The sequence below is a fragment of the Streptomyces sp. NPDC091682 genome, assembly GCF_044756625.1.
Classification (GTDB): Bacteria; Actinomycetota; Actinomycetes; order Streptomycetales; family Streptomycetaceae; genus Streptomyces.
Window position 1 is genome coordinate 340,856 of record NZ_JBIVTH010000009.1, and the last position, 40,862, is coordinate 381,717.

A 40,862-nucleotide genomic window follows, 5' to 3' on the forward strand; every position below is an offset into this window, starting at 1 on the left:
GGCGAGGGTGGCGCCGTCCAGCCGGAAGACGAGGTCCGGGCGGGCCCCCGCCTCCGGGACGAAGACCTCGACCTCGTCGGGCAGCCGGTAGCCCTTGGCCCGAAGCCAGCCGAGCAGGTCGCCGCCGGCGACCAGTGCCCCCAGATCGGCCTCCAGCGGCGTCGGCGTCGGCGCCGTGGACGGCTGCGCGTCGCGTGAGACGTCGGCCACCGGCGCGAGCCTGCGGAATTGCTCGCTGCGCGACTCGCCCCGGTCCTCCCGCTCGGTGTGGGCACTGGCCAGCCGCATGAGCAGCGGTTTGGCGCTGTGCCGGCTCAGCCGACGGTGGTGGGTCTGGTTCGCGTAGCTGAGCAGACAGACGTAGCAGCCGCGGGCGCACTGCTCGTCGGTCGAATGCCCGTCTTCGTCCTCGGCCTCGTCCTTGCCGGTCACCGGGTCGAAGTGGCAGATCTCCAGGGCGGTCCGGGCCGCCCTCGCGAGGGCGCCCTTGTCGTGCTGGATGCGCCGCAGCACACCGGCGCCGCCCTCGGTCGCCTCCATGAAGAGGATGCGCCGCCGCGGACCGTCGTCCGGAGGCAGCAGCTCGGCGGTGAGCTCGGAGTCCTCCAGCTCGAACGCCGCCTCGATGCCCCGTTCCAACGCGTACATGACCGACAGGGCCACCGGCTCGGGCTGCGGCTCGTCGAGGGTGACCACGAGGATGTTGCGACGGTCCTCCACGTAGGGCAGGACACGCCGCTTGCGGCGCTTCTCGTTCCCGTCCTCGTCGACCACCGGCATACCGGTCCCCTCGATGGCGTCCGCGGCGGCCCGGTCGTTGAGCCAGCGGCCGTCGCCCAGATCGAGCCAGTAGCCGTCCGGCTCGCCTTCCTTGTCGCGGACCCGGCCGAGATTGGTGATGCGGACGGTCGCCGAATCGCCGTAGTCCAGGTCGAGGACGGGTGCTCCTTCCACGTCGGTGACATGTGAGGTGAGACGTCCCTTGCGGGCGCCGTGCTCCTGGAAGGCGTACGAGGTCTCCAGCCGGAAACCGGCCCGGCGGCGCTCCTCCTCGTCCGAGGAGATCCGCTCGCGCGGCGTGGTGTACACGGTGTGCAGGTGCAGCAGTCCGGTCCGCTTGCTCCTCAGCGGCTCGGCGCACATGTCGCAGACGTCGGCGCCGACCTTGACCGCGTAGTGGTAGCCGCAGCCGTCGCAGCGTCGCGCCTCCGCCGTCGCCAGATCGCCCGAGGCGTCCGGCGGCAACTGAACGCGGGTGACCTGGTAGCGGGCACCCTCGTGGTAGATGAGCGCCCCGGGGCCGAACTCGCGGATCGCGAGGAAACGGGGACGCTGCAGATAGTCGCCGTCGGCGTTGCGGCGGTTGCCGGAGCGCGGAATGTACGCGGCCAGCGGCAGCCGCGGGAAGCTGTAGCCGGGCAGGAACCCCTCGGACGCCAGGTACCGGTACGGGTTGAAGTCGCTCATCACCGACTTGTTGTCGGACGAGCGGTTCAGCAGCAGGTTCGTCTGCGTCTCGGCCTCGCGGCGGCGGGTACGCGCCCGGCTCTGCTCGCCCTGCGACAGGGTGTGGTCGACGACGCGCCTGTTCTGCTCGTACTGGTCGATGACAGCCGCCCGGAACAGCTCGCGCCAGCGGTTGAAGGCTTCGTCGAACCGCTGCGGGGCGCGCTCGATCCGGTCCTCGATCCACTCGTCGTACCACCACGTGGTGGCGGCGAGATCATTGATCAGCGGGTTGAGGACGGTACGGGCTGCTGTTGCGGCGCGGCGGCGAGCCCCCTCGTCCAGCGACAGGTCGCAGATTCCGTCGACGAGCGGCAGCGCCATCTGCGGATCGGGCCGGTCGCCGGCATCGGGGTCATAGGCGACATCGACGACGTCCGGGATCGCGGTCCCCAGCTTCATGCCGGTCTCGGCCAGCCAGATGCCCTGCAGATGGGAGCGGACCAGGTCCTCATTGGCCAGCTCGAGACGCGGCGGCGTCACCTGCCCGGCCACCATCTTCTCGGAACGGCGGAAGTAGTACTGGTCGTGGCTGTTGCCGGTGGCGCAGTACGTGGCCACCAGCGCGGGCTGACCGGAACGGCCCGCCCGGCCCGAACGCTGCGCGTAATTCGCGGGCGTGGGCGGTACGTTGCGCATCAGGACGGCGTTGAGCGAGGAGATGTCCACGCCCAGCTCCATCGTTGGCGAGCAGTACAGCAGCGGGAGCTCGGCGCTGCGGAACTGCCGCTCGCGCTCCAGCCGGTCCTCCGGTGTGACCTGCGCGGTGTGCTCCCGGGCGAACAGCCCTGCCAGCTCGGCCGCCGCCGTCTGGTAGAGGTCGCGGAAGAAGGGGTTGACGCGGGGTCCCTCGCCCTGGCTGTAGGTACGGGCCAGCGGGTCGACCGCGCCGCGCTCGCCGTTCCCCGCACGCCAGACGAGGGCCGCGGCCGACACCCGGTATCCGGTCCGCTTCTGTGCGGCCGCGCGGCGGAATGCCGGTCCGGAGCGCTCGGGCGTCGCGTCCACCTCACGGACCAGTTCCGCCGCGAGCAGCACCTTCAACAGGTCCTCGATGATGCCCTGGACGTCCTCGGGAGGGAGTTCGCGCAGCTCGGGCATGTTCCGGCGGAGGTACTTGCCGAACTTGCCCCGGGCGGAGAGGAAGAGAGCGGTGCGCTCCATGCCCGGGCGCGAACCGTACGGGTAGGCGGTGCCGACCGCGGGCCGGTCGCCCTCGCTGAGCACCCACGGACCGGTCAGGCGCTCCTCGCTCGCCCGTTGCAGGGCGTCGAAGTCGTCGCGGAAGTACTGGACGTCGATGGCGAGAGCCCGGCGCATGTGGTCGAGCAGCGTCCGGGCGACCTCCTCCCGCAGGGCGGGGTCGGCGTTGCGGAGTTCCGCGTGCGCGGACTCCCAGCGGTCCGGCTGCGCGGCGATCCAGGCCAGGTCCTCGTAGTCGATCCTCAGCAGCCCGGTCTGTTCGAGGTTCGGCATCGTGATGCGCCAGCCGCGCTCCAGGTCCCGGTAGAGCCGGTACCCGACGACGTCCCGGAAGGCCTTCGCCGCCCGGCGCTCCATCGACGGGGCCAGGGACGCCCCTCCGGTGTACTCGCGCGTCGACAACCCCATCACGGCGGTTACCGCCTCGGCGAGGTCGTCGTGGTGCAGCCCTTCCTCACCTGCCCGCAGGGCGGCCTCGTAGAGGGCTCCGCGCAACTGGGTCACCTGCGCGAAGTCGTTGAAGTGTCCGGCCTGGAGCGAGGCGTCCTGGCGGTTGTCGACGAAGGTGAGGAGCTTGCGCGCCTCCTTGCCCAGACTGTCCTCGGGTACGGCCCGAAGGGACTTGACGATCGACGCCGAGATCAGGGAGGTGGCCGAGGAGCGGCCCTCCTGGTCCAGCGTGGCCAGCTTGGCGAAATCCCGGCCGCGCGTCTGCTCGTAGGAAACCTGGCAGTGCACGCAGAACAGGAACGGCGCCGGGACGAACGCGGCCGTCAGACCATCTCCCGACTCGTTCCCGAAAGGATCCACGATGACGCGCTTGGGAACCCGAGGGCGGTACGACTTCTTGACGACGGTCGCACCCTGCGCGTCGGGCTCCAGCCACGACTCCGGCAACCGCCGGTCGTCCACGGCCGTCTGAGGATCCGCCGGCCATTCGTAGTCCTCGCCGGGGATGCCGAGGTACAGATATCCCTCGCCGTCACGGCCGCCCGAGGCGGACGTGTCCCGGCGCGGCTCGTACCGGAACGAACCCTGGTCCTCGGTGCGCCAGACGGTCAGGTACTCCTGGCCGCACTCCCGGCAGAACGCCAGCGGGAAGAGCGGCATGCCGCCGCTGTTCGGTTGCTCCAGCTGGTACGTACGGGTGAGCGGCCTGCTGAGCGGATCCTGCAGCGTCGTGTAGACGGTGTCGCCCTTGGAGAGGAACTGGTGCAACCGGAAGGCAAACAGGGGGCGTTCCGTCACCGGGTGCTTCGCCCGCGAGCCTGCCTCCAGCGTGGTGCGGATCGCCTCGCAGACCTTCTCCTCGGATACCCCGGACTCGTCGGCCAGATCGACGGCCGCGGCCTCGACGGTCCCGGGGGCACAACGGCGCAGCCGCCCGGTTTCCTTCTCGCGCTCCAGACCGAACCGCGACTCCAGCCAGCGGGCCAGCGAGTCCTTCGTCAGAGCCTCGTACGAGAGAGGGGCTGCCGGTACCCGCAGGCGTTCGGCGGGCACGATCGCCGGAGCTTCCTCGGTCGCCCGGACGAGGGTCTCTCCGATGACGCGCTTCGGCAGCAGGGTCGTCCCGAACAGCCGTCCGGCGACCTTGGCCACCTCGCGCTGCTGGTCCTCCCAGGAGCCCTCGGTGGACATTGTCGCGGAGGTGCCGATGCACTGCAGGGTGGCGGAGGCACGGCATGCCTCGCGGACCCTGCGGATCAGGAACGCCACGTCGGCGCCCTGCCGTCCCCGGTAGGTGTGGAGCTCGTCGAAGACGAGGAACTGCAGCCCGTCCGCCATGCGGATGAGACTCGACCGGTCGTCCGGCCGGGTCAGCATCAGCTCCAGCATCACGTAGTTCGTCAGCAGGATGTCCGGAGGGTTCTTGCGCAGCTCCCGGCGCTGTTCGTCGGACTCCTGCCCGGTGTAGCGGGCGAAGGTGACCGGCTCGTGGCCCGCGCCGAAGCCGTGGCGCAGGTACTTCTCTAGCTCCATGAGCTGCGAGTTGGCCAGGGCGTTCATCGGGTACACGACGATCGCGCGGACCCGGTTCCCCGCTTGGGGGCCCGCCGTCTCGCGCTCCTTGAGGACGCGGTCCACGATCGGGACGATGTACGACAGGGACTTGCCGGAACCGGTACCCGTGGTCAGCACGTAGGAGTCGCCGGCCTGGGCGGCCTCGATCGCCTGCCGCTGGTGCAGGTGGAAGGTGAGCGGCCGGCCGTCCGGACGCCGCGCGCCCTCCTTCTTTCCCGCCTGGAAGATCTCGACGCACCGGGGGTGCAGCACGCCGTCCCGGACGAGATCCGTGACCTGCCCGCCGTCCGCGAAGAACGGATTCAAGGACAACCACGGGTCCGGCCACTGGGACTTCTTTGCCAGGTCGTCCTTGACGAAGCCCTCGATACGGGGGTCCCGGATCACCGTCGCGCTCTTGGTGAAGCTTTCGTACTCGTTGATCAGCTCCGAGTGGATGCCGAAGACGTCCATCGTCTCGGGCAGCCGCGGCTGCCTGCGCGGTACGGGCACGGGCGCTGCCGGGGCACGTTCGGGAAGCAGGGAGCGCAGCCGCTTCACCGGATCCATCACCTGCCAGTGCGGAGCCAGCAGGGCGGCCGTGTCGTCCGGCGCGAACGCCAGCGGGACCAGCACGTCACGGAGCAGGGCGGCGTTCTCGGGCCGCAGCTCGGAGTCCTTCTCCAGCAGCCGGTCCACCAGGCGGACCAGCTCTGCGGGGAGGTCCGGACGTACCAGGGTCAGGATCGGCGGTCGGTCGTGCTGGTGCTGCTCGGAGAGTTCGTACGGGGTTCGCGCCGAGAAGGGCGGCTGCCCGATGAGGAGTTCGTACAGGATGCAGCCGAGCGCGTAGAGGTCGGCGAGGCCGGAGACGCGTTCGGCCCGGAACTGCTCCGGCGCCATGTAGCGGGCCGTGCCCACGCTGACGCCCGTACTCGTCAGCCGCGTCTGGTCGGGGTCGTCGACGATCGAGCCCATGCCGAAGTCGAGGATCTTGACGGTGCCGTCGCCGGTCAGCATCACATTGGCCGGCTTCAGATCGCGGTGGACGACTCCGGCGGTGTGAGCGGCGGTGAGACCGGCGGCGATCTGCGCCCCGATGGCGCAGACCCAGGAGACCGGGAGCTGGGGTTCCTCGTCGATGAGATCGGCGAGCGGGTGACCGTCCAGCAGTTCCATGGCCAGGTAGGGCAGACCACTGCCGCCCGGCGTCTCGTCGACGCCACCGTCGATGAGACGGGTGAGGTTCGGGTGGCCGTGGGAGAGCATGCGCATGATCCGCACTTCGCGGCGGAAGCGGTCGATCTCCGTGTTGGACCCCGAGGTGTCGACTGCGATCCCGGTCCGCCCACGCAGCACTGTCTTGATCGCGACCTCCCTGTGCGGGGAGTCGGGGGCAGCATGAAGATCTTCGGCTCGGTGTACCTCGCCCATGTTCCCGCGCCCGACGAATTCCGTGATCCGGAACCGCGTGTCCACCGTCTCCAGGGTCACTGCCCCTCCCCGTGTTTCACCCGTCACGCGCCAGATGGATACATTCCGGATGGAGCGTATACCAATGACTATCGCTGAGGGTTACACAGATCCGTTGACATGGTCAACAGGTGTGGCGCGCGCGTAGGGCGGCTCAGGTGGGCAAGATGGTCGCGGTTCTGTGCGCGAGTGGGTGTGCACGGTCAGACGACGACTGGGTGCGCGGCCGGCCAAGGGTATCGACGACGTCCGACGTGCGGCCCGGTCGGGGGCCGGGAGGTCACCGACTGCATCGCGAATCAGCCAAGTGCTTTCGTCCCTGTCGTCCGCTCCGTCCGCTGCGGGACAATGGCCGCGATGAGCGTCACGACCACCGGCCCCGAACCTCGCCCCGACGGCTACAGCCCCTTTGCCCACCTCACCGTGCAGAACACGAGCCTCTACCGGCAGGTGATGCGGGCGTTCGTCGTCGCCAAGGAGCGGTTCGCCGTCCATCTGCGTCCGGAGGACGTGCACGCCGCCCTGCCGGCCGAGGCGCGGCATGGCGAGCTCGACGCCGTGGTGAAGGCGCTGGACAGCCTAGTCGGTTGGGGGAATCTGCGCGCCGATCCCGATACCGCGCGGGTCACCGCCGTCGAGGATTTCTACCGCAAGCGGTTCATCTATCAGCTCACCCGGGCCGGGGAAGCGGCCGAAGAGGCGCTGGGCGTCTACGACGAGGCGCTCGGGCGGCGCGGGGCGCTGCAGGCCGTCGCCCTGCACGACATCGTGACCCAGTTGCGGGCCCTGCTCGTGCTGGCGGCCGAGGAGCGGCCGGATCAGGCCAAAACGCATCTGGCGCTTGACGCGCTGGCCAGCCGGTTTGCCGCGCTCGCCGACAACGCCCGCGCCTTCATGGGGTCCTTGCAGCGGACCATCGACCTCCACGATGTGGAAGAGGAGGTCTTCCTTGCCTACAAGGACCGGCTCATCCAGTACCTGGAGCGGTTCATCCAGGACCTGATCACCCTCGGTGGGCGCATCGCCCGCCTGATCCTGGAGTTGGAGGAAGGGGGGAGTATCGGGCCGCTGCTGCGGGCCGCCGCGGCCCGTGAGGCGGCCGATGCCTCGCCGGAGGAGGTCGAGCACGCGGAGAAGGAGGCGTACGAACGGTGGGCTGGGCGCTGGGCCGGCCTCGCGGCCTGGTTCATCAGCCGGGACGGGCGTGAGTCGCAGGCCCGGCTGCTGCGTGGCCGGGCGCTCGGGGCGATTCCGCAGTTGCTGGCCGTCGTACGGGCGCTGAACGAGCGCAGGGCCGGGCGCTCCGACCGGTCCGCCGACTTCCGTACCCTCGCCCGCTGGTTCGCCGAGGCCCCCGACGACGACGCCCGCCATCAGCTGTGGCGCACCGCCTTCGGGCTGTACCCCGCCCGCCACCTCACCGTCGACGCCGAGACGCTGGCCACCCGTGCGGCGCGGCCCGTGCCCGCATCCACGCCGTGGGCCGAAGCCGAGCCGCTGCGGATCAGCCCCCAGCTGCGCCGCACCGGCAGCTACGAGCGCCGCGGCAAACCCCGCAAGGTCGAGGACCGGGAGGAGCGGCGCCGCGGACTCGCCGAGGTGGCCGCCAAGCAGGCCGCCGAAACCGCGGCGGCGCGCGCCCGGCTCGTCACCGACGGAATCACCCGGCTCTCCGGAATCGGTGAACTCGATCCCGCCTCCTTCGGGCTGTTCCTCCAACTGCTCGGCGACGCGCTGGCCACCTGGAGGCCCGGTATGCGCCACACCGTTGCCACCAGCAACGACGGCTCCATGGAGATCCGGCTCACCGCGCTGGCCGACGGCGGCACGGCGGAGATCCGAACGCCGGGCGGCGTCTTCAGCGGTCCCGACCACCTCATCGAGATCATCGACCTGACGGACGGAGCCGGCGACCGATGACGAGTACTCCGCTCGCCGAGGTGCTCGACGGCCAACACGCAGCCGACTTCCGCAAGGCTGCTCGTGCCCTGCTCAAGCAGCCTCTCTTGCTGGCTCATGGCCGGTACGCCGACGAGTTCCGTCTCGTCCGGCGACACGCCTCCGAACTGCGTGAGTGGTTCGACCGCAATACCGGATGGTCGCTCCAGACGGATGCCGAGGCCGCCCGCCTGCGGAAGATACCGGGAGTCCTCAGCGACCCGACGCACCCCGCGCGCGAGGCGACCCGCGCGGCCTCCCCGTTCACGCGGCGGCGCTACGTCCTTCTCTGTCTCGCCCTCGCCGCCCTCGAACGCGGCGAGGCCCAGATCGCGCTCGGCCGCCTCGCCGACCAGGTCGTGCTCGACGCCGCGGACCCCCACCTCGTTCGAGTGGGCATCCAGTTCACCCTGGACCGCCGGGACGAGCGCCTCGACCTCGCCGCCGTCGTACGGCTCCTGCTCGGACTCGGCGTGCTGCGGCGCGTGGCCGGCGACGAGGACGCGTACGTCAGCGGAGCGGGCGACGTCCTGTACGACGTGGAACGGCGCGTGCTGGCCGGGCTGCTCGCCGCGCGCCGCGGGCCCTCCACCGTGCACGCGCAGGCTCTCGGGGACCGGTTGGCCGAACTCGTGGCCGAGACCGCGCTGGACAGCGACGAACTGCGCTTCCGCGCGATGCGACGGTCACTGACCCGCAGGCTGCTGGACGACCCCGTGCTCTATTACGACGAGCTGACCGACGCCGAGCTCGGCTACCTCACCCGCCAGCGAGGCTTCCTCACCGCCCGCATCACCGAGCTGACCGGACTGGTCCCCGAGGTGCGCGCCGAGGGCATCGCGATGGTCGACCCCGACGACGACCTCACCGACGTCCGCATGCCCGAACAGGGCACCCACGGTCACGTCACCCTGCTGCTCGCCGAGCACCTGGCCGCGGCGGGCGGTCCCGTCGCCACCGAACAGCTGGCGGTCAGAGTCCGGGAACTCGCCGCCGAACACGGCGGATTCTGGGCCAAGTCCGCACGGGAGCCCGGCATGGAGGCCGACCTCGTGGAACAGGCCGTCGCCCGGCTCGCTGCCCTCGGGCTGGTCTCCCGTACGGCTCACGGTGTGGCCCCACGGCCGGCCCTCGCCCGGTACGCGGTCGGCGAGACCGTCGTACTCGAACCAGGTACCGCACGTATGCCCGCGCAGCGAAAGGCCCGCAAGCCGTGACCCGCCTCCCCACCCCCCTGCGCTCCCGTTGGCAACCGATGCGCATCGGCCTCGTCGACCTCTTCCACTACGACGTCGAGGAGTTCCACTTCAAGGACGGTCGCCTGCTCCTGCGGGGTAACAACGGCACCGGCAAGTCCAAGGTGCTCGCCCTGACCCTGCCCTTCCTGCTCGACGGAGACCTCAGCTCACGCCGCGTCGAACCCGACGGCGACCCGGGCAAACGGATGGAGTGGAATCTCCTTCTCGGCGGTGAGCATCCGCACTCCGAGCGGCTCGGCTACACCTGGATCGAGTTCGGCCGCCTGGACGAGGCGAGCGGCGAGCAGCATTTCCGTACGCTGCTCTGCGGACTCAAGGCGGTCAGCGGGCGGGGCATCGCACGCCATTGGTACGCGCTCACCACCCAGCGGGTCGACCACGGCCGGGACGCCGCTGTCGCAGCCGAGACGTCACTCAGCCTGCTCGACGCCACTGGCACAGCGCTGTCCCGGGACCGGCTCGCCGAGGCCATCGCCGGTTACGGCCTGGTCTACGATCAGGCGAAGACCTACCGCAGGGCTATTGACGAGGCACTCTTCGGACTCGGCGAGCAGCGGTACGGCGCACTGGTGGACCTGCTCATCCAGCTGCGCCAGCCGCAGCTGTCCAAGCGCCCCAACGAGGCAGCTCTGTCCCGGGCCCTCACGGAGGCGCTGCCACCCATGGACCAGGCAGTCATCGCCGACGTGGCCGAGGCATTCCGGTCCCTGGACGAGGAGAAGGAGGAACTGGCCGCGGCCTCCGCCGCCGAGCGGGCCGCCACCGCCTTCCTGGACCACTACCGGCGCTACGCACGCATTGCCACCCGGCGGCGCGCGCGTCTCCCGCGCGTCGAGCACTCCCGCTACGAGCACCTGCAGCGCGACCTCGCCGAGGCGCAGGCCCAACAGACACGTGCCCAGGAGGACAGGGCGGCTGCCGAGGAACGGATCTCGGTCCTGGAGGAGGCCGAGGCCCGCCTGCGAGCCCAGGACGCGGCCTTGCGCGAGGGCCCCGAGATGCGCAGCGCCCGGGAGCTGGAGCAAGCGGCCAAGGCGGTGGAACGCGCGGAGCGGGCCCTGGGCCGTGCCCGGGACGACCGGGACCAGGCAGCGGCGCTGCACACCCGGGCCCTCGGGCGGCTCGGGGCCGCCGAGAACCGGCTGCGGGCCGCCGGCGGGCTGGCCGCGAGCACACTCGCTCAAGCACGGGAGGCGGCCGCTGCCGCACGGATCGACCTGCCCGGGGACGACGGGCCGGCGGAGTCCGAACTGCGACGGATGACCGAGGAGGCGACGGACCGGGCCAAGCGCGCGCTCGCCCACGCGGAGGACCTCGCGGAGAAGGCCGAGCGCGCCGCCGAGGGCCGGCGCCGGGCATCCGTCCGCCTCGACGAGGCGAATGCCGATCTCGACCAGACCACCGCGGCGCACGGCCTGGCGGAGGAAAACGCCGTACGGGCCGGGCAGGCCCTGCTGGACGACGTACGGGAACACGCCCGCGCCTGCACCGAGCTGGCCTACCCCGACCTGACCGGGCTGCTCGACGAACTCCAGGAGTGGACGGGGCACCTCGACGGGCCCTACCCGGCCCGCACACGGGCGGTACGGGCCCACGGCGAGACCTCGGCACTGCTGGCCGATCAGGCAGCCGAAGCGGCGCGCCGGGCGGCGGAGCTGGCAGCGCGCACGGCCCGGGTCCGGGAGGAGCTGACCGCTCTGGAGGCGGGCGGCCGACGCGGGCCCCAGCCCCCGCACACCCGCACCCCGGGCCTGCGTGACCAACTGCCCGGCGCACCGCTGTGGCGGCTGGTGGACTTCCGGGAGGAGCTCACGGACCAGGAGCGCGCCGGACTGGAGGCCGCGCTGGAAGCCTCCGGGCTGCTGGACGCGTGGGTGCTTCCCGACGGCTCGACCCTCACCTCAGAGGGGCACGACGTACTCCTCTCGCCGAACACCGCGCCGGTGACCGGAACCTCGCTCGGCGCACTGCTGCGTCCGGCGGTGGACGCGGGCGACGCCCGTGCGGCAACGGTGGGCGAGGCCACGGTGGCACGGCTGCTCGGCACCATCGGTGCGGGAGGAGAGGGCGGAGCCGGCACCTGGACGGGGTCGGACGGGTCCTTCCGTGTCGGCACGCTCACGGGCCGCTGGGCCAAACCCGCTGCCGAGTACGTCGGTGAGGGAGCGCGCGAGGCTGCGCGGAGGGCTCGTATCGCCGTCCTGCGGGGCGAACTCGGACTGCTCCAGCAGAAGTCCGATGAAGTCGGGGCGCAGGCCGATGACGTGGCCGCGCGGCGCCGCACCATCGACGCCGAGCTGTCCCGGGTTCCCGACGAGACCCCCCTCGCCCGGGCGCACGCCCAAGTGGCCGCTGCCGTCGATTCGGTGCGTCGGACCCGCCTACGTGGTGAGGAGCGGGCCGCAGACCTCCTGGAGGCGGCCAAGCGGGCCGAGGCAGCAGCCACCGAACTCACCGGGACCGCCGCTGAACTCGGGCTGCCCGACGACCGGGTCGGACTAGCCGAAGTACGCAGAGCACATGACTCCCTCGCCGTGGCCTTGGCCGCCCTGTGGCCGACCCTGCGCGAACGTGGAGAGGCGGCCCGCCAGGCCGAGGAGGAACGGGTAGAGGCCGGGCAGGCACAAGAGCGGACCACCGAACTCATGCTGCGCGCCGAGGAGGCCGGGCGGGAGGCGGCCTCGGCGGACGAGCGCCACACCACGCTGCGCTCCACCGTCGGCTCCGCCGTCGCCGAACTCGAACGGCGACTCACCGAGACGGCCGAGGCTCTGCGCGTCTGTGACGCGGATCAGCGGCTCAGCCGAAAGCAACACGCCGAGGCGGACCGGGACGCGAGTAGGGCGGAAGGCCGCATCGAGCAGTTGGAAAAGGGCCTCGCGGGCGCGTCCGAGGCGCGCGCGGAGGCGATCGCGGGGCTCCAGCGCTTCACTGCCACCGGCCTGATCGCCGTTGCCGTACCAGAGTTCCCCGTGCCGGCCGCCGACGACGGCCCCTGGGCGGCCACCCCGGCGATCGTGTTCGCCCGCGCGATCGAGTCGGGCCTGTCCGCGGTCGACGACTCGGACGCTGCCTGGGAACGTGTACAGCGCCGACTGAGCGAGGAACTCAAGACCCTGCAGGACACCCTGTCCCGGCACGGACATACCGCCTCCGCCCGGATGGTCGAGGACGGCATGGTCGTCGACATCGTCTTCCAGGGAAGGGAACGCGCCGTACCGGAACTGGCCGAGGCGCTTGGCACCGAGGTCGGCGAACTCACCCGCATCCTTTCGTCCCACGAACGGGAGATCCTCGAAACCCACCTGATCACCGAGGTGGCGGGCACCCTCCAGGAACTCATCGGGGCCGCCGAACGGCAGGTGCGCGACATGAACGCCGAACTGGAGCACCGGCCCACCTCCACCGGCATGAAGCTGCGGCTCGTCTGGCGGGCCTCTCGCAGGGCCCCGTCCGGGCTTCTTCCGGCCCGCGAGCGGTTGCGGCAGTCCGCCGATGCCTGGACTTCGGAGGACCGGACGGCCGTGGGCGAGTTCCTGCAGACTCAGATCGCCAGGCAGCAGACGGACGACACCTCCGGCAGCTGGCTCGAACACCTCACCGTCGCACTCGACTACCGCACCTGGCACGAATTCGGGGTCGAGCGGCACCAGCACGGTCGGTGGGTCCCGGCCACCGGCCCGGCATCGGGCGGTGAGCGGGTCCTTGCGGTGTCCGTGCCGCTGTTCGCCGCGGCCTCCTCGCACTACGCCAGCGCGGCCAGTCCGTACGCGCCGCGCCTGGTCACCCTCGACGAGGCGTTCGCAGGGGTGGACGACGACTCGCGCGCCAAGTGCCTCGGACTGCTCCACGCGTTCGATCTGGACGTGGTGATGACCAGCGAACGCGAGTGGGCCTGCTACCCGCAGGTGCCCGGTGTCGCCATCGCCCAGCTGTCGCGGATCGACGAGGTGGCGGCGGTACTCGTCACCCGCTGGGAATGGGACGGCACGAGGCGGCGGCGCGGCGAGGACCCGGTGCGGCCTCCGGATGCGCCTGTAGGAACGCGGGTGGAGGCGGTCGGATCGGAGCCGTTGTGGACCTGAGGTCCGACGGCGTGCCCGTCGACAGTGTCCGCCTGCGTCGCCTTTTGGGCGACCCAGGCCTGAGCTGGCTGGTCGACCGGGTACGCCGGCGCCTGGAGCGCGAGCAGTCACTCACGGGACCGATTTCCCTCAGTGTCCCGACCCAGGCGCAGCGGGCAGCGGCCGAACGGCTGCTCGGCCGCTCTCCGGGCAGCGGCCGATCCCTGACCGTCCGGCTCGACGACGTGGACGCCGTGCTGCGCCGTTCCGGCGTGAGCCCGGCTGGACTTGCTGCTGCTGTCACGGCCCTCACCGGGCCGGTCGTTGCGCTCGACAGCGCGAAGGTAGCCGATGCCCGGGCCTGGCACGAGGCGTACGCCCCTCTGGACGCCATGGCGGACGAGATCCCGGCCCTCGCCCCGTGGACCGTTCGTATGCGCGGTGACGGTCTGTTGCGACGTCTCGTGGGCACACCTGCCGCCGCGCACAGCCTCCTCGGCGAGGTCGTCACCGTCCTGCGTGCCCTCCCCGCCGACCCGCCCGTCTCGCTCCCCGCCTTCGCGGCCCGGGTCCTGGGCGCTGCCCACGCTCTTGACGACGACACCCCCCGGGCAACCGTCACCCTGGCCGGAATACGAGCGCTGACCGGCTTCCCCGATGGCGCGGGCGCCGAATGGCGCCGGGAGGCCTGGGCATCCGCCGGGCTGCTGCGAGACGAGCTGTCCTCGACCGTCCTCACCCTGAACCTGCGCGGCACTCCCGCCCTGGACTGGGCGGCTGACGCGGGCGAGCCATCTATCCTGACCCTGCGGCAGCTCATCCGCAACCCTCTTGCCAGCTCAACCCCGTCGGTCCGGATCTGCGAGAACCCGACCGTGCTCGCGGCGGCGGCCGACGTCCACGGTGCCGACTCCGCCCCGTTGGTCTGCCTCCAGGGACAGCCTTCGGTAGCGGCCGTCACCCTCTTGCGGCACCTGCACCAAGGCGGAACCGCGCTGCACTATCACGGAGACTTCGACTGGGGAGGCTTGCGCATCGCATCCGGACTGCTGCGCCGAGTCCCGTGGCTGCCCTGGCGCTATACGACGGCCGACTACCGGGCCGCGGCACTCACCCACCCGGGCGGATCGCCCCTCACCGGGCGACCGGCCGAAGCTCCCTGGGCACCGGGGTTGTCCGGTGCGCTCGAGGAACTGGGCGTCCGCATCGAGGAGGAGACCGTACTCGACGTACTGCTGTCCGACCTGGCTCGATGACGGATGGGCAGACGGCGCTCGGCCGCCCGGGGCGTGGCGCCCGTCTGACGCTCGACGCACCCCACCGGAGCCGCGTGCGCGGCTATCCGTGAGCGGGTGGGGCAGCGAGGTGTCTCCGTTTACCTCGACCGGGCCGGCCGGGCTACGCCGCGGCGGGCTTGCGCAGTGAGCCGGGGGTTCTGAGTCGTTCGGCGCGGGTGGGGGCCGGTCGGGGCGCGGCCTCGGCCGCCTCGTTCGCGCGGATCGTCGCGCTCAGGGCCCGTACCGCATCGGGGTCCGAGTGGCCGCTCTCCAGCATTTCGAGCACGACGCACTCCAGGAGCAGGACGGAGGCCGCCGTGCGGTACTGCGGCAGCGGGTCCCCGGCCTGTTCGGGGCCGGGGAGTTCGGCGGGGATGGTGAGCGCCGTCGCGAGGAGGGCGCGGGCCCGGCGCAGGACGTTGCGGAGCATCGCGCTCTCCCGGCGCAGCACCTGGCCGACCGCGTCCGGCAGGGCCGCCTCGAAGCGGCGCAGCACCGCGTCGGAGAACCCCGGTGGCGGTTCCGGAGGGCGCGTGGCGGCGGGGGCGGGTGGGGTGACGCCGGTCGGGACGAGGGCGGCCGGCGGGACTGCGGGCGGGGTGACGGCGGGAGGGGCTGTGGTGCGCGCGGTCGTCGATTTCGCGGATGTCTTCAGGGTCGCCCGGGAGAGGCCTTCTTGGAGGGCCTGGGCGAAGCCGTCGCCGATCATGGCGTCCCAGGCACTTGCTCCGGTCGGTATGGCAGGGAAGTTCATCACCGCTCCTCAACGCTGTGCGGGGTACCCGAGTGGGTGACCATTGAAGGCGGCGGGGAATCCGAGCCACCACGACTTGTCACCCCTAAAGTGCGGGCGGCGATCCCCTACGCGGGGCCCTGCGGCCCCGCATCGCGTACGGACCGCCGCACCCCTGTCCCGGCTTGCCGGTGAGTGGGGCGATGGACGCCGAGTCGATTCCGTAGGCGCTCAGCGGGCATCGCGGAGGGGGTCGCCGACGCTGCGCAGGTGGCGCAGGGCCTCGCGGTGCGAGGCGATCAATCCGGTCTGGTGGTAGGGGATTCCCAGTTCCGCGCAGTACGCCTCGGTGATGACCTGGGCCCGCCGCAGGGCCGGGGTGGGCATGCTGGGGAACAGGTGGTGCTCGATCTGGTAGTTGAGCCCGCCCATGGCGATGTCGACGAACGGCCCGCCCCGCACATTGCGCGAGGTGAGGACCTGGCGGCGCAGGAAGTCCAGCGAGTGCTCCTCGGTGAGCATCGGCATGCCCTTGTGGTTGGGGGCGAAGACCGACCCGAGGAACACCCCGAACAGTCCGAGGTGGACGCCCATGAAGGCGAAGGCCAGGCCGGGGGAGAGGACCAGGAACAGCCCGCCGAAGTAGAGCGCGAAGTGCGCGACGAGCAGGGAGCCTTCGAGGACCGGGCGCTTCGTCGTCGGGCTGCGCAGCGCCTTGAAACTGTTGAAGCTGAGGTTCAGGCCCTCCAGGGTCAGCAGCGGGAAGAACAGCCGGGACTGGTGCTTGCCCATGAACCGCGGCAGCCCGGTGGCCGCCTTCGCCTGGCGCTCGGACCACACCAGGATGTCCGGGGAGACGTCCGGGTCCTTCAACTCGTGGTTGGGGTTGGCGTGGTGGCGGGTGTGCTTGTTCATCCACCAGCCGTAGCTCATGCCCACGAAGAAGTTGGCCGCGATCAGACCGCCCACCTCGCTGGGCCGGCGCTTGTTGAACACCTGCCGGTGGGCCAGATCGTGGGTGACCAGCGCGGCCTGAACGAACACCACGGACATCACCGACGCGACGAACAGCTGCGACCAGGAGTCCCCGAGGGCGACGAACGCCGCGCAGCCACCCAGGTAGGCGAGGCCGACGAGGGTGAATCGGACGGTGTAGTAGAGCGGGCGCCGGTCGAGGAGACCGGCCTGGACGATCCTGCGGGACAACCGGGCGAAATCGCTGCCGGTCGTCTGCGGGACCGGCCGGGCATCTGGCGTGATCGCAGCATCGAGCGTCATGGCGGCAAGTCTGCGGTCCTGGTCAGGGGGCCGGAATCCCGTGACGGCCCCTATTTCGGGGGAGGACCGACCCCGCCCCGGGCGCTCCGCGCCCCGGTTCCGGCGCTAGGGGTTGCCGGAACGACCTCGGTCGTTCTGCGCGTGCGCCATGGCGCTCGGTCGTCCGGTACGGGTGTCGGTTCTCCGGTGCTCCTGTACGTGTGCCGCGCCCCCGGTGCCTCCAGCGTGATGGCGGTGAGCCCGAGGCCCGCCCCGACCAGCCAGCGTCCTGAGAGCAGACCGACGCGGTCGCCGTTCACCCGTAGGCCCTCCGGCACCAGGAGGCGGGCGGTGAACGTGCCGTCCAGGTCCAGGACGATGTCCGCCTGCTCGAAATCGAGCCAGCTGCGGTTCAGCGGGAACCACACCTTGTACACGGACTCCTTGGCGCTGAACAGCAGCCGGTCCCAGTGGATTTCGGGCCGCTGCGCCGCTCGCTCGGCCAGCATCCCGCGCTCCTGGGGCAGGGACACGGCGCCCAGTACGCCGTCCGGCAGCGGCCGGTGCGGTTCGGCGTCGATGCCGACGGCGAGTACGTCACCGGCGGTGGCGAGCACCGCCGCGCGGTATCCGGCGCAGTGGGTCATGCTGCCGACCGTGCCGGTGGGCCACAGCGGTTCGCCCCGCTCGCCGGGAAGCACCGGCGCGGCGGGCACCCCCAGTTGGGCCATGGCGATCCTGGCGCAGTGCCGCGCGGTGTGGAACGACCGCCGGCGCTCGTCCACGGAGCCGGCGACCACCGCCTTCTCCTGAGGGAACGGTGAGACGGGGTCCGCGTCGTCGAAACGGTCTGCGCAGGCAACCGTCGCGGGCACGATCTCCTCTATCACCGTTGCTCCCAGTTCGGAAATATTTCACGCAGCGTGCCGCGGACCAGCCCTCGGGCGCGCCACTCGCGGGGATATCCAATGGAGACTTCTTCAAATCTCACGCCGTCGTACCAGGTGGTGCGCGGGATGTGGAGATGGCCATAGACCACCGCCGCCGTGGAATACCTGCGGTGCCAGTCGCTGGTCAGCTGCGTGCCGCACCACTGGGCGAACTCCGAGTAATGAAGTACATGGGTGGGGTCAGGTACCAGCGGATAGTGATTCACCAGGACAAGAGGTGCCCCGGGATCAACTTCGGCCAGACGCCTTTCGCTGTACGCGACCCGTTCACGGCACCAGTCCTCCATGCTGGCATAGGGCTCGGGATGCAGCATGTATTCGTCCGTACAGACAATTCCCGCGTCACTCGCGCGGGCCAGGGATTCTTCTTTGGTCAGCGTCGGGTCGGTGCGGAAACTGTAATCGTAGTGGACGAAGAGCGGTGCGACGGTCAAGGGTCCGCCAGGGCCTTCCCAGACGGGATACGGATCCTCCGGCGTCACCACGCCCAGGCTCCGCAGGAGCTCCACGAGGTGGCGGTACCGCTGCTCGCCGCGCAGCTGGAGGGGGTCCTGCGGGACCGTCCACAACTCGTGATTGCCCGGCGCCCAGACGACCTTGGCGAAACGCCCTGCCAGGAGCCCGAGCGTCCGCTCGATATCCGTGCTGATCTCGCCGACGTCACCTGCGACAAGCAGCCAGTCGTCATCGGACGTCGGATGCAGGCCCGCTACGAGGTTTTGGTTCTCCGATATACCGGCGTGGAGATCGCTGACGGCGAGGAGCTTCCTTGGACCTCTGCCGTTCGACCCTTCTCCGATATTCCGTGAGGAATTGTATTCCGGCAAGATGCTTTCATCCTTCGAGTTGTTTTCACGGCGGTCGGCCATGGTGGGAGCAGTGAAAGTGGAAAGATGGACAAATTAGGCAATGTGCTCCCCCTAGTGGTACCCCTGTGACCCCCTAAGTGAGGGGGGCCGGAAAGGCGGCAGCCTCGGCCGCGCAAGGGTTGCCGGCCGGGCTTGTGATCTGGGTCACTGCGGGGGGAGTTGGTGACGGTGTAGAAGAAGACATTGAGAATGCACTGAGGTGTGAAGGTGGAGGGGGGGCCTAGTGAACATCTCGTTAAAGCGAGTTTTTGAGGCAGAACGGGTCAGTGCTCTGGATACCCTGGAGGGTCTTCTGGATGAATGTAATGACGGGGTTGGGAATGTTGTACTGGTCAGTGGGGTGCTGGCGAGCGGAAAAACCGAGTTACTGGACACATTCTTAGGTCGGGCCGCTGAGAGCGGCGCTTTGGTTCTCGGGGCGACGGGCGCCAAGGCCGAGCAGTCCCTGCGGATGGGCGTCATCAGCCAGCTGTTCCAGCACGCCGGCCTGCCGGCCGAGGTCACCGCCCAGATGTCGGAGCTGGTCCCGGTGGTGGCTTCGGGGCCCGGGGAGGCCGGTGCGGAGCCGGACGAGCTCCGGCACAGCGACGTCCAGGGAGTCCACGAACTGTGCGCCCTGATCATGGACCTGGCTGTCGAGCGGCCCGTGGTGATCGGCATCGACGACGTCCACTTCGCGGACTCGGCCTCGCTGCAGGTCCTGCTGTACCTCCAGCGACGGATCCGCTCCGCGGGCGTCCTGATGGTGCTCAACGAATGGTCCAGGCCCCGGCTGGCCCGACCCTTCTTCCATGCCGAGACCACCCGGCAGCCGCACCACCGCATCAGGCTGGACGCCCTGTCGCGCATCGGCGTCCGGGAGCTGCTCGTACACGCACTCGGGTCCGGGGTACCGGACACCTTCGTCAACTCCTGCTTCGAGTTGACCGGCGGCAACCCCATGCTGCTGCGCGCGCTCATCGAGGACATCCAGGAACGTTCCGACGGGTCCGAGGCGTCCGGTTTCACCGAGGTGCTGCCCGGCGTCGCGTTCGGCCAGGCCGTCCGCGGCTGTCTGCACCGTTGGGAGCCGGCGCTCCTCGAAGTCGCCCAGGGGCAGGCGGTGCTGGGGGAGTACGCCTCCCCGGCGCTGATCGGCAGGCTGCTGGGGATGATGCCGGAGCAAGTCGCAGAGATGCTCGACATCCTCGGTACGTCCGGGCTGCGCGGCGCGTCCGGATTCCCCGCCCCCGTCGCCGCCGCCGTGCTCGAAGGCCTGGAGGTGGAGAGCCGCTCGCAGCTCCACGGACACTGCGCCGAACTGCTGCACAAGCTCGGCTCCAGCACCGCGGAGATCGCCAAGCACCTGATCGCGGCGGACAGGGCGGTCGGCCGCTGGGCCATGGAGGTACTGCGGGACGCCGCGGCCCAGGCGCTCGCCGGCAATGACGCCGAACACGCGCTCAAGTGCCTCGAACTCGCCCTGGAGGCCTGCACGACCGACGCCGAGCGGGTCGCCATCACGGCGATGCTGGCCCGCGCCGCCTGGCGGATCAACCCGGCCACGATCCTGCCGCACATAGACGCCCTCCAGGCCGCCGTGCGCAGCGGCGACCTCATGGGCCGCGACGTGGTCAACGTCATCCGCTACCTGCTCTGGCAGGGCGACTTCGAAGGGGCGACGGAGGCCCGGAAGATCTTGTACCAGGCGGGAGACCTGGACGACGCGCAGCTCACCGCGGAGCTGAGCCTGATCTTCCAGTCGATGTGCGGCCCGGGCAACCGGATCCCGCCGCAGGAGGGAGGCCGCATGGTCCTCGGCCACCCCGAGTTGGGCGGCTCCGTCGGCAACCCCTGGGCGCGTGCCACCGCGACGCTCACCAACGTCCTGGAGAGCGAAACCGAGGACGCCGCGGTCACCAGCGCCGAATACATCCTCCAGGGCTGCCGGCTCAACGACACCACACTGGAGATCATCGCGTTCGCGCTGCTCGCCCTGCAGTTCTCGGGCCGCCCCGATCTCGCCGCGATGTGGTGCGACGGGCTGATCGAGGAGGCCGTGCGGCGCCGGGCCAACACCTGGCAGGCGGTGCTCGGCAGCGTACGAGCGGAAATCGCCCTGCGCCAGGGGGACCTGGCCATCGCCGAAGCGCAGGCCGAGGCCGCGTTCGGACGCCTCCAGGCCAAGAGCTGGGGAGTGCTGATCGGCCTGCCGATCAGCACGCTGGTGATGGTCAACACGGCACTGAGCAGGCACGAGCGCGCGGCGGAACTGCTCAACCACCTGGTCCCCGAAGCCATGTTCGACACGGCGTTCGGCACCCTCTACCTGCGGGCCAGAGGACATCATCACCTTGCCGTCGACCGTGCGCTGGTGGCCCTCAGCGACTTCCAGGCCTGCGGGCAGAAGGTCCGGGCCTGGGAGGCCGACGTACCGATACTGATGCCGTGGCGCAGCGACCTCGCCGAGGCGTACCTGCGCCTCGCCCGGCCCGAGGTGGCCCGGGAGCTGGTGGCGCGCCAGATGGAACGCCCCGGAGCGCAGGGCGCGTTCATCCGAGGCATCTCCATCCGGGTGCAGGCGGCGGCCAGCGAGATCAGCCAGCGTCCGAAGCTGCTGAAGAAGGCCGTGGACCTCCTGCAGAGTTCCGGCAACCGCCTCGAACTCGTACGGGCCCTGGCCGACCTCAGCAGGGCTCACCACACGCTCGGGGACTTCGGGCAGGCCCGCACCGTCGGCCGCCGCGCCGTGCAGGAGGCGAAGCTGTGCCACAGGGACGCCGTATCGATGCAACTCCTGCGGGGTCTGTCCGGAGACGCCTTCGTGTCGGCGAAGGAGGAGACGGAGGTCAAGGAGGACGACGCCTCCACGGCGCTCAGTGATGCCGAGCGCCGCGTCGCCACCCTGGCCGCCGTGGGCCACACCAACCGGGAGATCGCCCGCAAGCTGTACATCACGGTGAGCACGGTCGAGCAGCACCTCACCCGGATCTACCGCAAGCTCCAGGTCAGCAATCGTGACGAGTTGCTGGAGGGGCTGTCCCTGCGACGCGAACCGGGCAAGACGCCCCTTGAGCAGGACGACGACCTCGGCGTCCCGGCGAACGGTTCCGCGGGACAGGGCGAAGCCTCCCGCGCACACGCGTCGGGCGGCTGATCGACCCGACCCGCCCGACGGGCACGGCAGTCGGAGCGCCGCGGGGATCATTCGCAGAGTGATCCCCGCGCGCCCGCTAGGCGGCGCCGGCCGGATGTGCTGCCGCGCAGTCGGCGAGCAGGCGATTGACCGTGGCCGCGTGCGGGGCGAGATAGAAGTGCCCACCGTCGAACACCCTCAGATCGAATGGCCCACTCGTGTGATCCGACCAGGAACGGGCCTCGTCCACGGTCACCTTCGGGTCGTTGTCGCCCACCAACGCGTGGACGGGGCAGCTCAGATCGGGTCCCGGCCGGTAGCGGTACGTCTCGGCGGCCCGGTAGTCGCTGCGAATGGCCGGCAGGATCATCCGGAGAAGCTCCTCGTCCCCGAGCACGCCCGGCTCCGTACCGCTCAACTCCTTGAGCTCGTCCACGAGTCCCTCGTCGTCCCGCAGGTGCACGGTCTCGTCCCTGGCCCGCCCCGGCGCCCGGCGGCCCGAGGCGAAGAGAGCCAGCGGAACGATCCCTTCCTGCTCCAGTCGACGGCCCACCTCGAAGGCCAGCGTGGCACCCATGCTGTGTCCGAACAGCATCAGCGGCCTGTCCGCCAGGGGCCGCAGCTCCGCGACGAGGGCCTCGGCCAGGTCGTGCAGGTCACCGATGCCCTCCTCGTGCCTGCGGTCCTGCCGGCCCGGGTACTGGATCGCGACGACGTCGACCGCCGGTGCGAGCGTGCGGGACACCGGGAAATAGAACGAAGCCGAACCGCCCGCGTGCGGGAAGAGGATCAGCCGGACCGGCGCGGCCGGAGCCGGATGAAACTGCCGAATCCACGGACTGGTGCCTCCGGTGGCCTCTCCCATGGTTCTTGACCGCCCTCTCCCTGACGTGACTGCGGTGAAATAAAATTCCGCAACGTAGATATTTCTGATGTCTTCCTGGCGCAGGCTATTGGGTAGTGTCCGGGCTGTGCAAGAGGGCCTGTAATGGATAGTGGTCGCACGGCCGATCCGGCCCGGTGGGTGCCGTCTCCTTAGGGGCGAATAGGGGCGGACTAGGGGTGGGATGCGGGACTTGGCCTGCGTAGCGTACGAGCGTATGCGCCGCGGGGGTGTTTATCCGACGTGTCTTGATTTCGAGCCGTTGGGGATTCAGCTCTCAAGCATTTTGAATTCCTGGCCGGATCTTGAGGGGACATTGGCGTGGAGAACGAGGAGAAGCTTCTCGACTACCTGAAGCGGGCGACCGCCGATCTTCGGGAGGTTCGCCGACAACTTCGGGAAACCGAGCGCCGAGAAAATGAGCCGATCGCGATCGTCGGGATGAGCTGCCGTTTCCCGGGCGACGTACGGTCGCCCGAGGACCTGTGGCAGTTGGTGGCCGAAGGCGCGGACGGGGTCTCCGAGTTCCCGGACGACCGCGGCTGGGACGCACGGGACATCTACGACCCGGAGCCGGGGAAGCCCGGCAGGACGTACGCGAGGTCGGGCGGGTTCCTGCACGACGCCGCCGACTTCGACGCCGAGTTCTTCAGCATGAGCCCGCGCGAGGCGCTGGCCACCGACCCGCAGCAGCGACTGCTCCTGGAAGCGTCCTGGGAAGCCGTCGAGCGGGCGGGCATCGTCCCGTCGTCCCTCAAGGGCAGCAGGACCGGGGTGTTCGCCGGCGTGATGTACCACGACTACGCCTCGCGCCTGAGCGTCGTCCCCGACGAGCTCCAGGGGTACATCGGCAACGGCAACACCGGCAGCGTCGTGTCCGGGCGCATCGCCTACACGCTCGGCCTGGAGGGCCCCGCCGTCTCGGTGGACACCGCCTGCTCCTCCTCCCTGGTGGCCCTGCACTGGGCGGCGAACGCACTGCGCCGCGGCGAGTGCGACCTGGCCCTCGCGGGCGGGGTGACCGTCATGCCGACGCCGGAGACCTTCGTCGAGTTCAGCCAGCAGCGCGGTCTCGCCGCCGACGGCCGGATCAAGGCGTTCGCGGAGGCCGCGGACGGCACGGCCTGGGGCGAGGGAGTCGGCGTCCTCCTCGTGGAGCGCCTCTCGGACGCGCGCAGGAACGGTCACCAGGTGCTCGCGGTCGTCACTGGTTCCGCCGTCAACCAGGACGGTGCGAGCAACGGCCTGACCGCCCCCAACGGTCCCTCCCAACAGCGCGTCATCCGCGCCGCGCTGGCGAACGCCGGACTGTCGGCCGCCGACGTGGACGTGGTCGAGGCGCACGGCACCGGCACCACCCTGGGCGACCCCATCGAGGCGCAGGCGCTCCTTGCCACGTACGGCCAGGAGCGACCGGAGGGCCGCCCGCTGTGGCTCGGCTCGGTCAAGTCCAACCTCGGACACACCCAGGCCGCCGCCGGGGCCGCGAGCGTCATCAAAATGGTCATGGCGATGCGGCACGGCGTGCTGCCCAGGACGCTGCACGTCGACGCCCCGTCCTCCCACGTCGACTGGACCGCGGGCGACGTCACGCTCCTCACCGAGGAGCAGCCCTGGAAGACCGGGACGGACACCCCCCGCCGGGCCGGCATCTCGTCCTTCGGCATCAGTGGCACCAACGCCCACGTCATCATCGAGGAAGCCCCCCGGGAAGCGCCGGCCGAGGCCCCGGCGGAGACCGGGCAATGGCCCTCGGCCGTCCCCGTGCCCTGGGTGCTCTCCGGCAGCACCGCCGAGGCGCTGCGCGCACAGGCGGCGCGGCTGCACGCGTTCGCGACTGGCACCGACCGCACCCCGGTCGACGTGGGCTTCTCACTGGCCTCCACCCGAGCCGTACTCGACCACCGCGCCGCGGTGCTCGGCACGAACCGCACCGAACTGCTCGTGGGCCTGGAGAAGATCGCTGTCGGCGAGGAGCCCCCCGGCACCCCCCGGTCGGAGGGCCGCACGGCGTTCCTGTTCACCGGCCAGGGCAGCCAGCGGGTCGGCATGGGCCTCGAACTCGCCGACCGGTTCCCCGTCTTCGCCCAGAGTTTCGACGCGGTGTGCGCCCTGCTCGACAAGGAGCTCGGCCGTCCGCTGCGCGAGGTCGTCTCCGGCGATCAGGAGCTGCTGAAGCAGACGACGTACAGCCAGACCGCGCTGTTCGCGATCGAAGTGGCGCTCTTCCGGCTGCTGGAATCCTTCGGCGTACGCCCCGACTTCCTGGCCGGCCACTCCGTCGGCGAGATCGCCGCGGCCCACGTCGCGGGGGTCCTGTCCCTGGAGGATGCCTGCCGACTGGTCGCCGCGCGCGGCAGGCTGATGCAGGCGCTGCCCGCCGGTGGCGTGATGGCCGCCGTCCGGGCCGCCGAATCCGACGTACTGCCGCTGATCGAGGGAAAGGAGGACCTGGTCGGCATCGCCGCCGTCAACGGTCCCGCCTCCGTGGTGCTTTCCGGCGCAGAGGCCACCGTCGACGAGATCGTCGCCGCGCTGGAGCTGCAGGGCGTCTCCGCCGCACGGCTCGCCGTCTCGCACGCCTTCCACTCCCCGCTGATGGAGCCGATGCTGGATGAGTTCCGGCAGGTGGTCGAGGAGTTGGAGTTCGCCGAGCCGCGCATCGCCGTCGTCTCCTGCGTGACCGGACGGCTCGCCGAAGCCGGTGAGCTGGGCGATCCCGAGTACTGGGTGCGCCACGTCCGCCGAGCGGTCCGCTTCGCCGACGGCGTCGGCGCCCTCGAAGCCGCGGGCGTCACCCGGCTGATCGAGCTGGGGCCCGACGGCGTGCTCTCCGCGATGGCCAGGCCCCTGCTGGAGGAGACCGGGGACGTACTCCTCGTCCCCGCCCTGCGCAAGGACCGCCCCGAGGCGCAGACCCTGCTGACCGCGCTCGCCCAGGCCTTCCGGGCCGGCGTCGACGTGGACTGGACCGCGGTGTTCGAAGGTTCCGGGGCACGCCGGGTCGACCTGCCCACCTACGCGTTCCAGCGCGAGCGCTACTGGCTCGACGACACGAACGGGCGCGTCCTCGGCGACGCGGCGGCCTTCGGACAGCTGCCCTCCGCCCACCCCCTGCTCAGCGCCTCCGTCGAACAGCCCGACTCCGACGGCGTCGTTCTCACCGGACGCCTCGGCCTCGACACCCAGCCCTGGCTCGGCGACCACGCCGTGTTCGGCACGGTCCTGCTGCCCGGCACCGCCTTCGTCGAGATGGCGGTCCGGGCCGCCGACCAGGCCGGCTGCGAGGTCGTCGAGGAACTGACCATCGGGGCGCCCCTGGTGATCCCCGAGCAGGGCGGTGTACGCCTCCAGGTCGTCGTCGGGCCCTCCGACGGCTCCGGGCGGCACTCCCTGTCGGTGTACTCCCAGCCCGAGGACGCGGACCCCGACACCGGCTGGACCCGGCACGCCGAGGGCGTACTGGGCGGCAACGGCCGCCCCGACCCCTACGACCTGACCGTCTGGCCGCCCGAGAACGCCGAGGAAGTGTCCCTCGAGGGCGCCTACGAGGGACTCGTCGGCCGGGGCTACGGCTACGGCCCGGTGTTCCAGGGGCTGCGCCGAGCCTGGACCCGTAACGGCCGGGAGGTGTTCGCCGAGGTCACGCTGCCCAAGGACGCCCGCGCCGACGGCGAGGCCTTCGGACTCCACCCGGCGCTCCTCGACTCTTCCTTCCACGCCTCGCTGTTCGTGGAGCCCGACGGGTCGGGCGTGCCCAGACTGCCGTTCTCCTGGCAGGGCGTCTCGCTGTTCGCCGCGGGCGCCACCACGGTCCGGGTACGGGTCGACTCGACGGGCCCCGACTCCGCACGCGTCGACGTGGCCGACGTGACCGGCGCGCCCATCGCCTCCGTGGAGCAGCTGGTGGCGCCGCCGGTCTCCGACGACCAGCTCCGGTTGACCCGGGCCGAGACCGTCGAGTCGCTGTTCCGGCTCGATTGGCAGGAACTCGACCGGCGGAAGCCGGGCGGCGACCCCCGGCCGTCGGCCGACGGCGCCGGGGCCGTGACCCGCTGGGCCGTGGTCGGCCCGGTCGCCGCGCCGTGGACCGCGGTCGCGGGTCGGCTGGCCACCGCCTTCCCGGACGTGGCGGCGCTCGGCGCCGCACTGGACGCGGGCACACCGCTGCCCGAGACGGTGCTGCTCACCGTGCCGGCCGGCGACGACTCCGACGTACCCGGCGCCCTGCGCGCCACCGCGGGGCGGGTCTTGGCGGAGGTCCAGGCGTGGCTGGCGGACGACCGCTTCGAGCCGGCCCGGCTGGTCGTGTTGACCTCGGGCGCCGTGGCCGCCGCCGGCACCGTCGCCGATCTGACGGCGGGGCCGGTGTGGGGCCTGGTGCGCTCGGCACGGTCGGAGAACCCGGGACGACTGACGCTGCTCGACTGGGACGCGGCCCACGGCACGCTCGGCGCGCTGCGGCACGCCGCACTGACCGGCGAACCCGAGGTCGCGGTCCGCGACGGCGCCCTGTTCGTGCCCCGCCTGGCCCGGGTCGCCGCGTCCGGCCGGGACGGCGCCCCCGCCGCCTTCGGCGCCGACGGAACGGTCCTGGTCACCGGCGGCACCGGCGGCCTCGGCGGCCTCACGGCCCGCCACCTCGTCACCGCCCACGGCGTACGCCACCTCCTGCTGCTCAGCCGCCGCGGCGCGGACGCCCCCGGCGTGCCCGAACTCCGCGCCGAACTCACCGCTTCGGGCGCCGCGAGCGTCACCGTCGAGGCCTGCGACGCCTCCGACCGGGAAGCGCTCGCCGCCGTCCTGGAGCGGATCCCCGCAGACCGGCCGCTGACCGGCGTGTTGCACACCGCGGGCGTCACCGACAACGGGGTCGTGGCCGCCCAGACCCCCGAGCGGCTCGACACCGTACTGCGGCCCAAGGCCGACGCCGCCTGGCACCTGCACGAGCTGACGCGCGACCTGGACCTGACCGCCTTCGTGCTGTTCTCGTCGGCGGCCGGACTGCTGGTCGGCGCCGGACAGGCCAACTACGCCACCGCCAACGTCTTCCTGGACGACCTGGCCGAGCACCGCCGCGCGGCCGGCCTGCCGGCGCTCTCCCTCGCCTGGGGGCTGTGGGCCTCCACCAGCGGCATGGCCGGGCAGTTGGGCGCCGCCGACCTCGGGCGGCTGCACCGCCTCGGCATGCCGCCACTGGAGAGCGAGGAGGCACTCGCCCTGCTCGACGCCGCGCTCGCCGACGGCGGCGCCGCACTCGTGCCGATCAGGCTCGACCTGCCGGCACTCGCCGACCACACCGACGAAGTGCCCGCAGTACTGCGCGCGCTGAGCCACCCCCGCACCAGGTCCCGGCGCTCCGCCGCCCGGCCCGCTGCTCCGGCCGCCCCCGCCGGCCAGGGGCTCGCCCAGCGCCTGTCCGTGCTGTCCGAGACCGACCGCAGGCGTCAGCTGCTCGCCCTCGTCCGTGCGAACGTCGCAGGGGTGCTCGGCCACGAGTCCGCCGACTCGGTCGACCCGGACCGGGCGTTCAAGGACATGGGCTTCGACTCACTGGCCGCCGTGGAGCTGCGGAACCTGCTGAACAAGGCCACCGGGCTGCGCCTGCCGACCACCCTCGTCTTCGACTTCCCCTCGCCCGCCGCGCTGGTCCAGCACCTGGCCGCGGAGATCGCCCCGGCCGGCGTCGGCACACCGCAATCGCTGGAGGCCCAACTCGATCAGCTGGAGACGACGCTGGCGCAGGTCGACCGGGCCCACGACCACGACGCCGTCACCACCCGGCTGAAGGACCTGCTGCGGCGCTGGAGCGAGACCCGCGGCGGCCAGGTCGGGGAGTCCGCCCAGGACGCCCAGGACTTCGGTGAGGCCAGTGACGACGAACTCTTCGAATTCCTCGACAACGAACTCGGCATCGGGTGACGGAGCAGGACCGCCCGCTGAACCCCGGCCACTCCAAGAACGGTTGAGACCCTGATGGCGCATGACGACAAGCTCCGCACCTACCTCCGGCGCGCGACGACCGACCTCCAGGACACCCGCCGCAGGCTGCGCGAGGCCGAGGAGGCGCGCAACGAACCCGTGGCGATCATCGGGATGAGCGGTCGCTACCCTGGCGGCGTACGGTCCCCGGAGGACCTCTGGCGGGTCGTGGCCGACGGCGTCGACGTCGTCTCCGACTTCCCGACCGACCGGGGCTGGAACACCGAAGCCGTGTACGACCCGGAGCCCGGCAAGCCCGGCAGGACGTACGTCCGCAGGGGCGGATTCCTGCACGACGCGGCGGAGTTCGACGCGGAGTTCTTCGGGATCAGCCCCCGCGAGGCACCGGAGACCGATCCGCAGCAGCGGCTGCTCCTGGAGGTCTCCTGGGAGGCCCTGGAGCGGGCCGGGATCGACCCCACGTCGCTCAGGGGCAGCAGGACGGGAGTCTTCGCCGGGCTGATGCACCACGACTACCCGCGCTCCAGCACCGCGGGCAGCATCGTCTCCGGCATCGTGTCCTACACCCTCGGCCTCGAGGGCCCCGCCGTGACCACGGACACCGCCTGCTCGTCCTCGCTGGTCGCGCTCCACCTGGCCTGCCAGTCCCTGCGCGCCGGTGACTCCACGCTCGCCCTGGCGGGCGGCGTGTGCGTGATGGCGACGCCACAGCTGTTCGTCGAGTTCAGCAGGCAGCGCGCCCTGTCCTCGGACGGCCGCTGCCGCTCCTTCGCCGACACGGCGGACGGCGCGGGCTGGGCGGAGGGCGCGGGCATCCTCGTCCTGGAACGGCTGTCCGACGCCCGCCGCAACGGACACCCCGTCCTGGCCGTCGTACGCGGCTCCGCCGTCAACCAGGACGGCGCGAGCAACGGCCTGATGGCGCCCAACGGACCGTCCCAGCAGCGCGTCATCCGAGCCGCCCTGAAGAACGCCGGGCTGGTGGCCGCCGACGTCGACGCCGTCGAGGCGCACGGCACCGGCACCACCCTGGGCGACCCCATCGAGGCCCAGGCGATCCTCGCCACCTACGGCCAGGACCGCCCCGAAGGACGGCCGCTGAGGCTCGGCTCGATCAAGTCCAACATGGGCCACCCGCAGTCCGCGGCCGGAGTCGCGGGCGTCATGAAGATGGTGCTCGCCCTCCAGCACGAGACACTGCCGCGCACCCTGCACATCGACCGGCCGACGCCCCACGTCGACTGGTCGGCGGGCCGGGTCGAGCTGCTCACCGACGAGGTGCCCTGGCCCAGGGGCGAACGCCCCAGGCGCTTCGGCGTCTCCTCGTTCGGCATCAGCGGCACCAATGCGCACGCCATCCTCGAAGAGGCCCCGGCCCCCGAGGGCACCACCCCGAACCCCGGGGACGTCTCCGCCCCCGACCGCGCCGGGGAGCCCGCAGTGCGCACCGCGCCCTCGGTCACCGAAGAGTCCGCGGCGACCCCCTGGCTGCTCTCGGCCCGCACCGAGCCCGCGCTCCGCGCCCAGGCCGGGCGGCTCGCCACCCACCTCCTGGAACGGCCCGAACTCGCCCCCGATGACGTGGCGTTGTCGCTCGCGGTCGGCCGCGCGACCTTCGAACACCGGGCCGTCGCGATCGGCGCCGGCCGCGAGGAACTGTTGCGCGGGCTCACCGCCCTCTCCGAAGGCCAGGACACCCCGGGGCTCGTGCGCGGCGAGGTGCGGGGCAACGGCGGGACGGCGTTCCTCTTCACCGGACAGGGCGCGCAGCGCCCCGGCATGGGCCAGGAGCTGTACGAGGCGTTCCCCGCCTATGCAGCCGCCTTCGACGCGGTGTGCGCGCAGCTCGACGGACTGCTGCCCGGGCCGCTGCGCGAGGTCGTGTTCGCCGCACCCGGATCCGACGGAGCGGCGCTCCTGGACCGCACGCTCTACACGCAGGCCGGGCTCTTCGCGACCGAGGTCGCGTTGTACCGGCTGCTCGAAACCCTCGGGGTGCGCCCCGACTGCGTCGTCGGACACTCGGTCGGTGAGATCGCCGCCGCCCACATCGCGGGGGTGCTCTCGCTGCCCGACGCGGCGCGGTTGGTGGCCGCACGGGGCCGACTGATGGACGCGCTGCCCGAGGGCGGCGCGATGATCGCGGTGCAGGCCGCCGAGGCCGACGTCACTCCACTGCTGGCCGGCCGCGAGGACCAACTGGCTCTCGCCGCCGTCAACGGGCCGACCGCGGTGGTGCTCTCCGGCGACGAGGACGCCGCCACCGAGGTCGCCGCGCTCCTCGCCGAGCGCGGCGCCCGCACCAAGCGACTGCGCGTCAGCCACGCCTTCCACTCGCCCCGCATGAACGGCATGCTCGAAGAGTTCCGCCGGGTGCTCGAAGGCCTGACCTTCCACGAGCCGTCGGTCCCCGTCGTCTCCAACGTCACCGGCGAGTTCGCCAACGCCGGCGAACTGTGCACCCCGGACTACTGGGTGCGCCACGTCCGCGGCACCGTGCGGTTCTTCGACGGGCTGCGCACCCTGCGCCGCCACGGCGCGGACACCTACCTGGAGATCGGCCCCGGCGCGACGCTCACCGCGATGGCCGGCGAAGGCCTCGACGCCACCGAGGACGGCGCGCCGCCGGCCCTCTGCGTGCCCGCCCTGCGCGGCGGTGCCCCAGAACCGCAGGGCCTGCTCACCGCGCTCGCCCAGCTCCACGTCCGGGGCGTCCACGTCGACTGGACCGGCTGCCTCACGGGCCGCCGGGCCCGCCGCGTCGATCTGCCGACGTACGCCTTCCAGCGCCGCTGGTACTGGGCCGAGACCGAGCCCGAGACCGAGCCCGAGACCACGGCCCCCGGCGCGGGCAGCGCGGCCGGCGGTGCCTTCTGGGCAGCCGTGGAACGAGCCGACCTGGACTCCCTCGCAGACACCCTGGAAGTACGCGGCGGCGACCAGCTGGCGTCACTCGGCGCGGTGCTGCCGCTGCTCACCGAATGGCGAAGGCAGAGCGTCGAGCAGGCCACAGTGGACGCCTGGCGCTACCGCATCGGCTGGCAGCCGTACTCCGTGCCCCGGGGCTCCGCGCTCACCGGCACCTGGCTGGCGGTGCTGCCTGCCGACGGCACCGGCGAGGAGTGGGCCGAGGCCGTCGTACGGACCCTCACCGAGCGCGGCGCCGACGTCGTACGGATCCGCGCCACGGCGGCGGACACCGACCGCAAGGCGATGGCCGACCACCTGCGCACCGAGGTGGGCTCGAACACCCCCCTCAAGGGCGTCGTCTCCCTGCTCGCCCTCGACGAGACCCCCGACCCGCGGGGCCCCGTCGCCCCCCGGGGCCTCACCTCCACCGTGGCGCTCGTCCAGGCCCTCGCCGACCTCGACACCCCCGCGCCGGTGTGGAGCCTGACCCGCGGCGCGGTCGCGGCGGGCGCCACCGAGGAGCTGGTCAACCCCGGGCAGGCACAGGTCTGGGGACTGGGCCGGGTCGTCGCACTGGAGACTCCGGAGCTGTGGGGCGGACTCGTCGACCTGCCCGCAGACGCCGCGCCCGACGGGCACCTCACGGCCCGGCTGGCCGACGCACTCGCCGACACCACGGGCGAGGACCAGATCGCGGTACGGGCCGCGGGTGTCTTCGTACGCCGCCTGGAGCGCGCCACCAGTGCCACCAGCCCGGCGGCCGGCGAATGGCGGCCCACCGGGACCGTGCTGCTGACCGGCGGCACCGGCGCGGTCGGCGCGCACGTCGCGCGGTGGCTGGCCCGCTCCGGTGCCGACCACCTCGTACTGGCCGGCCGCCGGGGCGACCGGGCGCCCGGCGCACGGGGGCTGGCGGCCGAACTCACCGAGCTCGGCGCCACGGTGACCCTCGCCGCCTGCGACGCGTCCGACCGCGACGCCCTCGCCGCACTGCTGGCGGAGCTGCCCGCCGACGCCCCGCTGACCGCCGTCATGCACGCCGCCGGCGTACTCGACGACGGCACCCTCGGCTCCCTCACCCCCGAACGGCTCGCCGGAGTGCTGCGGCCCAAGGTCGCCGCCGCCCGCAACCTGCACGAGCTGACCCAGCACCTCGACCTGACCGCGTTCGTGTCGTTCTCCTCCGTCGCGGGCCTGCTCGGCGGCGCGGGACAGGCCGCGTACGCGGCGGCCAACGCCTACCTGGACGCCCTCGCCGACCATCGCAGGTCACGCGGTCTCGCGGCCTCCTCCATCGCCTGGGGGCCCTGGGGCGGCGGCGGCATGGCCACCAAGGAGGAGACCCAGGACCGCGCCTGGTGGCGCGGCCTCACCGAACTGGACCCCGGCCTCGCCGTGGCCGCGCTCCAAGGCGTCCTCGAACGCGGCGAGAGCGGCATCGGCGTCGTCGACGCCGACTGGGCCGAGCTCGCGCCCTCGTTCACCGCGGGCCGCACCAGCCCGCTCATCGGAGGGGTCCCCGAAGCCCAGCGGGCACTGACCGCCGACCGGCCCCGCGGCGGCGCCCCATCGGCGGCCGACGCAGCCCGGTTCACCGAGCACCTCGCCGGACTGACCGCGAGCGAGCAACGGCGCGCCGTGCTCGACCTGGTGCGCGGGCAGGTCGCCACGGTGCTCGGACACGACAGCCCCGAGGCCGTACCGCCCACGAGGGCCTTCAAGGACATGGGCTTCGACTCGCTGACCGCGGTCGAACTGCGCAACCGCATGAACACCGCCACCGGCCTGAAACTACCGGCCACCCTGCTCTTCGACTTCGCCAACTCCGCCGCCCTGGCGGAGCAGCTACACGAGGCACTGGTGGTACCCGCCGACGGTGCGGGGAGTGGCTCCGTGGCCGCCGAACTGGACCGACTGGAGGCCCTCGTGGCGTCCCTCGCACCGGAAGAGATCGAACGCACCAAGGTCACCACCCGACTCCAAGCCCTGCTGACCCGGTTGAACGAGGCGAACGCCACCCAGGAGGCGGCCGCGGTCGCCCACCAGCTGAAGGCCGCTTCGGCAGACGAATTGTTCGACTTCATCGACAAGGAACTCGGGATCTCCTGACGGGAACTCACGTGCTCCCGAAGCGTCGTCTGCACGAACAGTTCCACGAACAGTTCCTGGACTTAAGAGAATTGGTGAGGCCCTGATGGGGAACGAAGAGAAGCTGCTCGACTATCTCAAGCGCACCACGGCCGACCTCGCACAAACGCGGCAGCGGCTGCGTGACGTCGAGTCGGAACCGATCGCGATCGTGGGGATGGCCTGCCGCTTCCCGGGTGAGGTGCGCTCACCGGAAGACCTCTGGGAACTGGTCGTCCAGGAGAAGGACGCCATCAGCGGATTCCCGGACGACCGCGGCTGGGACACCGGTGGCCTCTACGACAGCGAGGACGAACGGGCCGTCAGCGGATACACCCGCAGCGGCGGTTTCCTGCACGGCGCGAGCGAGTTCGACGCCGAGTTCTTCGGGATCAGCCCCCGCGAGGCGATCGCCATGGACCCGCAGCAGCGGCTGCTCCTCGAAGCCTCCTGGGAGGCCTTCGAGCGGGCCGGCATATCCCCCGACGCGTTCAAGGGCGGCCCCGTCGGCGTCTTCACCGGCACCAACGGCCAGTCGTACTTCGGCCTGAAACTGCCCGAGGAGTCCTCGGCGTACATGACGACCGGCACCAACGGCGCGGTGCTCTCCGGCCGGATCTCCTACGCCCTCGGTTTCGAGGGGCCCTCGGTCTCCGTGGACACCGCGTGCTCCTCGTCGCTGGTGGCGCTGCACCTCGCCGTCCAGGCGCTGCGCCGCGGCGAGTGCTCCCTCGCGCTGGCGAGCGGCGTCACCGTGATGGCGACTCCGGATCCGTTCATCGCGTTCGGCAAGGCCCGCGGTCTGTCCGCCGACGGGCGCTGCAAGGCCTTCGCGGAGGCCGCGGACGGCACCGGCTGGGGCGAGGGAGCCGGTGTGCTGCTCGTCGAGCGCCTCGCGGACGCCCGCAGGAACGGCCACCCCGTCTTGGCCGTCGTACGCGGCTCCGCACTCAACCAGGACGGCGCGAGCAACGGCATCACCGCCCCCAACGGCCCCTCCCAGCAGCGGGTCATCCGCGCCGCGCTGGCCAGCGCCGGGCTGTCCACTGCCGATGTGGACGTCGTGGAGGCGCACGGCACCGGCACCACGCTGGGCGACCCCATCGAGGCGCAGGCGCTCCTCGCGACGTACGGCCAGGGACGCACCGCCGAAAACCCGCTGCGACTGGGTTCCGTCAAGTCCAACATCGGCCACACCCAGGCGGCGGCCGGAGTCGCGGGCGTCATCAAAATGGTCATGGCGATGCGCCACGGCATCCTGCCCAGGACCTTGCACGTCGACGAACCGTCCCGGCACATCGACTGGACCGCGGGCAACGTCGAACTGCTCACCGAGCGGACGGTGTGGGAGCGCACCGACCGGCCCTATCGCGCGGCGGTCTCCTCTTTCGGTCTCAGCGGTACCAACGCGCACGTGATCCTCGAAGAGGCGCCCGCCATCACCGAAGAGGCGCCCGCCGCGCCCGCCGGGGAGGAGGCGTCGCGGCCCGCCGACGGGTCCGGCTGGCCCTCGGGCGTTCCGGTGCCGTGGGTGGTGTCCGGACGCACCGCCGCGGCGCTGCGCGCGCAGATCGACCGGCTGCGGGAGTTCACCACAGGACCGGAGCCGTCCCCGGTCGACGTGGGCTTCTCCCTCGCCGCCACGCGCGCCGTACACGATCACCGCGCGGTGGTTCTGGGTACGGATCGTGCGGAGCTGCTTGCCGGTCTCGAGGCGCTGGCGGTCGGGGACGGGATCGGCGGCACTGTGCGCGCCGAGGGCAAGACGGCGTTCCTGTTCACGGGTCAGGGCAGTCAGCGGGTGGGTATGGGCCGCGAGCTCGCGGCCCGGTTCCCGGTGTATGCGAGAGCGCTGGAGGAGGTCTGTGCGCTGTTCGACGCCGACCTGGCACGTCCGTTGCGGGAGGTGATCTTCGGCGAGGAGGAGTTGCTGACCAGGACCGCTTATACGCAGGCTGCGTTGTTTGCGGTGGAGGTGGCGTTGTTCCGTCTGGTGGAGTCTTTTGGGGTGCGCCCTGACTTCGTCGGTGGTCATTCGGTGGGGGAGATCGCGGCTGCGCACGTGTCGGGGGTGTTGTCCTTGGAGGGTGCTTGTCGGCTGGTTGCTGCGCGGGGTCGTTTGATGCAGGCGTTGCCCGCTGGTGGTGTGATGGTGGCGGTGCGGGCCGCTGAGGCGGATGTGCTGCCGTTGTTGAGTGGTGTCGACGGTGTGGGTTTGGCGGCGGTGAATGGGCCGGAGTCCGTGGTGGTTTCGGGCGCGGAGGGCCCGGTTTTGGAGGTGGTGGCGAGGCTGGAGGCGCGGGGTGTCGCGGCCAGGCGGCTGGCGGTCTCGCACGCCTTCCACTCGCCGTTGATGGACCCGATGCTGGAGGAGTTCCGGCAGGTGGTGCGGCAGATCGAGTTCGCCGAGTCGCAGATCGCGACGGTTTCCAACGTCACCGGCACCATTGCCGGTGCGCGGGAGCTGGGCGATCCCGAGTATTGGGTGCGTCATGTCCGTGAGCCGGTGCGGTTCGCCGACGGCATCCGGGCGCTCGAGGCCGCGGGTGTGTCGACCTTCATCGAGCTGGGTCCCGACGGCGTCCTGTCCGCGATGGCCCAGCCGTCCCTGGAGAAGCCCGAAGCCGCCCTGCTCGTTCCCGTCCTGCGCAAGGGCCGCGACGAGGCGCACACCTTGCTGACCGCGCTCGCCCAGGCCTTCCGGGCAGGGACGGCGGTCGACTGGCAGGCGCTGTTCGCCGGCACCGGGGCGCGGCCGGTGGACCTTCCCACGTACGCCTTCCAGCGCGAGCGCTACTGGCTCGACCAGGCCCCCGCCCCGGCCGACGCCTCCTCGCTCGGTCTGGGCGCCACCGGGCACCCGATGCTGAGCGCGGTCGTCCAACTGCCCGACTCCGAAGGGCTGGTGCTCACCGGGCGCCTGTCGCACGACAGCCACCCCTGGCTCGGCGACCACATGGTGTCCGGCACGGTCGTCGTCCCCGGCACCGCACTCGTCGAGATGGCCGTCCGCGCCGGCCAGCAGGTCGGCTGCGACCGGGTCGAGGAACTCGTTCTGGAAGCACCGCTGGTGCTGCCCGCGACCGGCGGGGTGCAGGTACTCGTGCTGCTCGGCGCGCCGGGCAGCGGTGCTGCCCGCGACGTTCGGCTGTACTCGCGCGACGCCGACGCACCCACCGAGACGGCGTGGACCTGCCACGCGACCGGCGCACTGTCCACAGGCCGGCGCAGCGCACCCTTCGATTTCGCTGCCTGGCCGCCCGAGGGCGCCGCACCGGTCGCCGTGGACGCCGTCTACCCGGACTTCGCAGCGGGCGGCCTCCAGTACGGCCCGGTGTTCCAAGGGCTTACGGCCGCGTGGCGGCACGGCGACGAGGTGTTCGCGGAGGTCACGCTCCCCGACACCGTCCACAGCGACGCGGTGGACTTCGGGCTGCACCCGGCGGCGTTTGATGCGGCACTGCACGCGGTGAGCCTTTCGGAGGCCGTCAGCCAGGGCGGTCTGCCGTTCGCCTGGTCGGACGTCGAGCTGTTCGCGACCGGCGCCACCCACCTCCGGGTGCGGGTGCGCACGGTTGACGGCAGGGACGCGGCATCGCTGGACATCGCGGATGCCGAGGGTCGACCGGTGGCGTCGGTGGGCGCCCTGGTCGTACGCCCCGTGTCGGACGCGCAGATCAAGGCCGCGGCCGGAGCCCGCAACGACTCGCTCCACCGGCTGTCGTGGACACCGCTCCCGGCCGGGGAAGCGGCCGACGGCAGCTGGGCGGTGCTCGGCGGGGGAGGCGACGGAGGACAGTGGGCGGACCGGCTCGGAGTCGCGTCCGTGCTGGATGCCGACGCCGACGCCGACGCCGACGCCGACGCCGATGCCGGGGCGGCGGCCGACTTCGTGTTGCTGCCCATGGGCGCCGCGACGTCCGATGCCGGCGCCGGCGCCCCGACCTCCGACCTGGTGGGGTCCGTGCACGCCGAGACCGAACGGGTGCTGGCCACCCTGAAGGGCCGGCTGGCCGACGACCGGTACGCCGCGTCCACTTTGGTCGTGCTGACCCGCGGTGCGGTGGCCTTCGACGGCGGTGACGTGCAGGACCTGGCCGGCGCTGCCGCCGCCGGGCTGGTGCGCTCCGCGCAGGCCGAGAACCCCGGCCGGATCGTCCTGGTCGACATCGACGACGACGTACGGTCCCTGCGCGCCCTGCCGGCTGCCGTGGCCACCCTCGGCGAGGGCCGGCTGGCGGTGCGCGCGGGCGAGATCCACGCCGCGCGCCTGACCCGCGCCCTGCCCGCCGGGGAACCGGGCCGACCTCCCGCCGCCTCCGAGGCCGACGGCACCGTACTCATCACCGGCGCGACCGGTGGCCTGGGCGCACTCTTCGCCCGCCACCTGGTGACCGAGCGCGGAGTCCGCCATCTGCTGCTGGTCGGCCGACGCGGCAAGGACGCACCCGGTACGGCCGAACTCCACGCCGAACTGCTCGAGTCGGGCGCCCTCAGCGTCACCTTCGCGGCCTGCGACGTCGCCGACCGCGAGGCACTCGCCGAGCTGCTGGCCACCGTCCCCGCCGAGCATCCGCTGACGGGCGTCGTGCACGCCGCGGGCATCCTCGACGACGGCACCGTCGCGACGCTGACCCCGGCACAGCTGCACACCGTGCTGCGCCCCAAGGTCGACGCGTCCTGGAACCTGCACGAACTGACCCGCGACCACCCCCTCACGTCCTTCGTGCTGTTCTCGTCGGCCGCCGGGGCCCTCGGCGTCCCGGGCCAGGGCAACTACGCGGCGGCCAACGCCTTCCTCGACGCCCTCGCGGCACGCAGGAGAGCCATGGGGCTCACCGCCACCTCGCTCGCCTGGGGGCCCTGGGCCGAGGGCGGCGGCATGGCCGGCGCACTGGCCGAGGTCGACCGCGAGCGCATGTCCCGCGGCGGCATCGTCCCGCTGAACGCCGACGAGGGCCTCGCGCTGTACGAAGCCGCCCGGGACTCGGGCGAGCCCGCGCTCGTACCCGTCAAACTCGACGCCGCGGCGCTCCGCGCCCAGGGCGAGACGCTCGACCCGCTCTTCCGCGGATTGGTGCCGGTCGCCAGGCGAGCGGCCGCACGAGGCACAGCCCAGGCGGGCACGCTGGTCGCACGGCTGGCCGGGCTGGATCGCGCGGAGCGCGAGCGGGAGCTGCTGCACCTCGTGCGCACGCAGGTCACGCAGGTGCTCGGGCACAGCTCACCGGATGCGGTCGAGCCCGAACGGCCCTTCAGCGAACTGGGCTTCGACTCGCTGTCAGCGGTCGAACTGCGCAACGGCGTGGGAGCGGCCACCGGCCTGCGCCTTCCCGCGACCCTCGTCTTCGACTACCCCTCGTCCGCCGCCCTGGCCGGCTACCTGTACGAGCAGCTGCTGGGCTCGCTGCAGGGCGCCGGGGAGCCGGCGGACGTACCGGACCCGACGCGTACCACCGCGACGGACGGCGACCCGATCGTGATCGTCGGCATGAGCGCCCGCTACCCCGGCGGCATCAAGTCCGCCGACGACCTTTGGGAGTTGGTCGCCGCAGGCCGCGACGCGGTCTCCGAGTTCCCCGACGACCGGGGCTGGGACCTGGACCGGCTCTACGACCCCACCCGGGTGCGCCCCGACACCAGCTACGTCAACGAGGGCGGCTTCCTGCACGACGCTGCCGACTTCGACGCCGCGTTCTTCCGCGTCAGCCCGAACGAGGCACTCGTCATCGACCCGCAGCAGCGGCTGCTCCTCGAAGCGTCCTGGGAGGCCATGGAGCACGCGGGGATCGACCCGGCGGCGCTGCGCGGCAGCAGGACCGGTGTGTTCGCCGGGCTGATGTACCACGACTACCCGACCAGCCACGCGATGGGCAGCGCCGTCTCCGGCCGGGTCTCCTACACCTTCGGCTTCGAGGGCCCGGCGGTGTCGGTCGACACGGCCTGCTCGTCGTCGTTGGTCGCACTGCACTGGGCCATCCAGGCCCTCCAGCGCGACGAGTGCTCGCTGGCGCTGGTCGGCGGCGTCGCGGTCATGGCGACCCCCGAGGTGTTCGTGGAGTTCAGCCGACAGAAGGGCCTGGCGGCCAACGGCCGGATCAAGGCGTTCGCGGAGGCCGCGGACGGCACGGCCTGGGGCGAGGGCGCCGGTGTGCTGCTCGTGGAGCGCCTTTCGGACGCGCGCAGGAACGGTCACCAGGTGCTCGCGGTGGTCCGTGGTTCCGCCGTCAACCAGGACGGTGCGAGCAACGGCCTGACGGCCCCCAACGGACCTTCCCAACAACGTGTGATCCGAGCTGCGTTGGCGAGTGCAGGGCTGTCGGCGGCCGACGTGGACGTGGTCGAGGCGCACGGCACCGGCACCACCCTGGGCGACCCCATCGAGGCCCAGGCGCTCCTTGCCACGTACGGCCAGGAGCGACCGGAGGGCCGCCCGCTGTGGCTCGGCTCGATCAAGTCCAACATGGGCCACACGCAGGCCGCCGCCGGAGTCGCGGGCATCATCAAGATGGTGCAGGCGATGCGGCACGGCGTCATGCCGAGGACCTTGTACGTCGACGAGCCGTCCACGCACGTCGACTGGGAGGCCGGAGCGGTCGAACTTCTGACCGAGGCCAGGACGTGGGAGACAACGGACGGTGCGCCGCGTCGTGCGGGCATCTCGTCCTTCGGTATCAGCGGTACCAATGCGCATGTGATCGTGGAGGAGCCTCCGGGGCAGGTTGTGGGGGAGGTGGTTGCCGGCGGGGATGTTGCTGTGTCGGGTTGGCCCGTGGGTGTTCCGGTGCCGTGGGTGGTGTCGGGTCGTACGGCGGATGCGTTGCGTGCGCAGGCGGCGCGGTTGCACGAGTTCGTTGCTGCTGGTGCGGATTCCTCCCTGGTGGATACCGGTTTCTCGTTGGTGACTTCGCGTGCGCTCTTCGATCACCGCGCGGTGGTTCTGGGTACGGATCGTGCGGAGCTGCTTGCCGGTCTCGAGGCGCTGGCGGTCGGGGACGGGATCGGCGGCACTGTGCGGGCCGAGGGCAAGACGGCGTTCCTGTTCACGGGTCAGGGCAGTCAGCGGGTGGGTATGGGCCGCGAGCTCGCGGCCCGGTTCCCCGTGTTCGCGCGCGCATTGGATGAGGTCTGTGTCCTTCTGGACGCGGGTCTCGAACGTCCGTTGCGGGAGGTGATCTTCGGTGAGGAGGAGTTGCTGACCAGGACCGCTTATACGCAGGCTGCGTTGTTTGCGGTGGAGGTGGCGTTGTTCCGTCTGGTGGAGTCTTTTGGGGTGCGCCCTGACTTCGTCGGTGGTCATTCGGTGGGGGAGATCGCGGCTGCGCACGTGTCGGGGGTGTTGTCCTTGGAG

The 40,862-nt window shown here is 71.6% G+C and carries 14 protein-coding genes (1 of these 14 cut by a window edge); 8 read left to right on the forward strand and 6 right to left on the reverse strand.

What is annotated here, in order from left to right; translation table 11 throughout:
- Window positions 1–6,207, reverse strand: partial view of a protein kinase gene (locus ACIQK6_RS22790; RefSeq protein ID WP_402695339.1) — the 5' portion only. 159 nt of this gene lie to the left of the window's left edge; only the first 6,207 of its 6,366 coding nucleotides appear in the window; it begins with the start codon at window positions 6,205–6,207; its stop codon lies beyond the left edge, outside the window.
- Window positions 6,208–6,543: 336 nt separating this feature from the next.
- On the opposite strand from ACIQK6_RS22790, the gene ACIQK6_RS22795 reads away from it, so the two are divergent.
- The 4 genes from ACIQK6_RS22795 to ACIQK6_RS22810 are packed head-to-tail and all read left to right on the forward strand — an operon-like array spanning window position 6,544 to window position 14,703.
- Window positions 6,544–8,106, forward strand: coding sequence for a TIGR02677 family protein (locus ACIQK6_RS22795; RefSeq protein ID WP_402695340.1), 1,563 nt, complete (start codon window positions 6,544–6,546; stop codon window positions 8,104–8,106).
- Window positions 8,103–9,341 (forward strand): TIGR02678 family protein, encoded by a 1,239-nt coding sequence (locus ACIQK6_RS22800; RefSeq protein WP_402695341.1) that lies wholly within the window; start codon window positions 8,103–8,105, stop codon window positions 9,339–9,341. Before ACIQK6_RS22795 ends, ACIQK6_RS22800 begins: the two co-directional genes overlap by 4 nt.
- A complete protein-coding gene (locus tag ACIQK6_RS22805; protein WP_402695342.1) occupies window positions 9,338–13,468 on the forward strand; it encodes a TIGR02680 family protein in 4,131 nt (1,376 codons plus the stop codon). The genes ACIQK6_RS22800 and ACIQK6_RS22805 overlap by 4 nt, the downstream gene beginning before the upstream one ends.
- Window positions 13,469–13,479: 11 nt before the next feature.
- Window positions 13,480–14,703: a TIGR02679 family protein gene (locus tag ACIQK6_RS22810; protein WP_402695343.1), complete on the forward strand. Its 1,224-nt coding sequence runs from the start codon at window positions 13,480–13,482 to the stop codon at window positions 14,701–14,703.
- Window positions 14,704–14,845: 142 nt separating this feature from the next.
- On the opposite strand, the gene ACIQK6_RS22815 is transcribed toward ACIQK6_RS22810, so the two are convergent.
- The 4 genes from ACIQK6_RS22815 to ACIQK6_RS22830 all read right to left on the reverse strand — a co-directional run bounded on the left by ACIQK6_RS22815 (window position 14,846) and on the right by ACIQK6_RS22830 (window position 18,533).
- Window positions 14,846–15,478, reverse strand: a complete 633-nt coding sequence (locus ACIQK6_RS22815; RefSeq protein WP_402695344.1) for a hypothetical protein — start codon at window positions 15,476–15,478, stop codon at window positions 14,846–14,848.
- A gap of 210 nt (window positions 15,479–15,688) precedes the next feature.
- Complete coding sequence (locus tag ACIQK6_RS22820; protein WP_329098519.1) at window positions 15,689–16,735, reverse strand: acyl-CoA desaturase; 1,047 nt, start codon at window positions 16,733–16,735, stop codon at window positions 15,689–15,691.
- A gap of 50 nt (window positions 16,736–16,785) precedes the next feature.
- Window positions 16,786–17,604 carry a 4'-phosphopantetheinyl transferase superfamily protein gene (locus ACIQK6_RS22825; RefSeq protein ID WP_329098517.1) on the reverse strand — a complete coding sequence of 273 codons (819 nt, stop codon included), beginning with the start codon at window positions 17,602–17,604 and terminating at the stop codon, window positions 16,786–16,788.
- Window positions 17,601–18,533 (reverse strand): metallophosphoesterase, encoded by a 933-nt coding sequence (locus ACIQK6_RS22830; RefSeq protein ID WP_329098515.1) that lies wholly within the window; start codon window positions 18,531–18,533, stop codon window positions 17,601–17,603. The genes ACIQK6_RS22825 and ACIQK6_RS22830 overlap by 4 nt, the downstream gene beginning before the upstream one ends.
- Window positions 18,534–18,756: 223 nt before the next feature.
- Here ACIQK6_RS22830 and ACIQK6_RS22835 point away from each other — a divergent pair, with 223 nt between their 5' ends.
- Window positions 18,757–21,669 carry an AAA family ATPase gene (locus tag ACIQK6_RS22835; RefSeq protein ID WP_402695345.1) on the forward strand — a complete coding sequence of 971 codons (2,913 nt, stop codon included), beginning with the start codon at window positions 18,757–18,759 and terminating at the stop codon, window positions 21,667–21,669.
- A 76-nt stretch (window positions 21,670–21,745) separates the two neighbouring features.
- Here ACIQK6_RS22835 and ACIQK6_RS22840 read toward each other — a convergent pair whose 3' ends face one another.
- A complete protein-coding gene (locus tag ACIQK6_RS22840) occupies window positions 21,746–22,513 on the reverse strand; it encodes an alpha/beta fold hydrolase (RefSeq protein WP_329098512.1) in 768 nt (255 codons plus the stop codon).
- 339 nt (window positions 22,514–22,852) lie between these two features.
- Here ACIQK6_RS22840 and ACIQK6_RS22845 point away from each other — a divergent pair, with 339 nt between their 5' ends.
- The 3 genes from ACIQK6_RS22845 to ACIQK6_RS22855 form a co-directional block, all read left to right on the forward strand.
- Window positions 22,853–28,453 carry a type I polyketide synthase gene (locus tag ACIQK6_RS22845; RefSeq protein WP_329098511.1) on the forward strand — a complete coding sequence of 1,867 codons (5,601 nt, stop codon included), beginning with the start codon at window positions 22,853–22,855 and terminating at the stop codon, window positions 28,451–28,453.
- Window positions 28,454–28,504: 51 nt separating this feature from the next.
- The gene (locus ACIQK6_RS22850; protein WP_402695351.1) at window positions 28,505–33,493 is read left to right on the forward strand and encodes a type I polyketide synthase; all 4,989 of its coding nucleotides are present in this window, start codon (window positions 28,505–28,507) and stop codon (window positions 33,491–33,493) included.
- Between the two features lie 85 nt (window positions 33,494–33,578).
- Window positions 33,579–40,862 (forward strand): type I polyketide synthase (locus ACIQK6_RS22855; RefSeq protein WP_402695346.1); only part of this gene is annotated, 7,284 nt, incomplete at its 3' end.

Excerpts from the sequence above, each read along its gene's own strand:
- ACIQK6_RS22795 (WP_402695340.1), top strand. The coding sequence starts at position 6,544 with ATGAGCGTCACGACCACCGGCCCCGAACCTCGCCCCGACGGCTACAGC.
- ACIQK6_RS22800 (WP_402695341.1), top strand. The coding sequence starts at position 8,103 with ATGACGAGTACTCCGCTCGCCGAGGTGCTCGACGGCCAACACGCAGCC.
- ACIQK6_RS22815 (WP_402695344.1), bottom strand. The coding sequence starts at position 15,478 with ATGAACTTCCCTGCCATACCGACCGGAGCAAGTGCCTGGGACGCCATG.
- ACIQK6_RS22820 (WP_329098519.1), bottom strand. The coding sequence starts at position 16,735 with ATGACGCTCGATGCTGCGATCACGCCAGATGCCCGGCCGGTCCCGCAG.
- ACIQK6_RS22830 (WP_329098515.1), bottom strand. The coding sequence starts at position 18,533 with ATGGCCGACCGCCGTGAAAACAACTCGAAGGATGAAAGCATCTTGCCG.
- ACIQK6_RS22840 (WP_329098512.1), bottom strand. The coding sequence starts at position 22,513 with ATGGGAGAGGCCACCGGAGGCACCAGTCCGTGGATTCGGCAGTTTCAT.